The sequence below is a fragment of the Enterovibrio sp. QJM3NY_24 genome (genome assembly GCF_057786035.1).
Genome location: NZ_CM173519.1, coordinates 230,687 through 288,357, shown reverse-complemented (window position 1 = coordinate 288,357; position 57,671 = coordinate 230,687). Strand labels below are relative to the sequence as shown.

54 protein-coding genes, 4 tRNA genes and 1 pseudogene (2 of these 59 running past the window's edge) are annotated in these 57,671 nt (G+C 48.7%); 21 read left to right on the top strand and 38 right to left on the bottom strand.

Annotated elements, in window-relative coordinates:
* The 5 genes from AC3CIC_RS01345 to pedF form a co-directional block, all read right to left on the bottom strand.
* A protein-coding gene (locus AC3CIC_RS01345; protein WP_488515157.1) for a 4Fe-4S binding protein crosses the window boundary here: on the bottom strand, positions 1-209 show its 5' end (the start). The gene continues 1,915 nt to the left of window position 1, outside the view; the window shows 209 of its 2,124 coding nt (coding positions 1-209); its start codon is at positions 207-209; the stop codon falls past the left edge of the window.
* A 101-nt stretch (positions 210-310) separates the two neighbouring features.
* A complete protein-coding gene (gene exaC / locus AC3CIC_RS01340) occupies positions 311-1,819 on the bottom strand; it encodes an acetaldehyde dehydrogenase ExaC (RefSeq protein WP_016959079.1) in 1,509 nt (502 codons plus the stop codon).
* A 396-nt stretch (positions 1,820-2,215) separates the two neighbouring features.
* Positions 2,216-3,982: a PQQ-dependent methanol/ethanol family dehydrogenase gene (locus AC3CIC_RS01335; RefSeq protein ID WP_488515156.1), complete on the bottom strand. Its 1,767-nt coding sequence runs from the start codon at positions 3,980-3,982 to the stop codon at positions 2,216-2,218.
* Between the two features lie 126 nt (positions 3,983-4,108).
* Positions 4,109-5,128 (bottom strand): substrate-binding periplasmic protein, encoded by a 1,020-nt coding sequence (locus AC3CIC_RS01330; protein WP_488515859.1) that lies wholly within the window; start codon positions 5,126-5,128, stop codon positions 4,109-4,111.
* 14 nt (positions 5,129-5,142) lie between these two features.
* On the bottom strand, positions 5,143-5,595 hold the full coding sequence (pedF, locus tag AC3CIC_RS01325) for a cytochrome c-550 PedF (RefSeq protein ID WP_016959082.1): 453 nt from the start codon (positions 5,593-5,595) through the stop codon (positions 5,143-5,145).
* Between the two features lie 248 nt (positions 5,596-5,843).
* Here pedF and AC3CIC_RS01320 point away from each other — a divergent pair, with 248 nt between their 5' ends.
* The 4 genes from AC3CIC_RS01320 to AC3CIC_RS01305 are packed head-to-tail and all read left to right on the top strand — an operon-like array spanning position 5,844 to position 9,524.
* Entirely contained in the window at positions 5,844-7,013 is a 1,170-nt protein-coding gene (locus AC3CIC_RS01320) for an ABC transporter substrate-binding protein (protein WP_488515858.1), read from the top strand.
* A gap of 12 nt (positions 7,014-7,025) precedes the next feature.
* Entirely contained in the window at positions 7,026-8,003 is a 978-nt protein-coding gene (locus tag AC3CIC_RS01315) for a YVTN family beta-propeller repeat protein (RefSeq protein ID WP_016959085.1), read from the top strand.
* A 7-nt stretch (positions 8,004-8,010) separates the two neighbouring features.
* The gene (locus AC3CIC_RS01310; protein ID WP_488515155.1) at positions 8,011-8,739 is read left to right on the top strand and encodes an ATP-binding cassette domain-containing protein; all 729 of its coding nucleotides are present in this window, start codon (positions 8,011-8,013) and stop codon (positions 8,737-8,739) included.
* Positions 8,736-9,524 carry an ABC transporter permease gene (locus AC3CIC_RS01305; RefSeq protein WP_017005267.1) on the top strand — a complete coding sequence of 263 codons (789 nt, stop codon included), beginning with the start codon at positions 8,736-8,738 and terminating at the stop codon, positions 9,522-9,524. Before AC3CIC_RS01310 ends, AC3CIC_RS01305 begins: the two co-directional genes overlap by 4 nt.
* A 136-nt stretch (positions 9,525-9,660) precedes the next feature.
* Here the strand turns inward: AC3CIC_RS01305 and AC3CIC_RS01300 are convergent, their stop codons facing one another.
* The 3 genes from AC3CIC_RS01300 to dusA form a co-directional block, all read right to left on the bottom strand.
* A complete protein-coding gene (locus tag AC3CIC_RS01300; protein ID WP_488515154.1) occupies positions 9,661-10,311 on the bottom strand; it encodes a TIGR04219 family outer membrane beta-barrel protein in 651 nt (216 codons plus the stop codon).
* 154 nt (positions 10,312-10,465) lie between these two features.
* A complete protein-coding gene (pspG, locus tag AC3CIC_RS01295; RefSeq protein WP_488515153.1) occupies positions 10,466-10,732 on the bottom strand; it encodes an envelope stress response protein PspG in 267 nt (88 codons plus the stop codon).
* Between the two features lie 193 nt (positions 10,733-10,925).
* Entirely contained in the window at positions 10,926-11,966 is a 1,041-nt protein-coding gene (gene dusA / locus AC3CIC_RS01290) for a tRNA dihydrouridine(20/20a) synthase DusA (protein WP_488515152.1), read from the bottom strand.
* A gap of 292 nt (positions 11,967-12,258) precedes the next feature.
* Between dusA and zur the strand changes: the two genes are divergently transcribed.
* Both zur and AC3CIC_RS01280 read left to right on the top strand, forming a co-directional pair.
* Positions 12,259-12,717 carry a zinc uptake transcriptional repressor Zur gene (gene zur / locus AC3CIC_RS01285; RefSeq protein ID WP_488515151.1) on the top strand — a complete coding sequence of 153 codons (459 nt, stop codon included), beginning with the start codon at positions 12,259-12,261 and terminating at the stop codon, positions 12,715-12,717.
* Positions 12,718-12,734: 17 nt separating this feature from the next.
* Positions 12,735-13,196 carry a chemotaxis protein CheX gene (locus AC3CIC_RS01280; RefSeq protein ID WP_488515150.1) on the top strand — a complete coding sequence of 154 codons (462 nt, stop codon included), beginning with the start codon at positions 12,735-12,737 and terminating at the stop codon, positions 13,194-13,196.
* Positions 13,197-13,259: 63 nt separating this feature from the next.
* Here the strand turns inward: AC3CIC_RS01280 and pgi are convergent, their stop codons facing one another.
* The gene (gene pgi / locus AC3CIC_RS01275) at positions 13,260-14,912 is read right to left on the bottom strand and encodes a glucose-6-phosphate isomerase (protein ID WP_488515149.1); all 1,653 of its coding nucleotides are present in this window, start codon (positions 14,910-14,912) and stop codon (positions 13,260-13,262) included.
* 307 nt (positions 14,913-15,219) lie between these two features.
* Here pgi and AC3CIC_RS01270 point away from each other — a divergent pair, with 307 nt between their 5' ends.
* Positions 15,220-15,639: a secondary thiamine-phosphate synthase enzyme YjbQ gene (locus AC3CIC_RS01270; protein WP_488515148.1), complete on the top strand. Its 420-nt coding sequence runs from the start codon at positions 15,220-15,222 to the stop codon at positions 15,637-15,639.
* Between the two features lie 330 nt (positions 15,640-15,969).
* Positions 15,970-17,697 carry an NHL repeat-containing protein gene (locus AC3CIC_RS01265; RefSeq protein ID WP_488515147.1) on the top strand — a complete coding sequence of 576 codons (1,728 nt, stop codon included), beginning with the start codon at positions 15,970-15,972 and terminating at the stop codon, positions 17,695-17,697.
* Positions 17,698-17,750: 53 nt separating this feature from the next.
* Here AC3CIC_RS01265 and AC3CIC_RS01260 read toward each other — a convergent pair whose 3' ends face one another.
* The 3 genes from AC3CIC_RS01260 to AC3CIC_RS01250 are packed head-to-tail and all read right to left on the bottom strand — an operon-like array spanning position 17,751 to position 21,538.
* On the bottom strand, positions 17,751-19,022 hold the full coding sequence (locus AC3CIC_RS01260; protein WP_488515146.1) for a BamA/TamA family outer membrane protein: 1,272 nt from the start codon (positions 19,020-19,022) through the stop codon (positions 17,751-17,753).
* Between the two features lie 17 nt (positions 19,023-19,039).
* Positions 19,040-20,116, bottom strand: coding sequence for an alanine racemase (gene alr, locus AC3CIC_RS01255; RefSeq protein WP_488515857.1), 1,077 nt, complete (start codon positions 20,114-20,116; stop codon positions 19,040-19,042).
* A gap of 12 nt (positions 20,117-20,128) precedes the next feature.
* On the bottom strand, positions 20,129-21,538 hold the full coding sequence (locus AC3CIC_RS01250) for a replicative DNA helicase (protein ID WP_016959098.1): 1,410 nt from the start codon (positions 21,536-21,538) through the stop codon (positions 20,129-20,131).
* A 165-nt stretch (positions 21,539-21,703) separates the two neighbouring features.
* Here AC3CIC_RS01250 and AC3CIC_RS01245 point away from each other — a divergent pair, with 165 nt between their 5' ends.
* Positions 21,704-22,447, top strand: coding sequence for a DUF481 domain-containing protein (locus AC3CIC_RS01245; RefSeq protein ID WP_488515145.1), 744 nt, complete (start codon positions 21,704-21,706; stop codon positions 22,445-22,447).
* 144 nt (positions 22,448-22,591) lie between these two features.
* On the opposite strand, the gene rplI is transcribed toward AC3CIC_RS01245, so the two are convergent.
* From rplI to nsrR, 7 genes are all read right to left on the bottom strand, one after another.
* Positions 22,592-23,041, bottom strand: a complete 450-nt coding sequence (gene rplI / locus AC3CIC_RS01240) for a 50S ribosomal protein L9 (RefSeq protein ID WP_016959100.1) — start codon at positions 23,039-23,041, stop codon at positions 22,592-22,594.
* Positions 23,042-23,074: 33 nt separating this feature from the next.
* Positions 23,075-23,302, bottom strand: coding sequence for a 30S ribosomal protein S18 (gene rpsR, locus AC3CIC_RS01235; RefSeq protein ID WP_002539422.1), 228 nt, complete (start codon positions 23,300-23,302; stop codon positions 23,075-23,077).
* A 16-nt stretch (positions 23,303-23,318) separates the two neighbouring features.
* Entirely contained in the window at positions 23,319-23,621 is a 303-nt protein-coding gene (gene priB / locus AC3CIC_RS01230; protein WP_016959101.1) for a primosomal replication protein N, read from the bottom strand.
* Between the two features lie 9 nt (positions 23,622-23,630).
* Positions 23,631-24,038 (bottom strand): 30S ribosomal protein S6, encoded by a 408-nt coding sequence (rpsF, locus tag AC3CIC_RS01225; protein ID WP_016959102.1) that lies wholly within the window; start codon positions 24,036-24,038, stop codon positions 23,631-23,633.
* 362 nt (positions 24,039-24,400) lie between these two features.
* The gene (gene rlmB, locus AC3CIC_RS01220; RefSeq protein ID WP_016959103.1) at positions 24,401-25,138 is read right to left on the bottom strand and encodes a 23S rRNA (guanosine(2251)-2'-O)-methyltransferase RlmB; all 738 of its coding nucleotides are present in this window, start codon (positions 25,136-25,138) and stop codon (positions 24,401-24,403) included.
* 3 nt (positions 25,139-25,141) lie between these two features.
* Positions 25,142-27,694 (bottom strand): ribonuclease R, encoded by a 2,553-nt coding sequence (gene rnr / locus AC3CIC_RS01215; protein WP_488515144.1) that lies wholly within the window; start codon positions 27,692-27,694, stop codon positions 25,142-25,144.
* 114 nt (positions 27,695-27,808) lie between these two features.
* On the bottom strand, positions 27,809-28,243 hold the full coding sequence (gene nsrR, locus AC3CIC_RS01210; RefSeq protein ID WP_016959105.1) for a nitric oxide-sensing transcriptional repressor NsrR: 435 nt from the start codon (positions 28,241-28,243) through the stop codon (positions 27,809-27,811).
* Between the two features lie 201 nt (positions 28,244-28,444).
* Here nsrR and hmpA point away from each other — a divergent pair, with 201 nt between their 5' ends.
* Entirely contained in the window at positions 28,445-29,635 is a 1,191-nt protein-coding gene (gene hmpA / locus AC3CIC_RS01205; RefSeq protein ID WP_488515143.1) for an NO-inducible flavohemoprotein, read from the top strand.
* A gap of 67 nt (positions 29,636-29,702) precedes the next feature.
* On the opposite strand, the gene motX is transcribed toward hmpA, so the two are convergent.
* The 12 genes and pseudogenes from motX to AC3CIC_RS01145 all read right to left on the bottom strand — a co-directional run bounded on the left by motX (position 29,703) and on the right by AC3CIC_RS01145 (position 42,705).
* Positions 29,703-30,323, bottom strand: a complete 621-nt coding sequence (gene motX, locus AC3CIC_RS01200) for a flagellar protein MotX (protein WP_371732924.1) — start codon at positions 30,321-30,323, stop codon at positions 29,703-29,705.
* Between the two features lie 185 nt (positions 30,324-30,508).
* A complete protein-coding gene (locus tag AC3CIC_RS01195) occupies positions 30,509-31,825 on the bottom strand; it encodes an adenylosuccinate synthase (protein ID WP_016959108.1) in 1,317 nt (438 codons plus the stop codon).
* A 122-nt stretch (positions 31,826-31,947) separates the two neighbouring features.
* Positions 31,948-32,142 (bottom strand): DUF2065 domain-containing protein, encoded by a 195-nt coding sequence (locus AC3CIC_RS01190; RefSeq protein ID WP_016959109.1) that lies wholly within the window; start codon positions 32,140-32,142, stop codon positions 31,948-31,950.
* Positions 32,143-32,217: 75 nt separating this feature from the next.
* Positions 32,218-33,105 carry a protease modulator HflC gene (gene hflC / locus AC3CIC_RS01185; RefSeq protein WP_016959110.1) on the bottom strand — a complete coding sequence of 296 codons (888 nt, stop codon included), beginning with the start codon at positions 33,103-33,105 and terminating at the stop codon, positions 32,218-32,220.
* A gap of 2 nt (positions 33,106-33,107) precedes the next feature.
* Entirely contained in the window at positions 33,108-34,268 is a 1,161-nt protein-coding gene (hflK, locus tag AC3CIC_RS01180; RefSeq protein ID WP_016959111.1) for an FtsH protease activity modulator HflK, read from the bottom strand.
* A 53-nt stretch (positions 34,269-34,321) separates the two neighbouring features.
* A pseudogene (gene hflX, locus AC3CIC_RS01175) lies at positions 34,322-35,610 on the bottom strand (ribosome rescue GTPase HflX).
* A gap of 26 nt (positions 35,611-35,636) precedes the next feature.
* Positions 35,637-35,909 (bottom strand): RNA chaperone Hfq, encoded by a 273-nt coding sequence (gene hfq, locus AC3CIC_RS01170; RefSeq protein WP_016959113.1) that lies wholly within the window; start codon positions 35,907-35,909, stop codon positions 35,637-35,639.
* A gap of 95 nt (positions 35,910-36,004) precedes the next feature.
* The gene (miaA, locus tag AC3CIC_RS01165) at positions 36,005-36,931 is read right to left on the bottom strand and encodes a tRNA (adenosine(37)-N6)-dimethylallyltransferase MiaA (RefSeq protein ID WP_026024106.1); all 927 of its coding nucleotides are present in this window, start codon (positions 36,929-36,931) and stop codon (positions 36,005-36,007) included.
* Positions 36,924-38,969, bottom strand: a complete 2,046-nt coding sequence (gene mutL, locus AC3CIC_RS01160; protein WP_488515142.1) for a DNA mismatch repair endonuclease MutL — start codon at positions 38,967-38,969, stop codon at positions 36,924-36,926. Before mutL ends, miaA begins: the two co-directional genes overlap by 8 nt.
* Positions 38,970-38,971: 2 nt before the next feature.
* Complete coding sequence (locus AC3CIC_RS01155; RefSeq protein ID WP_488515141.1) at positions 38,972-40,684, bottom strand: N-acetylmuramoyl-L-alanine amidase; 1,713 nt, start codon at positions 40,682-40,684, stop codon at positions 38,972-38,974.
* 4 nt (positions 40,685-40,688) lie between these two features.
* Positions 40,689-41,156, bottom strand: a complete 468-nt coding sequence (tsaE, locus tag AC3CIC_RS01150; protein ID WP_488515140.1) for a tRNA (adenosine(37)-N6)-threonylcarbamoyltransferase complex ATPase subunit type 1 TsaE — start codon at positions 41,154-41,156, stop codon at positions 40,689-40,691.
* A gap of 37 nt (positions 41,157-41,193) precedes the next feature.
* A complete protein-coding gene (locus AC3CIC_RS01145) occupies positions 41,194-42,705 on the bottom strand; it encodes an NAD(P)H-hydrate dehydratase (protein ID WP_488515139.1) in 1,512 nt (503 codons plus the stop codon).
* 50 nt (positions 42,706-42,755) lie between these two features.
* Here AC3CIC_RS01145 and queG point away from each other — a divergent pair, with 50 nt between their 5' ends.
* Complete coding sequence (gene queG / locus AC3CIC_RS01140) at positions 42,756-43,883, top strand: tRNA epoxyqueuosine(34) reductase QueG (protein ID WP_139124399.1); 1,128 nt, start codon at positions 42,756-42,758, stop codon at positions 43,881-43,883.
* A gap of 631 nt (positions 43,884-44,514) precedes the next feature.
* Here the strand turns inward: queG and AC3CIC_RS01135 are convergent.
* The 5 genes from AC3CIC_RS01135 to orn all read right to left on the bottom strand — a co-directional run bounded on the left by AC3CIC_RS01135 (position 44,515) and on the right by orn (position 46,095).
* Positions 44,515-44,590 (bottom strand) — tRNA-Gly (locus AC3CIC_RS01135).
* Between the two features lie 406 nt (positions 44,591-44,996).
* Positions 44,997-45,072, bottom strand: a tRNA-Gly gene (locus AC3CIC_RS01130).
* A gap of 104 nt (positions 45,073-45,176) precedes the next feature.
* Positions 45,177-45,252 (bottom strand) — tRNA-Gly (locus AC3CIC_RS01125).
* Positions 45,253-45,360: 108 nt separating this feature from the next.
* Positions 45,361-45,436: transfer RNA gene (locus tag AC3CIC_RS01120), tRNA-Gly, on the bottom strand.
* 113 nt (positions 45,437-45,549) lie between these two features.
* On the bottom strand, positions 45,550-46,095 hold the full coding sequence (gene orn, locus AC3CIC_RS01115; RefSeq protein ID WP_016959120.1) for an oligoribonuclease: 546 nt from the start codon (positions 46,093-46,095) through the stop codon (positions 45,550-45,552).
* 78 nt (positions 46,096-46,173) lie between these two features.
* Here orn and rsgA point away from each other — a divergent pair, with 78 nt between their 5' ends.
* From rsgA to AC3CIC_RS01095, 4 genes are all read left to right on the top strand, one after another.
* Positions 46,174-47,226, top strand: coding sequence for a small ribosomal subunit biogenesis GTPase RsgA (gene rsgA, locus AC3CIC_RS01110; protein WP_016959121.1), 1,053 nt, complete (start codon positions 46,174-46,176; stop codon positions 47,224-47,226).
* Between the two features lie 121 nt (positions 47,227-47,347).
* Positions 47,348-48,256 carry an archaetidylserine decarboxylase gene (gene asd, locus AC3CIC_RS01105; RefSeq protein WP_488515138.1) on the top strand — a complete coding sequence of 303 codons (909 nt, stop codon included), beginning with the start codon at positions 47,348-47,350 and terminating at the stop codon, positions 48,254-48,256.
* Between the two features lie 213 nt (positions 48,257-48,469).
* Positions 48,470-49,885, top strand: a complete 1,416-nt coding sequence (locus AC3CIC_RS01100) for an SLC13 family permease (RefSeq protein ID WP_488515137.1) — start codon at positions 48,470-48,472, stop codon at positions 49,883-49,885.
* 142 nt (positions 49,886-50,027) lie between these two features.
* The gene (locus AC3CIC_RS01095) at positions 50,028-50,915 is read left to right on the top strand and encodes a DMT family transporter (protein ID WP_394212128.1); all 888 of its coding nucleotides are present in this window, start codon (positions 50,028-50,030) and stop codon (positions 50,913-50,915) included.
* A gap of 85 nt (positions 50,916-51,000) precedes the next feature.
* Here AC3CIC_RS01095 and epmA read toward each other — a convergent pair whose 3' ends face one another.
* Positions 51,001-51,972: an elongation factor P--(R)-beta-lysine ligase gene (gene epmA, locus AC3CIC_RS01090; protein ID WP_016959125.1), complete on the bottom strand. Its 972-nt coding sequence runs from the start codon at positions 51,970-51,972 to the stop codon at positions 51,001-51,003.
* Positions 51,973-52,465: 493 nt separating this feature from the next.
* Here epmA and frdA point away from each other — a divergent pair, with 493 nt between their 5' ends.
* From frdA to frdD, 4 genes are read left to right on the top strand one after another with little or no spacing between them, the layout of a single operon-like run.
* Positions 52,466-54,277, top strand: a complete 1,812-nt coding sequence (frdA, locus tag AC3CIC_RS01085) for a fumarate reductase (quinol) flavoprotein subunit (RefSeq protein ID WP_488515136.1) — start codon at positions 52,466-52,468, stop codon at positions 54,275-54,277.
* Positions 54,277-55,035 (top strand): succinate dehydrogenase/fumarate reductase iron-sulfur subunit, encoded by a 759-nt coding sequence (locus AC3CIC_RS01080; RefSeq protein ID WP_488515135.1) that lies wholly within the window; start codon positions 54,277-54,279, stop codon positions 55,033-55,035. Before frdA ends, AC3CIC_RS01080 begins: the two co-directional genes overlap by 1 nt.
* Position 55,036: 1 nt before the next feature.
* Complete coding sequence (gene frdC, locus AC3CIC_RS01075) at positions 55,037-55,420, top strand: fumarate reductase subunit FrdC (protein ID WP_488515134.1); 384 nt, start codon at positions 55,037-55,039, stop codon at positions 55,418-55,420.
* A 25-nt stretch (positions 55,421-55,445) separates the two neighbouring features.
* Positions 55,446-55,808: a fumarate reductase subunit FrdD gene (gene frdD / locus AC3CIC_RS01070; protein WP_394212119.1), complete on the top strand. Its 363-nt coding sequence runs from the start codon at positions 55,446-55,448 to the stop codon at positions 55,806-55,808.
* Between the two features lie 104 nt (positions 55,809-55,912).
* Here the strand turns inward: frdD and efp are convergent, their stop codons facing one another.
* The gene (gene efp, locus AC3CIC_RS01065) at positions 55,913-56,479 is read right to left on the bottom strand and encodes an elongation factor P (RefSeq protein ID WP_016959130.1); all 567 of its coding nucleotides are present in this window, start codon (positions 56,477-56,479) and stop codon (positions 55,913-55,915) included.
* 34 nt (positions 56,480-56,513) lie between these two features.
* On the opposite strand from efp, the gene epmB reads away from it, so the two are divergent.
* Positions 56,514-57,536, top strand: coding sequence for an EF-P beta-lysylation protein EpmB (epmB, locus tag AC3CIC_RS01060; protein ID WP_488515133.1), 1,023 nt, complete (start codon positions 56,514-56,516; stop codon positions 57,534-57,536).
* 84 nt (positions 57,537-57,620) lie between these two features.
* Positions 57,621-57,671, top strand: the 5' portion of a protein-coding gene (locus tag AC3CIC_RS01055) for a GNAT family N-acetyltransferase (RefSeq protein WP_017005287.1). The gene runs 450 nt beyond the window's last position; the window shows 51 of its 501 coding nt (coding positions 1-51); its start codon is at positions 57,621-57,623; its stop codon lies beyond the right edge, outside the window.

Genomic DNA, 57,671 nt, shown 5'->3' with positions numbered 1-57,671 from the left:
AGATCATCCGTTTCAAATAGAAAACCAAGGGGCTGATCGAGTTGATAGATTTCAGTGACCGGTAACGTGTCACTGGACGCTTTCATCCGTGTGGCGCTAGGAAATATTGCCTGTGCCTCCTCACTCACTTCCCGCCAAGATTCAGCAGAAACCAAGAAAGGCAGCAAGATTAAAAGCAGCCATAGAAACAGGGCACTACGCCATCGCATGACAAACCTGCTCATAAAAAAGCGGGGCATCATGCCCCGCAAAAGCGATTGTGTCAGGCAGCGCGGGGAGGTCGCAACTGCCTTCAACGAGCGGACAAGGACTAGAAAAAACCTAACGGATTGATGTCGTAGCTCACCAGTAAGTTTTTGGTTTGCTGGTAATGATTGAGCATCATTTTGTGATTCTCGCGGCCAATACCTGACTTTTTGTAACCGCCGAATGCGGCGTGTGCAGGATAAAGGTGGTAGCAGTTGGTCCACACACGTCCCGCTTGAATAGCACGGCCCATGCGATATGCGCGGTTAACATCACGCGTCCAAAGCCCTGCACCCAGACCGTATTCCGTGTCATTGGCGAGCGCTAACGCTTCAGCTTCATCTTTGAAGGTGGTAACGGCAATCACTGGACCAAAAATCTCTTCTTGGAACACACGCATGGTGTTGTCGCCTTTGAAGATCGTTGGTTGCACGTAGTAACCGCCGTTCAGATCTGTCGAGTGACCGCCCATAAGGACTTCAGCACCTTCGGCACGGCCGATGTCCATGTAACCCATGATCTTCTCGAACTGCTCATTGGATGCCTGCGCGCCCACTTGCGTTTCAGTGTCGAGTGGGTTGCCATGTTTAATGGCTTTGGTGCGCTCAATGACCTTGGCGATAAACGCATCGTAGATACTTTCTTGAACCAGTACGCGAGATGGACAAGTACACACTTCGCCTTGGTTAAAGAACGCCAGCACGCAGCCTTCAACCGCTTTGCTGATGAATTCATCTTCTTGCTGCATCACATCTTCAAAGAAGATATTCGGTGATTTCCCACCCAGCTCAACCGTTGAAGGGATCAGGTTGTCAGCCGCGCAGCGCAGCACGTGGTTACCAATGGCCGTCGAACCTGTGAACGCAATTTTCGCAATACGGGTTGACGTTGCCAGAGCCTGACCGGCTTCTGGGCCCATGCCGTTAATCACGTTTAAAACGCCTGGTGGGATCAGATCGCCAATGATTTCCATCAACAACAAGATAGTGGTTGGCGTTTGCTCCGCGGGTTTAAGAACGATGCAGTTACCAGCAGCCAGTGCTGGCGCCAGCTTCCATGCCGCCATCAACAGCGGGAAATTCCATGGGATGATTTGCCCTACAACACCGAGAGGTTCATGAATGTGGTAGGCCACGGTATTGGCATCGATTTCAGCCGCAGACCCCTCTTGCGACCTAATCGCGCCGGCGAAGTAGCGGAAATGATCGACACAAAGCGGGAGGTCAGCGGCAAGGGTCTCACGAACAGCCTTGCCGTTTTCCCACGATTCCGCCACGGCCAAGTATTCGATGTTGGCTTCGATGCGATCGGCAATTTTGAGCAAGATGTTTGAACGCTCTGTGGCAGATGTAGCCCCCCAAGTCGCTTTGGCTTGGTGAGCGGCGTCGAGCGCCAGCTCAACGTCTTCTGCGGTTGAGCGAGGGATTTCAGCGATGGAATCACCTGTGCAAGGCGAGGTGTCGGTGAAATACTGCCCTTTGATTGGCGGAACCCAGTCACCGCCGATGTAGTTAGCATAACGCGCCTTAAAATTAACGACGGCTCCGTCGGTATTCGGTTTTGCGTAAATCATTGTCCACCCCTGTGTTTGGCGATTTTCCCTGTGTCGTCCCTAACATGTCTTAGTAAAACCAAATATCTATTTAAGGAGTTGGTCAATTCAGAACAGTGTCAGGCGTTATGGTTAGAGTATGAAACTCTCACAGGATCTCTCCATCGCCCCATGGTCGGCAAAATCTCATACTTTGGAGGGAGATGAGACCGGGAGCGAGGGCTAGGCCACAGATTTACGCGCTTAACGATGAGTATTATTCGCTCCGCACATCTCTGTCTGTCCCGATTTCAATAACGGCAACACGTTGCACGACGAATACCTGTTATCACTGCGTTCATGGCGATCATCAGACAAGAAAATGCCGAGCATCCGCTCGGCATTGTGGTTTTCATCCAGTGAGTTCAACGTGAAGGTTTAGCGCTTCGGCAGCTTAAAAGTCCACACCATGCCACCTTGGTTGAAGTCCTTCACGCGCTTGGCAACGTCGCCCCCCCAAAGTGGCACTGCACCGCCCCAGCCAGACAAGACAGAGATGTATTGCTCACCGTCCATGTCCCATGTCACCGGGCTACCCACGATGCCAGAGCCAGTATTGAACTTGTAAAGCAGCTCGCCCGTCTTGTCATCAAAGGCCATCAGATAGCCTTCTGGGTTACCGGTGAATATCAGTCCACCCGCGGTCGTCAACACGCCACCCCACAAGGGCGCGTAGTTTTTGTATTCCCAGACACGCTCACCGGTTTTCGGATCGTAAGCACGCAACACACCGATGTAATCTTCATTTAGCGCTTTAATGGTAAAACCCGCACCGAGGTAAGCGGCCCCTTTTTTGTAGGCAACAGGTTCATTCCAAATGTCCATTTGCCATTCATTAGCAGGCACGTAGAACAAACCCGTTTTCGCGCTATATGCCATCGGCATCCAGTTTTTACCGCCAAGGAAGGACGGCGCGGAAGTCACGGTGTTGCCCTGCTTGCCGTCTTTAATTTCGGTTGGATCGCCTGGGCGGTTCTCTGACACAAACATTGGACGACCTTTGTCATCCAAGCCTTTTGCCCAGCTGATTTTGTCCACAAACGGGAAGCCACGAATGAATTCACCGTTGGTGCGATTCAACACATAAAAGAAACCGTTACGGTCGGCAGTCGCGGCAGCTTTCACCGGCTTGCCGTTTTCGGTGTAATCAAACGAAATCAGCTCGTTGACCCCATCAAAATCCCAGCCATCGTGCGGCGTGGTTTGAAAGTGCCAAACAATTTTGCCGTCATCGGGATCGATCGCGAGGCGAGAAGAGGAAAAGAGGTTATCGCCCGGACGCATGTGGGAGTTCCATGGCGCGGGGTTACCCGTACCAAAAAACAGTAAATCCGTGTCGGCATCATACGTGCCACCTAACCAAGGTGCAGCGCCGCCACTTTTCCACAGATCCGCAGGCCAGGTTTGACCCGGCTTACCGCCAGAAATACCGCTCTCCACTTTCTTACCGTCTTTCCACACGTAACCCATGTGGCCTTCAACAGTTGGGCGCTCCCACACCAAGGCACCGGTTTTGGCGTCGTAAGCACGCACTTTACCGACGATGCCAAATTCACCACCAGAAACGCCAGTAATAACATTGCCTTTGACAATAATGGGTGCCGCAGTGATCGAGTAGCCGTCTTGGTAGTTATCCACGGTTTTTTTCCAGCGCACTTTGCCCGTTTTGGCATCTAACGCGACTAGCTTGGCGTCCAAGGTGCCGAAAATCACCAAATCGTCATACAAGGCAACGCCACGGTTAATCACGTCACAACACGGCATGATGCCATCCGGTAATCGTGCATCGTATTGCCAAAGCTCATCACCCGTTTTCACGTCAATGGCGTAAACGCGTGAATAAGAGCCCGTCACATACATGACGCCGTCTTTGACCATCGGCTGGCTTTCTTGACCGCGCTGCTTTTCACCGCCCAGCGAAAATGCCCATACCGGACGAATTTCTTGCACGGTTTCACGGTTGATGGATTCAAGCGGGCTGTAACGCTGCCCTCGAAGCCCAAGACCATAAGTCACTATATCCTCTGTGGTTTCCTGATCGGCGAGGATGTCTTCGTCCGTGACACCCGCATAAACCGGCGCGGCGGTCAAAGCGAGTGATAGCGCAGCATAAATGCCGCAGCGTTTAAATGACGTTGCTGTCATGGGAGTACCTCATTGTTGGCTGACTGCTTGGGTAAGCACGTCATGTCGTGATGTCATGCTAGCGCCACCCCGCCCAATCCCGCCGCATAGCGGCCTTGATTTGACAGGGAAAGCCGGCGCTAAACGTTAAAGGGGCACAGGCAAATAGCGATTCGGCAGTTGATAGCGAACGCCATACTTTTCGCCCCAGCGTAAGAAGTCGCCGTTTTCGATGTGTGCGACCACAATGTCTTCCAGTGCATAAGCCAACTGACGGTAGTTTGTGTGCACTGCGATACCGAGCTCCCACTCGGCGCGGCCAAGTAAAGGGAACGCAAGTTCAGTGAGTTTCTGGGTGGGAGCGGCGTCTGGCGACGCGTTTTTCTTTGATGTGTCTGACGAGAATTCGTCGTTCTGTGATGTGTTTTTCACTTTCTGTGATGCGGGGTAATAAGCTTGCTGATGAAGCCATTGGAGCTGTGAGCTCATCCCCATCACCATGGCGACATCGCCGCGTGTCAGCGCCGAAAAAGCCTCGGTTACCGAAGGGAAGGTACGGCTGTTATCGCGAAAACGCCCGCCGTATGCTGTGGTCAAATAAAACTGAGGCACGGTGTCGACTTCGACCCCGACAGGGTGATACATAAAACGTGCCGCGGTTTGCGGTGTATCGAGCTTGTCCCCGTCATATGCCAGTAACCAGCGCTCACTGTGGTAGGGCGCAAACATGTGGACCAACTCATGAGCGGGCAAGCCGAGATCGTCGCGCTGCATGGCGAATGCTCTGTCGTAAGGCACTCGCAACATGACGTCAGCTTTCACACGCTGGCCATCGTCGCTGGACAGGTTCATCCCCTTCCAAAGGTAATTGCGCATGTCATCTTCAACGGTTTCATCAGGTGTCATCCAGTGAAGATTTAGCTCGACGCCTAGCCCTTTTGCCAACGCATTTGCCAGCTCAACATCCATCCCCGCAGGGTTGCCATTTTCGTCCATAAACGAATACGGCGGGAAGTTGCTATACACGGCAATGCCTATCACTCCTCGCGATTGAATATCGTCGTAAGACAGCGCATTTGAAGGCCCTACTTGCAGCATCCATGTCGCAAGCAGTATCGAGAAAATAGGGCGAAACCTTGTTGAGATAAGCGGCAAAATTCGAGTCATCACAGCGCCTCCCGTTAACCGTTTTCCGGCGCCACGGATTCAAGCCAAGTACGAATTGCCCACAGCGCTTCTTGGTTGAGGTGCTCCGTCATCTTCGGCATGTACACCGCGCCATTACGCACCGCGCCGTTTTTCACGCGATAGATGTACCACTCATCCCCATCATAGTCGGGAGACAAGATGCGAAGATCCGGCGCAATACCGCCTGAAATGCCTTCAAGACCGTGGCAGCGTGCGCAGTTTTGGTTATACGCCGACGCGCCAATACGCTCGACTTCCACCCTGACATTGCCAGACAAATCGCGATAAGGGTTGGTGTCGGTCCAATCAGCCCCCAGCACCGGAATGGATGTGGTGTCGATAGATTGCGGGGTGACATTGCCATGAGCAAAAACAAGCGGTGAACTGAGTGTCGCGACAAGTGCGACAGCGGTGACTAAGCAGATATTGCGTTCAACCTTTTCCATGTTGCGCGAGCTCCTTTTTCAATCAATGCGGGGAACGTTTAAGCAGTACAGGGAGAAGTGTAGGAGCGTCAATGTATTGAGAACATGCTACAAAAGCGGGGTTATTCCTCATTCTTTGGGAGGATTTTTTTAAAACAGAGACCCGCTATTTGGCAAAAGCAGGCCACACTGCATACAGTAAAGACGGAATTTCATACGGAGTGTTTTAACCAATGGATAGACTTGATGTACTCGCCAACGGACGGATAATGACACTTTGCGTGCCCCTCTTTGCCGCGTTTTTTTCTTGTATGACACTTGCCAGCGTCAACATCGAAATAGGTCTTCTACGACAGCCCGTCGATACCTCCACCGCCGCGCCGATCTACCTTAGAGAATCAGAGAATAACGGCGAGGCAGGAGCCACCTTGTCGATTGATGATGCCAATGGCACCGGCAAATTTTTGGGTCAAAAATACAGCCTGCGCACCGAAACCAACGCAGATAGTGACCAGTTAAATACCACTGCGAACCAGTGGTACCAAGACGGTGTGCGCTTTTTCCTGACCGACCTTGATACTCCCTCTCTTGTGACTTTGCGAAAGGCACTGCCGGACGATGCCGTGCTTCTCAACATCGGCAATCAAGACGATGCCTTGCGCACATCAACCTGCCTGCCGAACACCCTGCATACCGCCCTCAGTTACAGCATGCGCGCCGACGCCATTGCGCAATGGCTCAGAGTACGTCGACTCAATCGCGTGTTTTTGGTCTCGGGAATGTCGCCAGAAGACAACGCCTTTTTGGCGACAGTCAAACGCACACTGAATAAGTTCAACCACAAGGTGGTCGCAGAGAAAGTATGGAATTTTGATACCGACCTTCGCCGCACCGCGTCGGCTGAATTGCCTTTATTTACCCAAGCGAGCGATTACGACGTGGTGTGGGCTGTCGATGAAAACAACGTGTTTGGTCAGCATTTGCCTTATAACACTTGGTTACCTCGCCCTGTGGTTGGCACACACGGACTACGCGCCGACGGCTGGCATTACGTGATTGAGCAATGGGGCGCGGTTCAGCTGCAAAATCGCTTCAATGATTTGTTCGCCCGCACCATGAGCGCTAAAGATTATGCCGCGTGGGTCGCTGTGCGTTCAGTTAACGAGGCTGTCACCGCCTCCAACACGGCTAACGTAGCGACCTTACTGCCCTTTATGTTGGGCGAGCGCTTTCAGCTTGCCGCTTACAAAGGTCGCAAGCTCACCTATCGCTCATGGAATGGGCAGCTTCGCCAAACCGTGCCACTGTTTGACGATCAGGCTCTGATTGCTTCCGCGCCATTTGACGGTTTTCTGCACCCTCGCAACGAATTGGATTCTTTGGGCATTGATCGCGCGCAAAGCCAATGCCGCTTATACCCTTCACCCGATAACGCATAAGGACGTCACGTTATGACTCTGACTCGAACTCTGCTTGCTATGACGCTTGCCACCATGCTCGCAGCTCCAGCCTTCGCCAAGGAATTTGCCTACGTCGCCAATGAGAAAGACGACACCCTGAGTGTGATTGATATGGACACGATGGAAGTGGTCAACACCATCGCCGTCGGCGATCGCCCTCGAGGCATTGAACTCAGCAAGGACGGCACGCAGCTTTACATCTGCGCCAGTGAATCTGACACCGTACAAGTGCTCGATCTAGCGACCAACACCTTAGTGGGCGAATTACCATCAGGGGAAGATCCTGAATTGTTCGCCCTTCATCCAGATGGCAAACGCCTTTACATCGCCAATGAAGACGACGCTTTGATGACAGTGGTGGATATTCCAAGCGCCAGCGTGATCGCGCAAGTGGAAGTGGGTGTGGAGCCAGAAGGTGTCGCGGTCAGCCCGGACGGAAACACGGCGATCATCACTTCTGAAACCTCCAACATGGTTCACTGGATTGACACCAAAACCAACGCTATGGTGCACAACACTTTGGTCGATGCGCGTCCACGCTATGCGGAATTCAGCCCAGACGGCAAACAGCTTTGGGTCAGTGCAGAAATCGGCGGCACGGTATCGGTTATCGATACGGCGAGCAAAGAGATCATTAAGAAAATCAACTTTGCGCCTAAAGGCGTGCACAAAGACAAAGTGCAGCCCGTAGGCGTGCGCCTGACCGCTGATGGAAAAACAGCGTTTGTCGCATTAGGTCCGGCAAACCACGTGGCGGTAGTCAATACTGATACGTTGGAAGTCGAAGACTACTTGTTGGTAGGTCGCCGCGTGTGGCAAATGGCGTTTAACGGTGCTCAGGACCGACTGCTTGCCACCAATGGCGTCAGTGGTGATGTGTCGATCATCGACGTGCCAAACCGCAAGGTATTAAAAACCGTCAAAGTCGGCCGCTACCCTTGGGGTGTTGCAGTCAAAGAGGCGAACTAACCCATTCATGATAGATGTTAGCGAACTCACTTACCGTTATGGCGCGCGCCTTGCGCTAGACGATCTCACCCTGTCGCTCGGACAGGGTTTGCATATGTTGCTCGGGCCAAATGGCGCGGGTAAAAGCACCCTATTCTCGCTGCTTACCCAGCTCGCACCCTGCCAACATGGCGAGATTAAGCTACTGAATGAAACGCCTAGCCGACGCACCATGGCCAAGCTTGGCGTGGTGTTTCAGCAAAGCACGCTGGATATGGATTTAACCGTGGCGCAGAACCTCAGTTATTACGGGGCGCTGCATGGTTTCAGCCAATCACAAAGCATGAATAAAGCGGCGCCCTTGCTGGCGCACTTCTCGCTCACGGATCGGCTTCACGACAAAGTTCGTGCGTTAAACGGCGGGCATCGTCGGCGCACTGAATTAGTCCGCGCCTTAATGCACTCCCCTTCAGTATTGCTGCTGGATGAACCCACCAGCGGGCTTGATCCCAAAGCGCGTAGATCGTTATCGGATGCCGTGCGCGCCCTTTGCGAGCAGCAACCACTTTGTGTGCTGTGGGCAACCCATTTGATTGAAGAAGTGGATGACGATGACGATGTGCTGATCTTACACCGCGGCAAATTACAGGCACACAATAAAGCCAGCACCTTACGCAGCCTGCATCAACACCCCACACTGGCAAAAGTGTTTGCCGCACTCACCTCGGATGATGAAAACACGGAGGCCGCCCGATGACCTATTGGTACGCGTTTGTTGGGATTTGTTATCGAGAATGGCTGCGTTTTTTCTCTCAGCGGGCGCGTTTTGCCGCCAGCTTAGTGAGGCCGCTGCTGTGGCTTATTGTGTTTGCGGCAGGTTTTAGGGCAACGCTCGGCATCGCCATCATGGAGCCCTATTCCACTTACATCAATTACGAGGAATACATACTGCCGGGACTGTGCGCCATGATCTTGCTGTTCAACGGTATGCAAAGCTCACTGTCGATTGTGTATGACCGCGAAATGGGCAGCATCAAGGTGTTGCTGACCAGCCCCTTGCCTAGGCCGTTCTTGTTACTTTCAAAACAGATTGCGAGCGCATTGGTCAGCGTTTTACAGGTCGGCGTATTCTTGGTCATCGCAGCCCTTTATGACAGACCCCTTGAGCCGATGGGTTATATTCTGGCGATCCCTGCGCTTTTTCTCACTGCCCTCATGCTCAGTGCACTTGGGATTGTGATTGCCTCTCGCATCAAGCAATTGGAAAATTTTGCGGGGGTGATGAATTTTGTCATCTTCCCGATGTTTTTTCTCTCTTCCGCGCTCTACCCGCTTTGGAAGATGCAAGAAGCCAGCGTGTGGCTGTATGAGATTTGCCGCTTTAATCCCTTCACATTTGGCGTCGAGCTAATCCGTTTTGCACTGTATGAACAATTAAATGTCACCGCACTGCTGGTGGTTTTTGCCTGTACCTTGGTGTTTGTTATTCTTGCGGTTGCGGGCTTTCAGCCCACGCGAAATCAAGGAAAAGGCGGACGCTAGCTTCGTTTTTTTACTTGTTTCAGTTAACCGCTTTTCAGTAACCTTTCGCTCCTGCAGCAACCCTTTCAGCCACAACAACAGACATAAAAAAACCGCGCCAATGCGCGGTTTCGAAACTTGCATTGCTTGGAAGCAATTAGAAGTTCAGTTCAACGCCACCAAAGAAGCCGTCGTTCATGAACTTACCTGGGTTAGCGCCAAAGTAGTTGAAGTCGTAGTCTTGAACACGGTAACCCGCTTTAAAGTTCAGATCTGCCGCAACAAGACCCAGCGTGAACAATACGCCCGCTTCCGCATCAACCGTGCTGGTTTCATCGTAGCTACCAAAGCTGAATGTACCGAACAGAGACACTGGCGTTGCTGGAATACCCAGACGCACATCACTGTAAACAGCGGGTTGCCACTCATCGAACTGATGAACACCAAAGTTACCTTCAAATTTCTGTAGGTTCAGACCGATATCGAAAGAAATCAGGTCATTGTCCAGAATTTCATAGTAAGCGATCAAATCGTACTGAGTAAAAGCAACACTCTGTGTGTTAACGCCTTGAGAGCTCACATCGGTGTAACGAATTTTTGCGTTAGGTACCAATGGGATGAAGTGTTCAAAGGCGACGTAGTAAGAGCCCTGTACGTTAGTATCATCAGCACGAACATCGTTGATTTTCGCATCGGCGTACCAAGCATCTACACCCGCTTTAGCGCCCAAAAGCACCGCTGATTGCGCAGGCAGAGAAACGGTTGCTGCTACGGCTAACGCAGCAAGAGAAAGGTTTAATTTTTTCATTGAAAGGACTCCGCCTTACATTTTTCAGTTTATGGTTTGCGAGGACTATAGCAAAACTGACACAAAAATTCCGCACAAACTGTCGGAATTTTATGCGGAATCATCAATATAAATCTGGACACCAAGAGCGACTATCCCTCTTGTCGTCGTACTTTTAGTAACGACGTGCTCGTTCGCGACGACGTGAACGCTTGTGGTAATAATCACGGGCATTTTTAGCGGTTTTATCACGTCCTTTTAGCAACCAAATAATCACCGCTATCACGATAATCCATGGCAACATTTTAAACACTAAGCCAATCATGCCCGCCAGTGCCATCACGATAAAGCCCACGACCATGGCTGCTATTACGCCAATAAAACTAATGCCAGTGGCTAACAATGCAATTGTGAACCCCACCAGAAATAGAAACTCAATCATCAGACTCTCCTCGAGTACACAGTGTCACTTCCAATTATCTTCTGGTATTGCACGAAGCAGGCCAACTTTACTAACTGTTTAAAATCATATAGATAATAAAAAAGCGTAACGATTAACTCGCTACGCTTTCCTATTTATTGGTAAATCACACCAACTCTTGCGGTATTTTTAACCAATGCCTTGCTCGTTGAATTTAAACATTCAACTCAGCTGGGATTTTCGCCAATGCCGCTTCAAGCACTTCAATGCCAGAACCCGGCTTATGCGCATTTTCGCTGATATAACGACGCCATTGACGAGCGCCAGGCATGTTTTGGAATATACCCAGCATGTGGCGACTAATGTGATTCAGATGAGCGCCTTTGCTCAACTGCTCTTCAATGTAAGGGAACATGGCTTTCACCGCGTCACTTCGCTTGATGATCGGCGCATTGCTACCGAACAGGCGTTGATCGACTTCTGCCATCATGTAAGGGCTTTGGTAAGCCTCGCGGCCAATCATCACGCCGTCCATGAATTGCAAATGCTCTTCTGCTTCTTCGAGAGATTTGATACCGCCATTAATGGCCATCGTCAGATGCGGAAAGTCTTTCTTAAGCTGATAAACACGCGGGTAATCCAGCGGTGGGATTTCACGGTTTTCTTTCGGGCTTAAACCAGAAAGCCACGCCTTACGGGCATGAATCGTGAAGTTGTCACAGCCTGACTTCTCGTGAACTGTGCGCACGAAATCGACCAAAAATTCGTAGCTGTCTTGGTCATCAATACCGATACGCGTTTTCACCGTAACCGGAATACCCACCACCTCTTTCATGGCTGAAACGCACTGCGCCACCAGCTCGGCTTCACCCATCAAACACGCACCGAAACGACCGTTTTGCACACGATCAGACGGGCAACCCACGTTCAAGTTAATTTCGTCATAGCCACGTTCAACCGCCAGCTTGGCACAGGTCGCGAGATCGACAGGGTTAGAACCGCCCAATTGCAAAGACACCGGATGCTCTTCGTCATTAAACAGCAAAAAATCGCCTTTACCGTGAATGATTGCACCTGTGGTGATCATCTCGGTATACAGCAGCGCGTTCTTAGAAAGAATGCGGTGGAAGTAGCGACAATGGCGGTCTGTCCAATCCAGCATCGGAGCGACGGAGAAACGGGCTGACGGGTAAGACACACCCTCAGACGTAACGCCTGATTGTGGATTTTGGATGTCAGTAGCTTCATTAAGCATGGATCGACCTCGTTGCACTCTGTAACGCGAAAGTGCTGCCAAAAGCAGCACCTAGATAAAGTGAGCGGATTCTACCTCAAAGTGTGAACTGGACCAAATAGCTGGCGATCAGAATATGTACATTTTCCGTAATAAATAGGCAGAGAGAGGCTGGCTGCACTCTTTGCCTTATCCAGTTTCACTCTATGTATCAACTACAATGTCTCAAAGGCGAACCACGGTCACGGCCTTACGAGTACGTGTTTTGTTTGCTGTGATAGAATATCCATCTCAACCTGATTTTTGAGATCTTATGGCCAATCATTCACAACTCATAGCCCGAGCTCAGTCGTTGTGTGAACAACGGGGCGTGCGTATGACCACGCAACGGGAACGAGTGTATGACATCATTATTCAGAGCAAGCGCGCTATAACCGCGTATGACCTGCTTGATGTGTTAAGAGAAATTGAACCACAGGCCAAGCCACCCACTGTCTATAGAGCGCTCGATTTTTTGCTTTCTCAGGGGTTTGTGCACAAAGTTGAATCAACTAACTGCTTTATTGCTTGCTGTCTGCCCGGTCATGAGCAACATTGCTCTCAACTGTTGATTTGCGATTCGTGTGGCACGGTAGAAGAGTGTCATGCGGATGCCTTGTCTAACGCCCTTCAAAAAAAGGCGAATCAGGTTGGTTTTACAGTGAGTCATCACGTTGTTGAAACACATGGAATATGCCACGCATGCCAGCTGGCAACACATAAAATGCAGTAGGACGGTGAACAACTATTATGCGCGCTGAATTTGTAAACCCATTTTTGTCTTCATTGGTGAATGTGCTGACCACAATGGCGCAGCTAGAAATCACACCAAGGAAGCCGCAGCTTAAGAAAACAGAGATCGCAAAAGGTGATGTGTCTGGTTTGATCGGCATGGTTGGCGATAAGACCAAAGGATCGCTTTCTGTCACGTTTGAAGAAGAGCTCGCGCTGGAAATCATGAACCGCATGTTGGGTGAACGCCCAACGTCTATAGATGCCGATGTAACGGATATGGTCGGCGAAATCACCAATATGGTGACGGGCGGTGCGAAGCGCATTCTGGCTGAAAAAGGCTTCGATTTTGAAATGGCGACGCCAATTGTGGTATCAGGGAAAGATCATACCATCACCCACAAAAGCGATGGTCAGATTATTCTTATGCCGTTTGATTCTGAATTTGGTCGTGCATACATCGAGATCTGCTTCGATTAATCATGTATTCCAAATAAAAACGCCGCAATTGCGGCGTTTTTTAATTTCAATCAATGCGTTACATTACACGCGCCACTGTTTAAACGTGTTAATCAAGCCATTGGTTGAACTGTCGTGGCTGGCCACGTTTTGCTGGTCTGCCAACTCTGGCAAGATTTGATTCGCCAGTTGTTTACCGAGTTCTACACCCCACTGATCGAAGCTGAAGATGTTCCAGATAACACCTTGTGCGAAGATCTTGTGCTCATACATGGCAATCAACGCACCCAGTGTGCGAGGGGTAATTTGCTTAACCAGAATCGAGTTGGTTGGGCGATTACCTTCAAACACCTTGAACGGTACAAGCTCAGCCACTTCTTCAGCTGACTTACCGGCAGCTAAAAACTCGGCTTCCACTTGCTGACGCGTTTTGCCAAACGCTAGCGCTTCCGTTTGTGCAAAGAAGTTTGCCATCAGTTTAGGGTGATGGTCGCTCAACGGGTTGTGGCTAATCGCAGGGGCGATAAAATCACATGGAATGATTTTAGTGCCTTGGTGGATCAACTGATAAAACGCGTGTTGACCATTTGTACCTGGCTCACCCCAAATGATAGGGCCCGTTTGATAGTCAACAGGAAGGCCACTGCGGTCGGTGTATTTGCCGTTAGATTCCATGTTGCCTTGCTGGAAGTAAGCGGCAAAACGGTGCAGGTATTGATCGTATGGCAGAATGGCTTCTGACTCTGCGCCGTAAAAATTGTTGTACCACACACCAATCAACGCTAGTAGCACCGGAAGGTTCTGCGACAACGGGGCTTGCTGGAAATGGTTATCCATGTCGTGCGCACCCGCCAACAACTCAATAAAGTTGTCATAGCCAACAGACAGACAAATCGACAGTCCGATCGCTGACCACAAAGAGTAACGACCGCCAACCCAATCCCAGAACTCAAACATGTTGTCGGTGTCGATACCAAACTCAGCAACCGATTTTGCATTGGTAGACAGTGCGGCGAAATGCTTCGCGACGTGTGCTTGATCTTCCGCTGTTGCAAGGAACCAGTCTCGCGCCGACAGGGCGTTGGTCATGGTTTCTTGGGTGGTAAACGTTTTCGATGCGACCAAGAACAGCGTGGTTTCTGGATCAAGGTTTTTCAACGTTTCGGCAATGTGAGTACCATCTACGTTGGAAACAAAGTGCAGGTTCAGGCGCGTTTTGTATGATGCTAGCGCTTCACTGACCATGTATGGACCAAGATCAGAACCACCGATACCGATGTTCACGACGTCGGTAATTTCTTTGCCTGTGTAACCTTTCCACTCACCACTGATCAGACGCTCAGAGAAAGCTTTCATCTTCTCAAGCACAGCATTCACGTGTGGCATGACGTCTTCGCCATCTACCATCACTGGCGTGTTGCTGCGGTTTCTCAGAGCTGTATGCAATACGGCGCGATCTTCCGTTTGGTTGATTTTATCGCCGCGGAACATGGCACTAATGGCATCTTTCAGCTCGGTTTCATCAGCCAGCGCGAACAATTTATCCAACGTCTGCTCACTGATCAGGTTTTTTGAATAATCGAGCAGAATATCGTTACCGAAACGCACGGAGAACTTATCAAAACGATGCGGATCGTTGGCAAAGAGCTTAGTGAGGGTCAAATCCTGCGCATCTTCAAAATGGGCGGTCAGCGCTTTCCACGCGGCCGTTTGCGTCGGATTAATGGACTTCAACATAGTTATTGTTCCTTATAGACAGAGTCGGTTCTGGTGGGCACTGTCATCCCACATTATTCTAGGCAGACCACACTTCATCATGTCATCGCCAAAGTGGTGTAATGTTACGATCTACTTTGTACCCATGCTAGGTCATTACACAGTTTTACGCGGATATCTTTTTATTGCGATTCGTTAAACGATACCATGTTGACATGATTACATTGCAGCCGTTTTGCGTTAAGTCAGTGATTGATGTATCCCTAAAGAATGGTTCATTACCCGTGAAGGCCAACTTTACCTATTAATCTGAAGAAAGGTGTGTGAAATGTGGACTCAAAAAACAATTCATCTGAAAGCAAAGCATCGCGGGTTTCATTTAATTACTGATGAAATCAAACAACAAATTCCAGAATTACGCGATCTACGTGTTGGGCTAGTTCACCTGTTTATTCAACACACTTCTGCCAGTTTAACGCTCAACGAGAATGCTGATCCAACCGTGCGCAACGACATGGAAGCGCATTTCAACCACTTCGTTCCAGAGCGCGCATCTTACTATCAGCATACTTATGAAGGTGATGATGACATGCCTGCACACATCAAGAGTTCATTGTTAGGCTCAAGCGTGTCGATTCCCCTTTCAAATGGCCGAATGGCGCTGGGGACATGGCAGGGCATTTATCTGGGAGAACATCGAGACCACGGCGGTTCTCGACAAGTCGTGGTGACAATTCAAGGGGAGTAAGAATAGAAGTGTATAACGAGATGCGATCTTCCTTTCCTGAAGTGACACACGGGTAAGCCATTCTTTACTCATGCTTTAAGTTGATCACTTACCATTAAATCATTATTTTCCCACCATATTTCCCAAAAAGTCTTATGAAGACTTACCTAAAACCATCAAAAAACCACATGTCTCATTATTGAGCCATTAATTGTTTACACAATTAAATAGACTTCATTCTTCGATAACGTGCCGCAAACGTAAGCGACATGAACAAAGCCCGCCCACATGACCTGGTCAAACATGGATGATGGGTTAGCCCATTTATAACGGATTCTAGGTACATTAATAATGACAAAGACACTTCTTACTACTGCAATTCTTGCGGGGTCCCTCATCTCAGCTCAAGCAATGGCGAATTGTGCTGGCAACGTCTATTCAATGAATGCTGGACGCGGACATGTGGGGCTACTGCTTGACGTTCAAGAAGCAAAACAGATGTCGTCTGACTATTTCTCCGATGCGGGCGACCGAGTGGAGTATCACTCCCGTGCGCTGTTCAGCACACCGAGCATGGCATATGACCAGGTATCAGATCGTCTTTATTACGTCAGCACGCCACAGCCAACCTCATATCACGTTGAAGTACCAGCAACTGATGTCACGACTGAAGAACTCCAGAACCTAGATTTACACGCCAAAACCATTGACGCTTATCAACTGGCTTACATGGACCCAGCAACGGGCGAACATGTCGCGGGTCCAACGGTGACAAAACAGATTCTGCGTATGGCTTTTGCCCCAAGTACTGGAGAATTGTTTGCTTCCGATTCGCAAACCATCTTTAAAGTAGATCCAACCACCGGTGACATCACCCACATTGCTAACTTCAGTAATGAATTAAAATTTGGCGGCTTTAGTAGCTGGGGGGATTTTGTCTTCCAAAATGGTGAGCTATTGTTCGTCACAAATGGTCGTACATATTCAATCAATACCGCCTCAGGCGCTCAGACGTTTAAAGCCTTCCACTTTATTGACTTCGTTGCTGCAGCAACGTTGGATCAAAATGGCCAAATGCTTGTTGCTGCCAAAAACCAGAACATCTCGGGTAACGTGAACAGCAACCACCTGTACCGCATCAAACCATCTACAGGTGAGAGAAAGCTGGTTGGTTTGTTCCCTAACCGCATTAGTGCCATGGCGACGGTGACGTCTGAAGATCACACCTGTTATGAAAAAACAGAATTCGCGAGTGATTTAACCCCCGAAGTCACGGGTATCACATTAGCGTCAGAGTCAGTGAATGAAGGTTCAACGGCCTACTTCACCGTCAATTTTGACAAAGCTACTAACGATGCAAACACCACTCTGCGCGCTGCACTTAAAGATGGCACTGCAAACTTGAACAGCGATTACGAAAATACCGTTGAACTGCTGTTCTCTGATAACTCAACGGGCTCTGCAACCATTTCATCGACGTTGACTGAAATCAGTTTGCCGCAAGGCGTAACATCAGTGCGTATTGGCGTGCCAACAGTTAATGACGCTACGCACGAAAGCAATGAGAACTTCTCGTTGGATGCTTGGGTTTCCACCGACAAGAGCGATCTGACATCAGCCAGTGTCACTGTCGTTGACAATGACCCTGCTGAAGTTGGCATTCGAGGGTGTAGCAATGGTGGCTGGACGTCAGCAACGAATTCACTGACTTGGTGTTCTGAGAACGACACAGTCACTTGGATTGGTGATTACCATAACTCGACGCACAGTTCGCGTTTTGAAGGAACCATTGATGGCTTGTCTATTGGTTCAGCGAGCACACTGAACTATAAAATTCTGTCCACACAAGATATCGGTGGCCTATCACGATTTACCGTGGAGATGGATTACGGTAACGGGTGGGTGACTGTAGGTAACTACCGTTCAAGGGTTTACTCACGTCCAACGACGGTTTCCTATACCTATGACTTTACTCCGGGATCAACACAGGCCAAGTACCGACTTACATGGAACATCACCTCTGATCGTCCAGATGGCGGTGACGATATTTCAATCGGTCTAGAAAACGTTACTTGGTAATAGAAACTGGACATATAAATAGCCAAAGCCATGCTTTGGCTATTTTTTTGCCTTTAAAACGGCTGGTTAATCATCACACGAAACAGCCCTTCTTCGCTGCCCCACGCCATTTCAGTGCGCACCACAATGCCTTCTACTTGAAAACGCATCGCTGCACCCGCACTCCATTTCATGTCGCGATGAAGCTCAGCTAGATCGTACTCATCAGCCACTCGCCCTGCTTCCGCAAACAGCACCCATTGCCACCAAGGCACGTCGTACCAATCAAACACAGGAACTTCATCTAACGGCTGCCATTCAGGGGTCACACGGTATTCAACGCTATAGCTAAGGGCTGAGCGACCTGCAAACCGACCGGTTTGAAAACTACGTAAGCGATATAAACCACCGAGCCTTGCGCTAGCAAATTCAGGTGGGCGATGGAATTCGGTCTGCCCATCAATCTCTGTCGTGCTGTTCCAACTAGGCGTATCGGAGGTATAGACGTTCAATGCAAACACTTGCTGTTTCGCCATGTCTTCCCAGTTGCCAAGGCTCCAATACCAACTTTGGCTTGCTGCCCACTTCCACCAACTGGCTCGGTTATCACTCCCCGGATCGGCCGTCACAATCAACTCACTCAGGCTCCCTTCAGTTGGGCTGTTGGTATTGTCACGGTTATCCCAGCGATAACGGGTTTCAAGTCCCCAAACTTCATCGGCATCGGAGAAATCACTCGGCGCGTCAACACCCTCACCGGTTAAAGTCTGCGCTTGGTAAAACGGGCGAAACTCAATGGACGAGACTCCGCTGTTCCACGGTGCATTGCCGTCAACAGCTCGCCTTGGTGACAACGTAGCACGAATTGGCTGCTGATCGCCCGCCCCCCAGGGCAAAATGTAGCGAAATGCAACATGGTGCTGCGCATCACGACTGTCTGCAGTTAAACGGTCATCAAACGAAGAATTGTTGGATGCAGCTTCCCCAAGGAAATAGTCAAATTGTTTAAAATCACCTTCATAAAACTGGCCGCTAATGAGCCAGCGACTGTCTGGCGAAAACGTATAGTTATTGGCTGCAATAAAGCCCATCCATGTACTTTTACTGGTACCTAGACCCGCCGCAAACAAGGATGCTTGCGGCTGACCCGCTTGCTTCCAAAGCCCTGCCATGCCCGCAGAAAATCCCATCGCTTCGGTGGAAAAAGCAAAGGGCACCATTTCAATATCTAACGGTTCTGACGCTAAAGCACTGTCGTGCTCAGACGCTTCTGAGGCAAAGGCACTCAGTGGTAAGCATAAAAAAGCCGCAACCCAAGTTGCGGCTTTAGAAAAGGGTAATTTCAAGAGAACCTACAGTGTATTTATGTGTAAATAATATCGACGCGTGAGGTCAGGTTTGTCACCAGCTCATATCCAATAGTGCCAACGTGATGAGCCACTTCTTCAACAGGCAGGCCTTCGCCCCATAAGATGACTTCATCGCCAACGCGATCGGTGGCATCGGGGCCCAGGTCAATCGTCAGCATGTCCATTGATACGCGACCAACGAGTGGTACGCGACGACCGTTAACCAACAAAGGTGTGCCATCAGGGGCAACGCGCGGATAACCGTCACCATATCCTATAGCAACAACACCTAGCTTGGTATCACGTGGGGTAACCCAGCGACCGCCATAACCGATTGCATCGCCTTTTTTAGCGCTACGCACGGCGATAAGGCTTGATGTCATGGTCATTGCTGGCTGTAAGCCAAAATCGGCACCAGTGCGCTCTGACACGGGGGAAACCCCGTAAAGGCTTATCCCTGGGCGAACAAAGTCAAAATGGCTAGTTGGCCACATTAGGGTACCCGATGATGCCGCCAATGACTTGAACCCAGACTGACTGGCAGTCAAAGAGGTGAACACATCAATTTGTTGCTGCGTAAGAGGATGCTCAGGCTCGTCAGCACGACCAAAGTGGCTGATAAAATGCAGCGGTTTGGCCACATTCGGACACGCATTCAAACGTTCGATAAAATCGCTGACATCGTCAGGATGAACGCCGAGGCGATGCATACCGGTATCGATTTTCAGCCACACCGTGACCGGATGCGCTAAGGTCGCGTGTTCAAAAGCAAGTAACTGCTCTTCGCCGTGCACCACTGTTTGTAAGTTATGGGCGACAACAGCAGGTAAATCATCCGCAGAGTAGAAGCCTTCAAGCAATAAAATAGGCTTAAGCACGCCTCCGGCGCGAAGCTTCAACGCTTCATCTAAACGCGCAACACCAAAACCATCCGCCTGCAACGCCAGCGCGTTGGCGACAGGTAACAAGCCATGGCCGTAGCCATTGGCTTTAATGGCTGCCCACGTACAACTGTTGGGCGCCATGGCACGTATAACATCAATATTATGGGTAAGTGCTGCTGTGCGGATTATCGCGGTTGCCGCTTTCATCATGCCTCGCGGTTACTCTTCATCAAACGCAGGACCTGCGTAGTTATCAAAGCGAGAATATTGCCCTTGGAAGGTCAATCGAACAGAACCGATTGGGCCATTACGTTGTTTACCGAGAATGATTTCGGCAACACCTTTCAGTGGGCTTTCTGGGTTATAAACCTCATCACGATAGATGAACATAATAAGGTCAGCATCCTGCTCGATGGCGCCTGATTCACGCAAGTCGGAGTTAATAGGACGCTTGTCGGCACGTTGCTCCAACGAGCGGTTAAGCTGTGACAGGGCAACAACGGGCACGTTCAATTCTTTTGCCAACGCTTTTAACGAGCGGCTGATTTCAGAGATCTCCAGGGTACGGTTATCTTGCATACCTGGCACACGCATCAACTGAAGGTAATCGACCATGATCATCGATAGACCGCCGTGCTCACGCGCGACACGACGAGCACGTGAGCGCACATCCGTCGGCGTTAGGCCTGAACTGTCATCGATGTACATGTTTTTCTTCTGCATCAGAATCCCCATGGTGGAGGAAATCCTCGCCCAGTCTTCATCATCCAACTGTCCGGTACGGATTTTGGTCTGATCGACACGGGAAAGCGATGCAAGCATACGCATCATCAGCTGTTCGGCGGGCATCTCTAGAGAGAAAATCAGTACAGGCTTATCCTGATCCATCGCAGCGTTTTCACACAAGTTCATCGCAAAAGTGGTTTTACCCATCGACGGACGCGCTGCAACGATAATCAGATCAGAACCTTGGAGACCTGCAGTTTTCTTGTTGAGGTCAGAAAAACCGGTCGATACGCCTGTCACACCATCTTGCGGGCTCTTGAACAGAACCTCGATACGTTCGAGTGTTCTAGATAGCACACTGTCGATATTTTGCGGGCCTTCATTTGCTGAGGTACGATCTTCAGCAATCGCAAACACCTTGCTTTCTGCCATGTCGAGCAAATCAGCTGACGAACGACCTTCTGGCTCATAGCCGGCATCGGCAATTTCATTTGCCACGCTAATAAGGTTACGCACCATAGCGCGCTCACGTACGATGTCAGCGTAAGCGACAATGTTTGCAGCACTCGGGGTGTTTTTCGCCAGCTCCGCAAGGTAAGCAAATCCACCCACATCTTCAAGCTGGTTGTGTTTTTCCAGATGCTCAGAAAGTGTGATGAGGTCAAGCGGCTGCCCTGCATCCAGCAATTGCTTGGTGCCATCAAAAATCAGGCGATGAGGACGGCTGTAAAAATCAGAGGCAACCACTTTTTCTGCCACGCCGTCCCAACGCTCGTTATCGAGCATCAAGCCACCGATCACAGACTGCTCCGCTTCCAACGAATGCGGTGGCATTTTCAGGGCGTCTACCTGATAGTCCCTGGGTTTCTTTGAATTAAATTGCTTGCTGCGTTGCTCTGCCATATCACTTAGTACCTTGTCATTACGCTGGTCATTATATCCGAATCCCTTTCCGACGCACGACCAAGTGCAAAGACAAATTATTTTGCTGTCTATTTAACGTCTTGCTGACGCAATGAAGGGATATTCATATAAAATACCATCCCAAGTTTTGTAATGGTAACCCATATGGCGTCAGCGCTGTTGAAACCGTCTCTGTTTTGTTTGGTTGCATTGCCTCTATGCGCAGAAGCAAGTATCCCCGAACGCTGGCAATCAGAGGTTGAGTTAGGTTTTCAGTCTCTTTCTGGCAACTCAGACTCCATGACGCTTAACAGCCGCTTGGGTGTGAGTTTCACTGATGGTCCTTATCGACATATGTCGGAAGCTAAATTCTTGCTGGTTGAAAAAGACGGCGAGGAAGACAAACATAAAAGTGAATTTGAAAGCCAAGCCAACTACAAATTTGACCCCAAACGCTACGTGCTGGGCAACGTCAGTTTCATTGACGATAAATACGGCCCGTATTATCAAGATTTGACGCTCGCAACAGGTATGGGTTATCAGGCCATTTGGCGGGAAGACCTATCTTTATTGCTCGAAATTGGCCCCGGCTACCGCTATCAAAGCCCGAACCTTGATGAGATTGATGATGATGACCTCGTCATGCCCTATGACGTGCAAGAATTTATTGTCAGGGGACAGGCAGAGCTTACGTGGCAATTGAATGAAACAGCGCTGTTTGAAGGGCGGATCACCACTATCGCAGGTCCAAGCAACTCGAGTATAGAAGCTCGTGCATCCCTCTCTACCAGCCTAATAGACGATTTAGCCGTTAAGATATCGACGACGCAAAAATATATCGACCGTGTACCACCTGGGCTAAAAAATCGCGATTCAATTTTTACAGTGAATATGGTTTATCGGTTTTAGGCACTGGAGACACGAATAACTGAAACGGTGCCTTCATCGCTTTGCTCTTACTCAACACTTGTATCTTTTCTTTCTTGTTACTTATCTTCAGGCACAAAAAAACCGGCCAATGGCCGGTTTTTTCAAAGCTACTTGTTTCTGATATTACTCAGCAACAACTGTAACTTTAACAGTAGCGAATACTTCTGAGTGCAGTTGCATGCTCACTTCATATTCACCAGTGTTACGTAGCGCACCTTCTGGCAGGCGAACTTCGCTCTTCGTTACAGCAACACCAGCTGCAGAAACTGCATCTGCGATGTCACGAGTACCGATAGAACCGAATAGTTTACCTTCGTCACCAGACTTAGATGCGATAACAACCGCTTCTAGTGCTTCAACTTGTTCAGCACGTGCTTGCGCAGCAGCTAGAACTTCAGCAACTTTTGCTTCCAAATCTGCACGACGAGCTTCGAAATGCTCAACGTTAGATTTAGTTGCCATTACTGCCTTTCCTTTAGGGATAAGGAAGTTGCGAGCGTAACCAGACTTAACTGTTACCTGATCACCTAGGCCACCCAGGTTAGCGATTTTATCAAGCAGAATAACTTGCATTATCTATTCCTCTATTAACTTGGACAGTGCCGATTACTGATGTTTGTCAGTGTACGGCAGCAGAGCCAGGTAACGTGAACGCTTGATAGCGCGTGCCAGCTGACGCTGGTACTTAGCACGGGTACCAGTGATACGGCTAGGTACAATTTTACCAGCTTCGGTGATGTAGTTTTTCAGAGTCGCTACGTCTTTGTAATCGATCTCTTGTACGCCTTCTGCAGTAAAACGGCAGAATTTACGACGACGGAAGAAACGTGCCATGGGCTAATCTCCTGATCTAAATGTCTATAATGTCATCGGCATGTAACACTAATTTACCCGCGCCATTACGGCTGGTCTGGTAAGCGAGAAACCCACTCACCTTAATGTTACTGCCTAAAGCTAAGTGCTGTGTTTTGCTTTGAGACCCTTGCCCGCTTATTACTACCGGTAACCGGCAGTAGACTTGCCTTGGCAACGCAGCTTCCTGTTGTTCCGAACGATGCTCAAGCACAAAGTGACAATGAGGTATTCCGGCAGGACTCTGCTTTCGAATTGGGCCATTGGTGATAACACCGGAAAGCACCATTCGATTGGTCATCAATTCAAATTACTCAGCTGCTGCTTCGCCTTCAGCTGGTGCAAAATCTGCACGTTCGCCACGATCTTCACGATCGTCACGACGAGGCGCGCGCTCTTCTTTAGCCTTCATCATTACAGATGGCTCAGTGATAGCGCCTTTGGTACGCATGACCATGTTACGGATCACAGCGTCGTTGAAGCGGAACGCAGTTTCCAGCTCATCAACAACAGCTTGGTCAGCTTCAACGTTCATAAGAACGTAGTGAGCTTTGTGCAGTTTGTTGATTGGGTAAGCCAGTTGACGACGACCCCAGTCTTCTAGACGGTGGATCTGACCACCTGACTCTTTGATAGAACCAGTGTAACGCTCGATCATGCCAGCAACTTGCTCGCTTTGATCAGGGTGCACCATGAATACGATTTCGTAATGACGCATAGGTTGCTCCTTACGGATTATTCAGCTTCCAGTGTTGGCCCAGTCGTCCAAAGGAAGCAAGGAACGAAAGTAAAAGACCGGGAATTTGGAGGCAGAATAGTATAGAGAATCGGCAAATGAAGCAAGGGAAATATGTTGGCGCACGCACAGTGCGGTTGGTAATAAATGGGTGCAGTTGGCAATAAAGATGTACACCGCGTGTTCTGGCGTAGGGGGAAACCATGAGGCATAAAAAAGGGTGAAGTTATCACTTCACCCTTTTCTGTTATTGCTTGTGTTATTGCGACGTTACCATCACCAAAGCTGCGTGCGTTAAGCGCGTAGAAGCCAAGCCCATAGGCTAAACTTCTTCTGCTATCTTGTTAACCGCGACGCTGGCGCACGGCTTCAAACAGGCAAATACCGGTCGCAACCGAGACGTTCAAACTCGACACGCTGCCGCCCATTGGGATGCTGATCAACTCATCGCAGGTTTCACGCGTTAGACGACGCATGCCATCACCTTCTGCGCCCATGACGATCGCCAATGGACCAGTCATTTTGCTTTGATAGATATCATGCGTGGCTTCGCCAGCCGTCCCTACAAACCAAACGCCTTTTTCTTGCAACGCACGCATCGTGCGCGCCAAGTTGGTGACACGAACCAATGGCACAACTTCCGCTGCGCCAACGGCCACTTTACGTGCAATTGCACTTAGCGGCGCTGAACGGTCTTTCGGTACGATGATCGCACACGCACCCGCTGCATCTGCATTACGCAGACATGCACCCAAGTTATGTGGGTCAGTCACGCCGTCCAACACTAACAGCAATGGGTTTTCTTTACCGTCGAGAATAAGATCGAGATCGTTCTCGTTGTACTGACGCCCTTGCTTAACACGAGCAATCAACCCCTGATGCGACGCGCCGTCAGCTTTGTCATCCAGCGCCTTGCGTCCCATTTCCTGTGTAGTAATGCCAAGCTCAGCCAGTTCCTTCAGCACGGGCAGTAAACGATCGTCTTCACGACCTTTTAGAACATAAACTTCGATAAAGCGTGCTGGGTCGGATGCCAACACGGCTTTGACGGCATGAATGCCATAAATCATTTCATTGCTCATGGGTTACTTCTTTTGATTGCCTGCTTTTTCGGGTTTGCTTCGTTGCGCTTTTTTCTTGCGCACCTTCTGAGTCTTGCTCTTTTTCTTCGCTGGAGTACCGTCAGTCGTTTTACCTGCGGAAGGCTCCTTGCTTGCAGAGGATCCTTTGCGACGAGGCTTTCCTTTTCTCTTTCCTTTCCCTTCAGACGCTTTTTCGTCGCCTGCAGCCTTAGGAATAGCGCCACGTTTTAGTTGCTGGCGGACAGAGCTGCGCTCTTTGCTTTCTTCCGGGTTTTTCCCTGATTCAGCACTGCCTTTCTTGGCTTTGTCTCGCGATGTTTTACCTGCGCCACGCGGTTTGCGTGTCACGCCATCCAGTCCAAAGTCGATCATTCTTTCGTCAAGGTTAACGGATAATACTTTGACCGTCACTTGATCGCCGAGTTGGAATACGCGGCCTGAACTTTCACCCACCAGTTTTTGATGGACCATGTCGTAGTTGTAGTAATCATTATCAAGGTTTGAGATATGCACCAAACCATCGATATGCAGTTCGTTCAGACGCACGAAGAAACCAAAACCGGTGACATTTGCCACTGTGCCTTGCATCACTTCGCCCACATGGTCTTGCATGTATTCGCATTTCAGCCAATCAGACACATCTCGGGTTGCATCATCAGCACGGCGCTCTGTCATCGAGCACTGCTCACCCATGCTGTCCATTTCATCCACAGAGTAGTGATAGCCACCGGTTGGCGTCCAGCGATCGTGCTCATTCCCTTCTTGCTTCGCAATGAGGTATTTGATCGCTCGGTGCAACAGCAAATCTGGATAACGACGAATTGGCGATGTGAAGTGCGCATACTGCTTAAGTGCCAAACCGAAGTGGCCAGCATTATCCGCCTGATACACAGCTTGCTTCATCGAACGCAGTAACATGGTCTGGATAAGCTCCTTATCCGGACGACTGCTAATGATGTGCGCCAATTGGGCGTAATCGGTCGGCGACGGTTCAAGGCCTCCTTCCAGCGACAAGCCCATCTCTCTCAGGAAGTCTTTAAAGCCTGTCAGGCGCTCTTCTGCCGGCGCTTCATGCACGCGATACAGCGCAGGCTCTTTGTGCTTCTCAACAAATCGTGCTGAGGCGATGTTAGCCAAGATCATGCACTCTTCAATGATCTTGTGCGCGTCATTACGCTCTACCGGTACGATGCGCTCAATCTTACGCATCGCATTGAAAATAAATTTAGTTTCAATCGTTTCAAACTCAATCGCGCCACGCTGTTCACGCGCACCTTTCAACACTTTGTACATGTTGTTGAGTTCTTCAAGGTGAGGAACCAGCTTAGTGTATCGCTCGCGCAGCTCTTCATCACCATCCAGCATCTGCGCCACTTTGGTGTAAGTCAGGCGAGCGTGGGAATTCATCACCGCTTCATAGTGTTTGAAGCCGGACAATTTGCCCGTTTCAGAGATGGTCATCTCACACACCATGCACAAGCGATCGACTTGTGGGTTGAGCGAGCAAAGACCATTCGACAACACTTCCGGCAGCATTGGGATCACTTGCGATGGGAAGTACACCGAGTTGCCGCGCTTAATTGCTTCTTTGTCGAGCGCTGAATCTGAGCGCACGTAATAACTGACATCGGCAATGGCAACCCAAAGACGCCAGCCACCGGAGCGTTTTTTCTCACAGTAAACCGCATCATCGAAGTCTCGTGCATCTTCGCCATCAATGGTAACAAGCGGTAAGTCACGAAGGTCGACACGGCCTTTTTTGGCCTCTTCCGGCACGACTTCCGTGAAATCTTTTACTTGTTTCTCGACGTCTTGCGGCCATTCATTAGGAATGTCGTGAGTACGCAGGGCAATTTCTATTTCCATGCCCGGCGCCATATTTTCACCAAGGACTTCAACAATGCGACCCATGGCGTTTTGTTGACGAGTCGCACGTTGGAAAATATCCACCACAACAACGTTACCCATGCGAGCGCCTTTGCGATCTTCTTTAGGGATAATGATGTCTTGGCTTAAGCGTGAGTCATCAGGCACAACGAACGCATTGCCATCTTCCAAGAAGAAACGACCGACAATTTGTCCCTTTCTTTCTTCAAGTACACGTACAACCCGCGCTTCTTTGCGACCACGTTTGTCTGTGCCCGCCGGTTGCACAAGAATGAAATCACCGTGCATGACGCTTTTCATTTGATGATGCGGTAATAGCCAATCATCACGATTGCCTTTGCCTTCAGGGCGCAGGAAACCAAAGCCATCGCGATGGCCTATTACGGTGCCTTTCACTAAATCGAGTCGCTCTGGCAGCGCGTAGCACTGACGGCGGGTAAAAATCAGCTGACCATCACGCTCCATGGCGCGAAGGCGGCGGCGAAGGCCTTCATATTCTTCTTCACTTTTCAGGCCCAGCACTTCAAACAGCTGATCTCTATTGACGGGTGTGGTGAAACCTTTGATGACTTCAAGCAGGTGTTCGCGGCTTGGTACTGGGTTATCGTAGTTTTTTGCTTCACGACCCAAAAAAGGATCGTTGCTGTGTAGGTGTTTGTCCTGAGACATATAGGATTCCCGTTAGCGACACTTGTCTTCAAGTATATCGCTTAAAATAAAAGAAAATGGGTAGCCCGGCTGGATTGCCAGAAAAATCTGACAGATCGTCTCAAATACTGTTTTTTATGCCGGACGAACTGGGATAAGGAGGCGGTGAAGGTCGTCGTTGCCTGACACCATGTCATGAAGTGTGTGTTTGTCCATTTCGGCAAGAAAAGCGTCTAACGCATTCGCGATGGCACTTTTCAGGCGACAGGCAGGGGTAATATGGCAATTATCTGTGCCACAGTTGACAACTTGCAATGGCTCTAAGGCTCTGATCACATCGCCGACTACAATAGACGTTGCAGGCTTACCAAGTCGGATCCCACCGTTCTTTCCGCGCACGGCTTCCACATAGCCAACCTGACTCATACGGTGGATTATCTTCACCATATGATGACGGGACACCCCATACTTCTCAGTGACCACGGTAATGCTGGTCAGCTCTCCAGGAGGCAGCATAGCCAGATACATTAGCGCCCTGAGGCCATAATCTGTAAAACTGGTTAATTGCACGTTTTCAAATCTCCTTGCGCGCATTGTACATCGAACTGATTCAAAAGGCGCGCGTGTGCTCAGTTTCTTTTATCGCCACTCTTCGCTTCAATCTCTTGCTCTAAGTCGGTCACACTTTTTTGTTGATCTAAACATATATTTCAGATACAACTTTAAACATGCATTTCAAATGAAACTTTAAAATACAGATAAGGGTATATCATGCTCAGCACCAAAACTATTGAGATTGTAAAGTCGACCGCTCCTTTGCTTGCCGAAACCGGACCAAAACTCACGGCTCATTTCTATGACCGTATGTTTGCTCGCCACCCCGAGCTCAACGATATTTTCAACATGAGCAACCAATTTTCGGGTGCGCAACGTGAGGCACTGTTCAATGCCGTACACGGGTATGCTGCCAATATTGATAACTTGCCAGCATTGCTGCCTGTGATTGAGAAAATCGCGCAAAAACATGTAAGTTTTAATATCACCCCTGAAATGTATGCAATTGTGGGTGAAAACCTACTGGCAACCATTGACGAGCTTTACTCGCCAGGTCAAGAAGTACTAGATGCATGGGGTGAGGCTTACGGCGTGCTGGCGCATGTATTCGTGACACGCGAAGAAGAAATCTATCAGCAAAGTGAAACCTCGCAAGGCGGTTGGCGCGGTACTCGCCCATTCGCACTTGTAAGCAAAACACCAGAAAGTGAGGTGATCACCAGTTTTGTGTTTGCGCCGCAAGACGGGCTACCTGTCGCTCATTACACCCCAGGTCAATACATTGGTATTTACCTCACACCGGAACAATTTGCGAACCGCGAAATCCGTCAGTACAGCTTGTCTTGTGCGCCAAACGGCAAACAGTATCGCATCTCGGTCAAACGTGAAGCACAAGGAACCGTTTCAAACTATCTGCACGATCACCTTAATGTTGGCGATGTGGTTGACCTCGCGCCGCCAAGCGGCGACTTTTTCTTCCAATCTGACATCACAACGCCTGTTGCACTGATCTCTGGCGGTGTTGGCCTAACACCTATGTTGGCAATGCTAGAAAGCTTGAGCGGTCAACACAATGCAGATATCCAATGGTTGCATGCCGCCGAGCATGGAGAGCAACATGCCTTTGGTCAGCACATCGATACCCTGGTTGAGCAACATGGTAATGCACAGCGCAACGTCTGGTATCGCGAACCAAAAGACAGCGATCAACGCGGTCAGCATTATGATCATCAAGGCGTGATGGATATTAGCAAGGTGTCAGCGCTTACCGAAGACAGCCAGCGTCACTTTTACTTATGTGGACCAGTCGGTTTTATGCAGTCAATCGCCAAGCAGTTAACAGACTCAGGTATCACCAAAGATCGTATTTTTTACGAATGCTTTGGCCCACACAAAGTCCTCGACTAACTCTAGCTAGTGCAAAAGACAACGCCCTGCACTAGCAGGGCGTTTTTGAATTTGTGGCAAGTTAAGATCACCAATAGGTATCTCGTCGTTTCGCTCTCGCTATCACGTTACGTGGCATTTTGTTTTCCAACGCCCGTCGAAGCATCGCGACTTTTTGATGCGTCGATTGATCGGCAGTGATGGTGTGATAGAGCCAACGATAAGCATCTTCATAATCCAGTGGGCTGCCGTAATCAGCCACCAGCAATTCTGCCAATTGAAGCCTTGCTCGCATATTGCCCAAAGACGCCGCTTCACGAAGATAAGGAATCGCACGCTCTTTGTCTTGCTGCACCAAAGTGCCTAAAGAGTAATATCGCCCCAGTTGTTCCAACGCTGCTGGTAGGCCTTGTTGCGCTGCCAACTGCATGTAGTAAACACCTTGCTCGACATCACGATCGACACACACTCCCCACGCTAACATGTCACCGTAAAGGAATTGATAAGAGGGTAATTCAACACGAATAGCACGCGCTTCAATATCTTGCAGAAGCTGGCATTCGTCTTCTTTGACTTTCTTAAGATGGCTGTTGCTTTCAAACAGACGGATCAACTGCGTTTCATCATATACAGGCAATGCAGGGCCAAGTTCTGCTTTTGCAGCTGAACTAGCCAACATGATTGATATAAATAAGATGCGCAGTTTCATGCATACCCACTTTAACGATGATTGTTAAGAGACTGTGTGTCTTGCATAACTTGTATCGGCAACACCTTGCCTAACTTTACTCTTTTTACGGCGAAATTTTTCCGCACTGGAATATGAACAGTATAGAGTCGTTTGAGCAAAAAAAAACCAGCCACGAAGGCTGGTTTTTTTCAATCTAGAACCGATTAAGACGAGAAAGGCTGAACCTTAATGATCGTCTCGTTGCGGTCTGGGCCAGTTGAGATGATATCAATTGGCACACCAGTCAACTCTTCAATACGTGCAATGTAATCGAGCGCTGCTTGTGGCAGTTCGTCGATAGATTTCGCACCAAAGGTCTTTTCGCTCCAACCAGGAACGGTTTCATAGATTGGCGTAATATTTTCATACGCATCAGCAGCCATTGGCGATACTTCAAGAACCGTTCCGTCTGGCAATTGGTAACCCGTACAGATTTTGATTTCTTCCAAGCCGTCCATCACGTCCATCTTGGTCAAGCAAAAGCCTGAGATAGAGTTGATTTGAACTGCGCGGCGCATTGCCACTGCATCAAACCAACCAGTGCGGCGTAGGCGACCAGTTGTCGCGCCAAACTCGTGACCAACTGTACCCAGGTGCTTACCGATTGGATCTTGTTTTTCTAGGCCATCGTACAACTCAGTCGGGAAAGGACCTGAACCAACACGGGTGCAGTATGCTTTCGCAATACCTAGGATATAACCTAGGTGACGTGGACCAAAACCAGAACCTGCAGCAACACCACCAGCGGTTGTGTTAGAAGAGGTTACATATGGGTAAGTACCGTGGTCGATATCCAGAAGTGTGCCTTGTGCACCTTCGAACATGATCTTGTCGCCACGCTTACGCGCATCGTCAAGTTCTTGAGTCACATCGATAACCATGCTGGTTAGTACGTCAGCTTGTTCCAAAATCTTCGCAAGCGTTTCTTCGTAGCTAACAGGCTCAACTTTGTAGAAGTGCTCCAACTGGAAGTTATGGTACGCCATCACTTCCTTAAGCTTCTCGGCAAACGCTTCTTTGTCGAACAAATCGCCAACACGCAGACCGCGACGAGCAACTTTGTCTTCGTAAGCAGGACCAATACCACGACCAGTAGTACCGATAGCTTTCTTACCACGAGCAGCTTCACGAGCAACGTCGAGTGCAATGTGATAAGGAAGAATTAGCGGACAAGCTTCTGACAGGAACAGACGTTCACGAACTGGAAAACCGCGCTCTTCGAGGCCGCCCATTTCTTTCATCAATGCGTCAGGAGACAGAACAACACCGTTACCGATGATGCACTTAACGTTGTTACGAAGAATGCCAGAAGGAATCAAATGCAGGACGGTTTTTTCACCGTCGATAACGAGAGTGTGACCCGCATTGTGACCGCCTTGGTAGCGCACCACGTAATTTGCGTCTTCAGTTAAAAGATCGACGATCTTACCCTTACCTTCGTCACCCCATTGAGTGCCGAGAACGACTACGTTATTACTCATCTTTTCCAGTCAGTTGCTGATTAAAACGGGATTCTAGCACCTTCATTTAAACGTTGCAGTCATTTTTTAACCGTCGTCCCGAACATGTTAATCAGGCTGTCACAGTTTTTTGCTCTGTTCATTTACTTGGACGGCCACATCATATATGCGATGACAATACCTGCTACCACCAAGCATCCGCCTATGCGACGAAGCGTTGTATCCTGTAGTTGACTCATTTCCTTGACCATATTTCGCCATTTGTTCGGAACAAGCATGGGGCCTAAACCTTCAACAACCAGTACCAGGCCTATCGCTAATAACAACTCTTTTCCCATAAAACACCTCAAATTAGGGGCAAAAAAAAGACAAGGCGCGATGCCTTGTCTTTCATTTTTACGATTAACGCCACACTATTTCAGGTTAACGTTTGGCTCTTTCATGTACTGGAAGAACTCGCTGCTTGGGTCAACCACTAGGATGTCACCCTTATTGCTAAAGCTCTTCTCGTAAGCTTGCAGAGAACGTATGAAGTTGTAGAACTCAGGTTCTTTATTAAAAGTACCTGCGTAGATATTCGCAACTTCTGCGTCTGCTTCACCACGTGTTACACGGGCCGTTTTTTCTGCTTCAGCAAGAATGGTTGCCACTTCAAGTTCAGATTGAGCACGGATGACTTCCGCTTTCTCACGACCTTGTGAACGGTGGCGACGCGCTACCGTTTCACGCTCTGCACGCATACGCGCGTAGATAGATTCACTGATCTTGTCTGGCAGGTTGATTTTCTTGATACGAAGGTCAATCACTTCAATGCCAATATCATTGGCACTTTGTTGCACTTCGTCCAGAACATCCGCCATGACTTGCTCACGCTTCTCAGAGACGATTTCTTTAATGGTCTTCGAACCAATTTCAGCTCGTAGGCCATCAGACACTTTACGTTGCAACAACGCTTCAGCAGTCAAACGGTTACCACCACCTGTAGACAGGTAATATTGACCGAAATCTTGAATACGCCATTTAACGTAGGAGTCGATGATCACATCCTTTTTCTCAGATGTAACGAAGCGGTCAGATTGATCGTCCATGGTTTGAATACGTGCATCAAGGATCTGAACGCTATCAAACACTGGCACTTTGAATTGCAAACCTGGTCCGTAGATTTTCGCCTGATCGTCTTCCGCTTTCAGAATTCGACCAAAACGAAGCACAATTCCACGCTCGCCTTCATCAACCACAAACACTGACATCAAACCAACAACGATCGAAACAATAATCAGAGGGATTAATAACTTACGCATAATTAGTATCTCCCCTGACGCGTTGTCGTTGGACTAGAACTTGGGCTAGGCACTCCAGATGGGCCTGACGCTTCCAATTCAATACCGTATTCAATCGCATTGGTATCAGAATTGGTACGAGGTTGAGGCGCTTGATTCATCAACTTATCCAAAGGCAGATACAGCAAGTTACCACCGCCCGCTTGTGAGTCAATCAGTACCTTGCTGGTGTTGCCATAGACTTGCTCCATGGTTTCCAGATAGAGACGATTACGCGTCACTTCAGGTGCAGCCTGATATTCAGGAAGCAGCTTTTCAAACTGCGCCACGTCACCTTCAGCTTCATTGACGGTTTTCTCACGATAACCCAACGCTTCCTTCTTCAGACGCTCAGCTCGACCCGTTGCCTTAGGCAAAATGTCGTTACTGTAAGCTTCTGCTTCTTTGATGTAGCGTTCTTCATCTTCTCGCGCTTTGATTGCATCATCGAATGCATCCTGAACTTGTTCCGGAGCTCGCGCGCCTTGTAAGTTCACATCAACAACCAAGATACCCATATCGTAACGGTCGATAATACGATTGATTTCCGTCTGAGTTTTTGTACGGATCTCTTGACGACCTGTAGTCAGGATATCATCCATCACCGCATCACCAATGACCGCACGCAGCGCTGAGTCAGTTGCCTGACGTAGACTGTCATCCGCATTAGTTACCGAGTACAGATACTTTTCTGGATCTGCAATGCGATACTGAACGTCCATATCAACGCTCACAACGTTTTCATCTTTGGTCAGCATTTCGCCTGAACTACGCAAAGAACGAATCGCTTGGACATTGACGGTTGTGACTTCATCAATGAAATTTGGTTTCCAGTTCAGACCAGGCTGAACAATGCGGTTGTACTCACCAAAGCGCAATACAACACCACGCTCAGCTTCACCGATAGTGTAAAAGCCTGTCGCGCCCCAAATAACCACACCCACAACGGCAACTACGCCCAAACCAGCAGCACTGCTGCCAAAAGATGGTCCTTTACCTTTACCGCCACCAAACAAACCACTCAGTTTGCGGCTAATTTTACCAAACACCTCATCGAGGTCCGGCGGTCCTTGGTCACGACCTCCGCGATTACCCCACGGATCTTTGTCCTGACCGCCATTATTTCCTGGCTCATTCCACGCCATTAGAGCACTCCATCAATATGATATGACGATAGTTTTTATACTGTAACAGTCTGTTAGTTGACGATAAAGTCGCCTAACTCGCTGCCTTCCCGTTTTCTTAACCTTAGCCAATCGGCTTGAGGTAAGCGCACATCGATCAGCAAATGTCCGTCCTGATCGTATTCTTCTTGCAAAATACAACGCAACCGACAGAATTTACTGTGCATTCTGCCAATGGCCGAAGGTGGAATACGTAAGCGATAGCTTACCATAGTCCCCGCCAGCCTTTCGGTCAGTGCCTCAAAAAGAAGATCTATACCCCGATCTGCAAGCGCTGATACCCAAACAATTCTTGGGACGCCTTCATCATCACGTTCGATACGCGGCAATGCATCTTCCATATTATCGATCTTGTTCATCACCAACAGAGTTGGTACTTCGTGTGCATCAATCTCTTCAAGAACCACATTAACTGCGTCAATGTTCTCCCGGAAACGATCATCACTAGCATCGATGACATGGAGCAATAGCGTCGCTTCTTGCGTCTCTTTGAGCGTAGCTTTAAATGCCGCAACGAGATCATGGGGCAAATGTCGAATAAATCCAACGGTATCTGCCAAAATAACGTCGCCAACATCTTCCACTTCGATCTTACGCAATGTCGGGTCAAGCGTTGCAAACAGCTGATCAGCTGCATAAACACCGGCATCCGTAATGCGATTGAACAAAGTAGATTTGCCTGCATTGGTGTATCCCACCAACGAGACAGTCGGCACTTCAGCGCGATTTCTTGCGCGTCGCCCCTGCTCTCGTTGTTTGGCGACTTTATCAAGTCTACGCAAAATCGCCTTGACGCGATCACGTAACAAACGACGGTCAGTCTCTAGCTGAGTTTCACCCGGTCACGCAAGCCTATACCGCCTTTTTGACGTTCTAAGTGCGTCCAGCCTCGAATAAGTCGAGTCGATAGATGACGAAGTTGCGCCAGTTCTACCTGCAACTTACCTTCGTGAGTGCGGGCTCGCTGAGCAAAAATGTCCAAGATTAGGCCGGTGCGATCAAGCACACGACATTGAATTAACCGCTCGAGATTTCGCTCCTGCGCAGGTGATAGCGCATGGTTGAAAATGACGATTTCTGCCCCGGTCATCCGGACGGCATCTGCGATTTCGAGGGCTTTACCTTCACCAACGAAGTATTTGGAATGCGGGGATTGTCGGCTGCCTGTAATCGTTTGCAACCGCGTAACCCCCGCTGACGATACCAGCAATTCGAGTTCGCTGAGATCTTCCCATTCGCCTTGTTGGGTGAAGTTGATATGAACTAAAACAGCCTGTTCACCGGCTTCGTAACGGTCAAACAAGCGATCAACTCCTTACCAAAGGATTGTTACTCCTCAGTCTTATCTTGCTGACGCTCGCCTGCTGGGCGGTCAGTAGGATTGTTATGATGATGATTCACTGGGCGAGCAGGGACCACGGTAGAAATCGCATGCTTGTACACCATTTGGTTGACGGTATTTTTCAGCAGGATCACGAACTGGTCAAAAGATTCAATCTGGCCTTGAAGCTTGATACCGTTTACCAAATAAATAGAAACAGGTACACGTTCACGGCGCAGTGCATTGAGAAACGGGTCTTGTAGAGATTGCCCCTTAGCCATTTTTAATTTTCCTTATTGGTTTGTAGTTGTATTAGCAACAAAAAGATCAACAACGCCGCTTACAACAATCCAAGTATACCCTGCTCAAACTGCGATCAGGTTAAACACTTTGTGACTGTTTGTAACGATAACGGCACGTCGTCGCTATCAAGCCATGTCAAATTGTCCCAGCTACGAAGCCAGGTAATTTGACGCTTGGCTAACTGACGGGTGGCACACACACCACGATAGACTGCATCATCAATAGAGCAGCTACCCGCCAAATAATCCCACATCTGTCGGTAACCCACGCACCGGATCGAAGGCATATCTGAATTCAAATCGCCGCGATCGTAAAGCGTACGAACCTCCTCCTCGAAGCCAGCTTCCATCATCTTTTGGAAACGTAACTCAATTCGGCGATGTAGCTCCCCCCTTTCCTTAGGGGCTATTGCAAATTGGTGAACCTCATATGGCAATGGTTCACCTTTGGTTTCGGTCAACTCAGTCAGAGTTTTACCCGAAATACGAAAAACTTCCAGCGCTCTCGACAGTCGCTGAGGATCATTCGGATGAATCCTCGCTCCTGCGACAGGATCGATACTGCACAACTCGTCATGCAGTGACTGCCAACCTCGCATCTGCGCTTCCTGCTCAATAGTAGCTCGGATCGCCTGATCCGCAGGAGGCAAAGGTGACAAACCTTCCAATAATGCTTTGAAGTAAAGCATCGTACCACCAACTAAAAGCGGAATTCTCCCTTTTGCGACAATGTCCGCCATTTCTCGTAGCGCATCGGCGCGAAAATCAGCCGCGGAATATGCCTCAGAAGGATCGAGAATATCGATCAATCGATGCGGCGCTAATGCCAATTCATGCGCATTAGGTTTAGCGGTGCCAATATTCATATCACGGTAGATCAATGCGCTATCGACACTGATGATATCGACGGGGAACTGTTGTCTTAGCGCGATAGCCAGATCGGTTTTACCCGATGCGGTCGGCCCCATTAAGAAAATTGCCTTAGGCAAAGCGTTAGTCATGTTTGAATGCTTCTATTGCCGTTGCCACATCGACCGGACGCAGTAACGTTGAAAAATGCGCTGCTAGCTGATCCTGCCAACAGTGTTCTAACTCAGTGATCAGTGTAATGGCTTGCGACAGGCCGTAGTCGTCTGTTTTTTGCGTCGCTTGTACTGCCAACCAATCCATCAGTTGTTCCTCAGAAAGCACATCTTGCTCCCCTTTCTGCGCTAAAACATCCAAAAGTGCAGGAACAAAGTGCTGCAGATTGTGTTTGCGCAGCGGCTGACACACCGCCATCACCATAATTTGCGAAGACGATTTCTTTCGGATAACAATACCAAACTGCTGAAGCAGTGCATCATATTGTGCTAATAATTTGATTTCTTGCGCTGACGCTGGCAAAGCCTGCGGGATTAATAGAGGTTGGGCTTTTAACCCTTCCGAAGAGGCAAAGCGCATCTGACCAAGTATCGAAAGATACGCTGCCGCATCTAAATCCAATAGTGCGAAACCATCTATGCGCTGCAACAGCAAATATTTTGATGAGACAATCGCCAGTGCTTTGCCCAATCCTTTATCAACATGGCCGACTGAAATCGGCGTTTTTGAAAATGCTTTGGAAGGCTCAGCGACTTCATGTTGAGTAGGAACAACAGGGGTTGTCATTAGCGCCTTATAAGCGCGTTGCTCACTGTACGATGGCGCTGCTTCACCAAACCGCGCTTTGTTTTCACCGCGATGAGTATTGGTTTTGCCCGTTGTATCAGACTGTGCTCGCCACTCTGTCCCTTCGGACTGTCCCGGATATCTCGAATCCACATTGGCTTCGGCTTTTGAGTAGGCACTTGAGTCAGACGAAGGAGACGTACCTTCAACTGAACGAGAAGATGCGAAGCCTCGCGGTTCGGCTGTCGACGAAATTGTCTTCGTCGGCATTGAGATTGAAGAGGTAGACGCCGAACGATGTGCTGGCGAATCAAGCTGGGCACTGTCAGTTGCCGTTTCATATTCACCCGCTTCTGGGTGTGAATATTGAGCGTCATGCGCCTGCTCTGCTGCCACTTGCATCAGTGCATCAGCGACAGCCTGATAGATAAAATCATGCACCAATCTCGCTTGATGAAAACGCACTTCATGCTTGGCTGGATGGACATTCACATCCACTTGATGAGGGTCAATATCGATATAAAGCACATATGCGGCGAATTGATCAGAGCGCAGTGACGCCTCATAGCCTTGTCGAATAGCATGATTAATGAGTTTGTCTTTCATCATGCGCTGATTAACAAAACAATGCTGAATATCGTTTTGGGCGCGCGCACCTTGTGGTGTGCATATCCAGCCACGAAGGGTTAATCCTTGATGCTCAAGGCTCACCTCGACGGCCGTTTTAACAAACTGGCTGCCACACGCGGCAGCAAGTCGACGTTCGCGCTGCGCATCATTAGTGGCGGCACGATATTGACGCACCATCGTCCCGTTGTGACGCAATGTAATAGCCACATCAAAACGGCTTAACGCAATACGTTTAAGCAATTCATCAATGTGGCTAAATTCAGTTTTATCCGTGCGCAGAAACTTACGACGTGCGGGTGTATTAAAGAATAAATCCACCACTTCCACGGTTGTCCCTACAGGATGAGCAGCAGGTTTAACCTGAACCGCCATATCTCGCCCTTCTGCATAGGCAGACCACGCTTCTGTTTGTTGCTGCGTGCGAGAGGTCAGTGTCAGACGGGAAACAGAACTAATACTGGCGAGCGCTTCACCACGAAAGCCAAGGCTAATGATGGCTTCAAGATCGTCAAGGCAGGTGATTTTTGAGGTTGCGTGACGACTAAGCGCTAACTCCAACTCATCTTTATTAATACCCGAGCCGTTGTCACGAATACGAATGAGTTTGCTGCCGCCTTTTTCGATATCAACATCGATACGTGTCGCACCCGCATCAATGCTATTTTCGACAAGCTCCTTAACCACAGAAGCTGGCCGTTCAACGACTTCGCCTGCTGCAATCTGGTTCGCCAGACGAGCAGGTAATATCTGAATCGTCATGCTTAGCTCCCGGGAATAATCAAGGTTTGACCGACCGCCAACTCGTCTGAGCGTAGCTTATTGACGTTACGGATACTGTCGACCGTCACGCCATAATTACTGGCGATTTTACCCAGATACTCCCCGCGTTTCACTTTGTGCTGTTTGTTCTTTGGTTTAATACCGACCACTTTTAGCTTCTGGCCCACAGCCAACTCATCAGAACGCAACTTGTTCGCACTACGTATACTGGCGACCGTCACGCCGTATTTCGACGCAATTTTGCCAAGGTATTCACCGCGGCCAACAATATGGAGTTTGGTGACCGTTCTAGCCGATGAGGTTTTGGCTCCGCGTTGAGGTGCTGTAGGCTTAGATGACGTCGACGCTAACGTACCTAAGTTTACGTTAGGCACACTCAACACTTGCCCCACTCTCAACGAGTTAGACTTGAGGCCATTTGCGGCCTTAATTGCAGACACTGTACTGCCGTATTTCTTAGCAATAACGGATAGAGACTGACCGGGTGTCACTTTGTGCTTCACGCCGTTTTTACGAGCAGCCATTAAGGTGCCATCTGGCGGAAAGTCTTCAAAATAGGTCAATACCCCTTTGAATACCGCGTTGGCAATTTTTTGCTGATGACCAGAACTCAGCAGAAGCCTTTCTTCTTTCGGGTTGGTAATAAAACCCGCTTCGACCAACAAAGATGGAATGTCGGGAGATTTCAGTACTGCAAGACTGGCATGTTCAGGGCTGGATTTATGCAGCTTTGTCACTTTCCCCATTTCCTTCAATATGCGAATCGCGACGTCATACCCTTCTTTTTGCGAGTTACTAAATTGCAGGTCGAGCACCGCACGACTGAGATATTCGTCTTCGTTGTCATCAAGTAATGCGCCACCGCCAAGCAAGTTAGATTGCTCTTCATGCTTTTCTATCCAACGACCGATTTCATTGTTTGCGCGACTACGCGACAACACCCAGACGGATGCACCGCTAGGTTGAGGCTTGTGAAAACCATCCGCATGAATAGAAACGAGAAGATGCGCGCCATGTTTACGTGCAATTTCAGAGCGCTTATTCAGATCAACAAAGTAATCACCATTTCGCGTCAGTACGGCTTTTAATCCTGGCGTCGCATTTATCTTTTGAGCAACGCGGCGTGCAATGGAGAGAGTGACGTGTTTTTCGTATTTACGCTTTGGCCCCACGGCGCCGGGGTCATTACCACCATGGCCGGGATCAATCGCAATAATGATGTCATCCGTCCCAAACGGCAGGGCGGCTTGAGCTTCTGAAGGTTTCGGTTTTTTCGCCGGCGTCACGGCAATAACTTTTGCACTGTGTGGTAGATCAATAACCAGACGGTGGCCGTATTCACCACCAGGTGCAAGCGCGAATATCCGAGGAGTACTTTTGTTTTTCAGCTCAAAAACAAGGCGATAATCCCCTTTTTTAGCCGGATTGCTTTTACGGATTTTGGTTAAGATTTTGCTGTCGCTGATGGTTTTCGGCAATGTCATGCCCAGCGATGTATCTTTGATATCCACCACCAGACGATCAGGCTTAGTTAGCGTAAAAAACGAATAGGCGGGTTCACTCGCCATATCCATCACAACTCGGGTTTCATCAGGTGCTGGCCAAATACGCACATTTTCGAGTGAATTCGCCCATGCTGAGGTCATCAACCCCAGCCAACCTATGATCCCTGCTAACACGCCAAGCCAACGCATAAATCTATTTCCACTCCAACGTATCAATCAGAGCTTCACCGACATCGGTATTGGCTTTCACCTGTACCGTTCGCTGCTCACCGTTATATTTCAATGTGATATCGAGATCAGGTTCTGGCAATAAACCTTCACCTTTTTCCGGCCACTCCACCAAACAAAGCGCGTCAGGCGTGAAGTAATCACGTATCCCCATAAATTCAAGTTCTTCAGGATCGGCCAAACGGTAGAGGTCGAAATGGTAAACCTGCCAAGAGGCAAGCTGGTAGGGTTCGACGAGTGTATAAGTTGGACTCTTTACGTTACCTGCATGGCCAAGAGATTGAATAAAGCCGCGCGAAAACGTCGTTTTCCCCGCACCTAAATCTCCATGTAGATAAATCGTAGTTTGCTGTGAACACGCTGCTGCGAGTGCCGCACCAAACGCCACTGTTGCCCGCTCATCGGCAAGCTCAGTATTGATCATTATTGTCATGTTTCTCACTGCTTTATTGTTCAACGGTCAATCGCCGTCAAATCTGCATTTGTTCTATGTTATTTCCCAGCAAAGGTAGCAAGTCGCTGGCCAATAGACCACGCGATCCATGCTGCGCTGCGATATCTGCAGCATAACTGTGCAGAAACGCGCCAAACCTTGCTGCATCTTCAAGAGATTGAGATTGCGCCAAACAAGACGCTATCACGCCCGTTAACACATCCCCCATTCCACCTGATGCCATGCCGGGGTTTCCTGCATGGATGACAAAGGAATGAACGCCATCATAAACGATTGTGCCTGCACCTTTAAGCACCACCACGCCACCGTAGCGATTATGTATTTCTTTGACGGCAGAAAACCGATCCCGTTCAATTTCTTCAATACTGAGATTCAATAATGTTGCGGCTTCTCCCGGATGAGGAGTGAGTATCCAATTATTTTGCTGGTTTTGGCGTTGATTTCGACAAGGATCCCTCGAAAGCAATGTTAAACCATCAGCATCGATCACCATCGGCTTACAACTCTCAAGCGCCGCATCAAACACTCGCTTTGACCAAGCAGATTGACCCAGCCCTGGGCCAAGTGCAATCACATCAGCCCAAGCGAGTATTTCATTCAGTGCTTTACTGCCTCGCTTTTCTTCCCATTGCCGAGTCATTAACTCAGGTTGGCGAGCAAATATCGCGGTCACATTCGTTTCATGGGTTAACAATGCCACCAGTCCCGCACCCGTTCGCAATGCAGCCTGACCACACAAAATAATCGCGCCACCTGTCCCTTTTTCACCGCCGATACAAAGAAGGCGCCCGAAATGACCTTTGTGGGCACTTTGGCAGCGAGTGGGTTCCAATTGCCGCGCTTGCTCTGAACAGAGCAGTGTAACTGAAGTGGGGATATGCGCTTCAAACGCTTGACCTATATCCAGACCATCAAAAATTAACTCGCCGCAATGATCCACCGCTTTTCCAGTAAAAAGCCCCTGCTTCAATGCGACAAACGTCACCGTGATGTCGGCGCTCACCGCACCGCCAAGCACACCGCCCGTATCAGCATGCAATCCGCTCGGGATATCAACGGCAAGGACAGGCGACGACGAGGCATTAATCGACGCAATAGCATCACGATAGCACCCCGACACATCCCGTGATAAACCGGTACCAAGCAGCGCATCAATAATCAGATCACGGGGTTCATCGGGCAAATCCCCCGTTAAGATCGTCCCACCTTGTTTTACGAAGGCTTGCTGCGCTAACAAGGCATCGCCTGTGATCTTAAGAGGGTCGCAGGCAGACCAAAGGGTCACATTTAAACCCGCTTCAAGCGCTAATCGCCCTACCACATAGCCATCGCCACCATTATTACCACTGCCACAACAAATCAGGATCTTATCCGCTTCAGGCCAACGCTGACAAAGTACGTTAAACACGGCGAATCCCGCATGCGTCATTAAATCGTACATTTTCACGCCAAGATCCGATGCGATCTTGCGTTCTCCGTCTCTAACCTGATCCGATCGATACAGGGAGTGTGGTAAACTTGCCGTCATCTTCAGCTATCCATCCTGATCTTATGTCTGACTCTCGATCTCTATCGTCGATCAATTTTAACCAACTTGCTGAAAATATCAGGCAATGGGGGCGTGAACTAGGTTTTCAGCATATTGGTATTACCGATATTGATCTCCGTCAGCATGAAGCCCAACTTCAAAGATGGCTTGACGCTGGTTATCATGGCGAAATGGATTGGATGGCGCGCCACGGCATGATGCGTGCCCGCCCACAAGAGTTGGTTGAAGGGACTATTCGCGTCATCAGCGCGCGTATGGACTATCTGCCACCCAATGCGGGGTTTGCCAAAACGCTCGACGACCCTTCGCTTGCCTACATTAGCCGCTACGCGCTTGGCCGTGATTACCACAAGCTGATCAGAAACCGACTGAAAAAATTAGGCGATCGCATCTCACAAGAAGTCGGACCGTTCGGCTACCGCCCATTTGTTGATTCCGCCCCTGTGCTGGAGCGCCCTCTGGCGGAAAAGGCAGGACTTGGCTGGACTGGCAAACACTCGCTCTTACTCAGTAAAGAGGCCGGTTCATGGTTTTTCCTCGGCGAGCTATTAGTAGATTTGCCGCTTCCTGTGGACGCGCCGCAAGATAACCTCTGTGGGAAATGCGTTGCCTGCATGACCTCATGCCCAACCAATGCCATCGTTGATAATACCGTGGTAGATGCGCGACGCTGTATTTCTTATCTCACTATAGAGCTTGATGGCCCTATTCCTGAGGAGTTTCGCGTTGCTATGGGTAACCGAATTTATGGCTGTGACGACTGCCAGTTAGTCTGCCCTTATAATCGTGAGGCTGAACTCACACAAGAAGCGGACTTCCACGGTCGACCAAGTTTGGTTCAACAATCATTAAAAACGCTTTTCAGTTGGGATGAATATACATTTTTAAAAGAAACTGAAGGCTCTGCAATTCGCCGTATAGGCCACGAAAAATGGCGCAGGAACCTGTCAGTTGCGATGGGGAACGCACCTTACGACCCAGAAATTATTGAGCTTTTACAAGCAGCTAAAAGTTTCTCTGCTATGCTTGATGAGCATCTCGATTGGGCTATCGCTCAGCAAGTCGAGCGCAAAAAGGAAGCAGCGATTAGTGTACAGCCCGCTTCAACTAAACGGCTAGTCCGAATAGTCCAAAAAGGTTTGCCTAGAGACGCATAAATCATGCAAATCTTGACGAATTTACCAGTTTTCAATCGATAAAAGTTCAAAAATAAGACACAGATTCACTTCTGCTGCGCAATGTGGAAAACATTTTCAGTACGCCATAAATCAGTGCATATCAATAAAGTTAAACACAATCTGTGAATAATCTCGGCGTGATGTCACGTAAGGTGACAAGGTTGGGGATAAACGCTTGAAAAGTTATTTCTCGAAAAACACAAGCCCAATAAAAACATACAGTTATACAAAAACTCATGCGCAAGCATGAGTTATCCACTGATCATCTTCCGAGCAGGTAACTCTGCGAAAGGTCACACCTTCAAATATTCATCAACGGCTTTACCCACAACTTGGTCGCTGTGGATAACTCTGTGAGAAACATATAAATGCGAACAACTATGCCTCAGTGGCATAGTAGGAATTACTTTAGTATTCAGATTTTAGCTGGGCTAGACCTTGCCCTGAGATAATGCTTCACAGCATTAAAGACAACGACTCGCTGTACCCTACATATAACTGGTACATATTCCGCGAAGTGTTGATGCTTACAGACGATTTACTGTAAGAAATTGAAACGAAACACAAGGCTTCTTGTATCTCGTGCCTCTGAAGTATCAGAAGCCTAAATTGGAGCGACACACGAGGCTCGAACTCGTGACCTCAACCTTGGCAAGGTTGCGCTCTACCAGCTGAGCTAGTGTCGCATTAAAGAGCGTCCGAATGACTTCGGCAATTTTTGAAGCGATTGCAAGGTAACTTGCGTTTCGCACTTCCGACATATCGAAAGGTATCAATTTGGAGCGACACACGAGGCTCCCGATCTTCAAGGCTTAGGCGTGACCTCAACCTTGGCAAGGTTCCTTGCGTGTTGCGCTTCCGACGTATCGAAAGGTATCAATTTGGAGCGACACACGAGGCTCCCGATCTTCAAGGCTTAGGCGTGACCTCAACCTTGGCAAGGTTTTCCTTGCGTGTTGCGCTTCCGACGTATCGAAAGGTATCAATTTGGAGCGACACACGAGGCTCCCGATCTTCAAGGCTTAGGCGTGACCTCAACCTTGGCAAGGTTTCTTGCGTGTTGCGCTTCCGACGTATCGAAAGGTATCAATTTGGAGCGACACACGAGGCTCGAACTCGTGACCTCAACCTTGGCAAGGTTGCGCTCTACCAGCTGAGCTAGTGTCGCATCACAGTGCCGATTTTCATCGGGCTTTTTTATTTTAGCAACTTCGACATATCGAAAGTTTGCTGTGTCTCCTAAAGAGAGTTTGTTATCTCTCTAAGAGAATTTGGAGCGACACACGAGGTTCGAACTCGTGACCTCAACCTTGGCAAGGTTGCGCTCTACCAGCTGAGCTAGTGTCGCAAGGATCATCTGACGATCATCACATGATCTTTAAATCTTATTGTTCCCGCAAACTTTGTTCGGTGTGCTTTCGCTATACCGTATGTTTGCTCTCTCACTAAGAGAGATTGGAGCGACACACGAGGCTCGAACTCGTGACCTCAACCTTGGCAAGGTTGCGCTCTACCAGCTGAGCTAGTGTCGCTTCGTCAAAGACATTTGTCTCTATCAGGGCTGCGAATTATACGAAGAAAAATCAGGGATGCAAGCCTCTAAACTCATAAATTTTGAAATTTCTTCGTATCGCTTATTTTGACATCAGATCGTGAAGATCTTACTTCTGTAGTAACGCAGTTCTTCAATTGACTCTCGGATATCATCCATAGCCAAGTGCGTTCCCTGTTTTTGAACACCAGATAAAAGATCTGGCTGCCAGCGACGCACCAACTCTTTGATGGTGCTAACGTCTACGGTGCGGTAATGGAAGAAGCGCTCAAGTTCTGCCATATGCAGGTACAAGAAACGACGATCTTGCCCCACACTATTGCCACAAATTGGTGATACACCCGCTGGCACCCACTCCTTGAGGAAAGCGATCGTTTCTTGAATCGCTTGCTCTTCATTTTTCGTGCTTGCTTTGACACGATCCACCAGCCCACTTCGAGTATGAGTATTGGTGCACCACTCGTCCATAATCGCTAATTCATCGTCAGATTGATGAATGGCAATGACTGGCCCTTCAGCTAACACGTTAAGTTGAGCATCTGTTACAACGGTAGCGATCTCAATGACTTTATGAACTTGCGGATCAAGTCCAGTCATCTCAAGATCGATCCAGATTAAATTCTTATCGCTGAAAGACATCCAAATTGCCTATTTTACAAATAAACCATGTATCATACTTAGCCTGACTTGAAAGCCAACTAAACTAGCGACATTCTCGTGGCAAAAAAGAAAAATCTCACAAAAGGCCAATTGCGCCGAGTACGGACAAACCAAAAGAAACGAATTGATCGTCAGCAAAAGGATGTCCAGTGGGATGAATCTTTGCTGCAATCAGCCCGTGAAGGGGTCGTTATTACCCGTTTTGGACAACATGCCGATATTGAAGATCTTCAAACCGGTGCCATTCAACGTTGTAACCTTCGCCGTTCAATCGAAAGCTTGGTGACGGGTGATACGGTCGTCTGGCGTCCAGGCGTAGAAGCACTGCAAGGTATTGCTGGCGTTGTGGAAGGTGTCCATGAACGCCGTTCAGTACTGACTCGCCCAGACTACTATGACGGTGTAAAACCTGTCGCAGCTAACATCGATCAAGTTGTGATCGTTTCTGCGATATTACCCGAATTGTCTACCGACATTATAGACCGTTACTTAATCGCTACCGAACAGGTTGATTTCAAACCGCTTATCGTCATAAACAAAATTGACCTTTTGGACGATGAAGGCCTTGAAATGGTTAGGAATATTCTATCGCTCTATCATGATATTGGTTATGAAGTGATGATGGTGAGCCAGAAGTCTGGTGAAGGTATGGTTGCGTTAAAAGCGAAACTTGCTGACGTTACCAGTATTTTCGTCGGGCAGTCAGGCGTGGGCAAATCAAGCCTGGTTAACGTCTTGCTTCCTGAAGTGAATGCTCATACTTGTGAAGTCTCTGAAAACTCAGGACTTGGTCAACACACCACCACCACTGCACGCCTGTATCACTTCCCGAATGGGGGTGATCTGATCGATAGCCCTGGCGTACGTGAATTTGGACTTTGGCATTTGGAGCCAGAGCAAGTCACACAAGGGTTTAAAGAGTTTGGCGACTATCTTGGCGGCTGTAAATTTCGAGACTGCAAACATAAAGATGACCCTGGTTGTCTGATCCGTGAAGCAGTCGAAGAAGGCAAAATCAGCATTGAACGCTTCGAAAGCTATCACAAGATCATTGATAGCATGACGGAAATGAAGGCAAACCGTCAGTTTTCACGCGATAAAGAAAACTGATCACCCACTGATTCTTTCCTACATCTGGTTAGCGGCCTGTTAATTTTGTAAACTAGGCCGCTTTTTAATTTCCGGCCTTTTGAATTTCTCTTGGGCAAACGACAAGTTAGGAAAAATAACCGTGTCTAACGATTTGAAAATTGGCCTGCAGTATTGCATGCCAAAACATCTGCTAACCCGCTTAGTCGGTAAGCTAGCAGCTGCAAAAGCAGGTTTTTTAACCACCGCCGTGATCAAGTGGTTTGTACGTCAGTACAAGGTGGAAATGAGCGAAGCGAAAAATCCAGATCCGGCTAGCTACCCTACGTTCAACGATTTCTTTGTCCGTGAATTGAAAGAGGATGCTCGCCCGCTAAACGATGACGCTGATGTGATCAGCCATCCTGCTGATGCTAGTGTGAGCCAAGCAGGCCCCATCGAAAAAGGCCGACTTATTCAAGCCAAAGGACATACTTTTGATGCTTGTGAGCTATTAGGTGGCGACGCGCAGTTAGCACAGGAATTTGCAGACGGCGATTTCGCGACCCTGTATTTATCACCACGTGATTACCACCGTGTACACATGCCATGTGATGGTACGCTGCGCCAAATGATTTATGTGCCTGGCGATCTGTTCTCAGTTAATCCTCTGACGGCAGAAAACGTTCCAAACTTGTTTGCACGTAACGAGCGTGTGGTGTGTATTTTCGACACTGCATTTGGCCCGTTGGCACAGGTGTTGGTTGGCGCAACCATCGTGGGCAGCATTGAAACGGTTTGGGCTGGCACAATTACTCCGCCAACCGGACAAAGCATCCGTCGCTGGGATTACCCTGCACAAGGCGACCAATCAATCACCCTGAAAAAAGGTGAAGAAATGGGTCGCTTCAAGTTGGGATCAACGGTAATCAACCTGTTCCCAAAAGACGTAATGACGTTTGATGAAAGCATAGTCGCGGGTAAACCAACCCTAATGGGTGAAGCGTATGCTCGCCTTAGTGCTCAATCACCTACCGTCGGCGACGATATTAACGACTCACAACCTGCTTAACGGCAAAGTTGGGATCTGTGACGAAAAGGGCATTGTTGCCCTTTTTTTGTACGTGAATTTTATCCGAGAACAGAGTTTTTCCTCCTCCTCCCCGTATGCTGTTGTTCATACAGTGATATCCAAGGCGATGAATTAAAAACAAATGTGATGCCATCGCCTTATATCAATCGGATTAAGTCAGCGGTCATCAATTTTCGCAGGAAAAATCGTCATATGCCAAAACTCTCTCGTGCTGTTTTCTTTAAGTTTTCCGTCGCATTTTGTGTCCCATTCGGCGTATTGCTTATGCCTACTGACTGGATCCCGCTCGACGATCTGACGATCATTCAACACCGCCTGCTCGCGATTTTCTTGCTTGCCGCATTGCTTTGGGTACTAGAGCCTGTGCCCGTCTTCGCCACGTCGATCCTGATCATCGCATTAGAACTCATCATGATATCGGACAAAGGTCTCACGTGGTTTCGTGAAGCCCAGCCGGGACATGACCTTGGCGAGCTAATGAAATACACCGACATTTTTAGCGCTTTCTCCTCGCCTATCATCATTTTGTTCATGGGCGGCTTCGCCCTTGCTATCGCCGCCTCAAAATACGATTTAGATAACAATCTCGCACGCGTGCTACTCAAGCCTTTTGGCACTAAGCCTCGCTTTATCATGTTAGGGCTAATGCTAATCACCGCTGTGTTTTCAATGTTTATGTCGAATACCGCCACCACGGTCATGATGCTTGCGTTGCTTGGCCCTATCGTCGCGTCTGTACCCAAAGGAGATACTGGCATTAAGGCTTTGGTGTTGTGTATTCCGGTTGCAGCCAATACTGGCGGCATTGCCACCCCTATAGGAACACCGCCCAACGCGATCGCGCTCCAATATTTAACAGGGGAAAACGCTATTAGCTTTTTGGAATGGATGACCATGGGCTTACCGTTTGTGGTTGTGCAACTCGCTTTTGCATGGTGGCTATTGCAAAGACTCTTCCCTGCTAGTCAGGATAAAATGACGCTAAAGCTCGACGGTCAATTTAAGAAAAGCTGGCGCGCATATACGGTTTACGCCACGTTTGCAGCAACCATACTGCTTTGGATGACTACCGGCTTGCATGGCATGAACACCTATGTGGTTTCCATTATCCCACTTGCCGTGTTTACGCTTACCGGCATTATGGGAAAAGAAGAACTAAAACTCATCAATTGGGATGTGCTTTGGCTTGTGGCTGGAGGGATCGCGATTGGTTTGGCACTGGATAAAACAGGGCTTGCAGCAGCATTGGCACACGCCATTGATTATGACAGTCTCTCACCAGTGGCCGTGGTACTGACCTTGTCTCTCATCTGCTGGCTGATGGCGAATTTCATGTCAAATACCGCAACGGCAAACCTTCTGATGCCAATTGCTGCTGCCGTTGCGACCTCTATGCAAAGCTTGTCTGCCGTGGGTGGTGTTCAGGGACTGCTGGTTGTTGTCGCCTTTTCAGCATCACTTGGCATGATCTTACCGGTATCAACGCCCCCCAACAGCCTTGCGTATTCAACCGGATTAATTGAAAGCCGAGATATGGCAAAAGTCGGGTTACTTATCGGTCTCGTCGGCCTCGCGGTTGTCTATGCCGCGATGCTCATTCTCACCTAAACATGAAAAATAGCACCAAATAGTGGCAAACAAGCGGGAGGATGCGATTCGCGCTTTTCCCTCGTCGAAAGTCCATATACACTCGCGCTCTTTTCAAATTTATTGATGCGAACCTGTAGTCGCATGTTGTGAGGGCTTTCTTTTGGGATACGAATGGCTAGCGCTTGCTGCCGCCTTTCTTTGGGGTATTTCCAGCCTGATCTCGGTGACACCTGCCCGTCACTTGGGTAGCTTTGCCTATAGTCGCTGGCGTATGGCTTGCGTCTCAATCATGTTGTCACTGCTGGCTTTGGCAACCGGAGGCTGGACCACCATCACCTCTGATATATGGTGGCCAATGGCGCTTTCAGGTCTTATCGGTATTTTTATCGGCGATACCGCGCTGTTTGGCTGCATGAACCGAATTGGTCCACGCCGCTCTGGTCTTTTGTACTCCTGTCATGCGGTATTTTCTGCGCTGCTTGGCATGTGGCTATTTGGCGAAACGCTGGAAGGCATACGATTAGTCGGTGCGACCCTAGTATTTTCTGGCGTAATGGTTGCTGTGTTCTTTCGTCAAAGTAGCAATGCCCATCACTGGGAGGAAACCAAAGGCAGCTTAAAGGTGGCAATTGCACTTGGTTTACTCGCGGCACTTTGCCAGTCATTGGGTGGCGTCATCGCCAAACCTGTATTAACAGGGAATGTCGACCCCATTGCAGCGTCTGCCATTCGTATGATTGCCGCCTTTTTGGCGCACGGCACATTGGTGTTACTTCAAGTTCGTGTGGCGCAGCCTGTAAACCCTATCAATTGGCGCATTTTCGGCATGGTAGTGGTGAATGGTTTCCTGGCCATGGCGGTTGGCATGACGCTCATCATGTACGCGCTAAAATGGGGCGAAGTGGGCATGGTGGCGTTATTGTCATCAACGACGCCTGTCATGGTCTTGCCATTAATTTGGCTGTTTACCAAAGTGCGTCCATCACCCAGTGCTTGGATTGGTGCCGCTCTTGCAGTATGCGGTGCAGGGCTGATTGTCACCAGTTAAACACAAGGTTATGTCGAGACGTTACTTACCTTAATAAAGAAAATATCCGAGTAGAGAAAACGCCGCATTTTTGCAGCGTTTTCAGTTAAGCGCGTTCTACCGGGAAGGCTATCACGTCATCGATATGTGATTTCCCCAAAGCCAGCATGATCAAACGATCTACACCCAACGCAACGCCCGCACAATCCGGCAAGCCATGTCTTATCGCCTCAATCAGATGATTATCGATAGGCTGGATCTTAAGCCCCATCATTTCACGCTTTCGGTTATCTTGTTCAAAACGCGCCAACTGTTCATCGGCGTCGTCTAACTCATAAAAGCCATTAGCCAGCTCAATGCCTTTAAAATAAACCTCGAAACGCGCAGCAACCCGTTTGTCATCAGTACAAACTCGAGCCAGTGCCGCCTGTGACGCTGGGAAATTGTAGACAAATGCTGGCACAGTTCGGCCAATTTTCGCTTCGACACCCACGCTGAACAGCAATTGCAGTAAGGTATCTCGGTCTTGTTCAGGATCAGCAATGTCAGACAATCCAAGCAACGCAGCAGCCGCTTTCAGTTGCTCCATGCTGCCTTCGAGAGGGCAAACTCTCAGAACATCGATGAACGCCTCTTGGTAAGTCATGCGTTGCGCCTGACCAACGCCCATCACCGCTTGCAGCAACACATCCATCTCATCCATCAGAGCATGATGATCAAAGCTCGGGCGATACCATTCGAGCATGGTAAATTCGGGGTTGTGATGACGGCCAGCTTCTTCATTGCGGTAAGCTTTGTTGATTTGATAAATAGCGCCGCTCCCTGCGGCAAGTAAGCGCTTCATGTGAAACTCTGGGCTAGTCATCAAATACAGTGGAATACCACCAGCAAAGCCAGGACCGACAAACTCCGTATTGAAAGTGTGCAGATGAATATCCGTCACGGTCGCTCGACTCATGGCTGGCGTATCGACTTCCATCACGTCACGATCTTCAAAGAACTGGCGAATCATGCGCATCAAAGTTGCTCGCGCTTTTAACGTCTCGATGTCAGACGTAGGGCGCCACTGCTGGGTCATAGACAAAATTCTCTCTCATGGTGATAGGCGGCATTGTATCTCTTGCTGCGACATCATAAAAATCTATCTCGCTTTCACAAAAAAGCATCGGTTCATTTCTTTCCATGATGAAAAGAAACTCGGTTTTCAATCACTTCAATCAATGAATCGATAAGTGGTAGTAAAAGAGAAAATCTTTGTTTACAAATCACTCTCATCATTAAAAGAAAACCTTTTTAAAATAGATGGTTAAAAGAAATATAAGAACAACATATTTTGCGTGTCAGAAACATGTAAAAACCGTCTTCAACCCATTTTAAACAAGACCTCCCACTACTCAATGACGACTCAGATCACAGTTTTATCGTTCGATACTGAGGTAAGTAGGAAAGTCGGAACAAATACCCTTTCAGGTCAAATTCTGATGAATTTAAGTTTACTAAAATGGAGTCAGCTTTTGAGTTAGATGCACTGATTGCATCTCTAATTTCTAACAATCCTCCGGAGGATAGCTGTGAAAACAATTACCACAGATATCGCTGTTATTGGCGCCGGCGGCGCAGGCCTTCGTGCCGCTATTGCTGCTGCTGAAGCAAACCCAGAACTAGAAATTTCACTGATTTCTAAAGTTTACCCGATGCGTTCCCACACGGTGGCTGCAGAGGGTGGCTCTGCCGCCGTCATCAAGGATGAGGATAGTCTCGACAACCACTTCAACGATACCGTTGGTGGTGGTGACTGGCTATGTGAACAGGATGTTGTTGAGTATTTCGTTGAGAATGCCACTCGCGAAATGATCCAATTGGAACAATGGGGATGCCCATGGAGCCGCAAGGACAACGGTGACGTTAATGTACGTCGCTTTGGCGGCATGAAAGTAGAGCGTACATGGTTTGCCGCGGATAAAACCGGCTTTCATATGCTCCACACCTTGTTCCAGACATCAATCAAATACAAACAAATTAAACGTCTAGACGAATACTTCGTGGTGGACTTGCTGGTCGTTGACGGTGAAGCGCAAGGTCTGATTGCTATCCATATGTCTGAAGGCGAACTGGTTTGCATCAAAGCAAAATCGGTCATTATGGCGACTGGTGGCGCAGGCCGTGTTTACAACTGCAACACCAACGGCGGCATTGTTACCGGCGATGGTATGGCGATGGCCTATCGTCATGGTGCAGCACTGCGTGATATGGAGTTCGTTCAATATCACCCAACTGGCCTTCCAGGCACAGGTATTCTGATGACAGAAGGTTGCCGTGGTGAAGGCGGCATTATCGTCAACAAAAATGGCTACCGTTACCTGCAAGACTACGGTATGGGCCCTGAAACACCGATCGGCCAGCCCAAGAATAAGTACATGGAACTCGGCCCGCGCGACAAAGTATCGCAAGCGTTCTGGCACGAGCAGCAAAAAGGCAACACCATTAAGCACCCACTCGGTGATGTGGTCTTGCTTGATCTTCGCCACCTTGGTGAGGAATACCTCAATGAACGTCTGCCATTCATTTGTGAACTGGCAAAAGCGTACGTGAACGTTGACCCTGCAAAAGAGCCAATCCCTATTCGTCCAACCGCGCACTACACCATGGGCGGTATCGAAACCAATGGTAAGAATGAAACAGCGATCAAAGGTCTGTTCGCAGTCGGTGAATGTTCATCTGTTGGTCTTCATGGTGCAAACCGTCTAGGTTCTAACTCTTTGGCGGAGCTGGTTGTTTTCGGCCGAGTGGCTGGCGAAGGTGCGGTAGAGCGTGCGAGCGAGTTTAACGGCTGGAACGACAACGAAATTGCACGTCAGGTGAAAGCGGTTGAAGACCGTATCAGTGCGCTGATGAATCAAGAAGGCGACGAAAACTGGGCTGACATTCGAACTGAAATGGGTCACTCCATGGAAGCAGGTTGCGGTATCTATCGTCGTGAAGATTTGATGCAGGAAACGATCGACAAGCTGACCGAACTGAAAGAACGTTACAAGCGCATCAGCATCAAAGACAAAGGCAAAGTGTTCAACACGGACCTTCTGTACGCGATTGAAGTCGGTTACGGCTTAGAAGTTGCTGAAGCCATGGCACACTCTGCCATGATGCGTCGTGAATCTCGTGGTGCTCACCAGCGTCTTGATGATGGCTGTACTGAGCGTGATGATGTGAACTTCCTGAAGCACTCGCTGGCACTATACAACCCAGACGGCGCACCAACCATTAAATACGGTGATGTCAAAATCACTAAATCTCAGCCGAAAGCACGTCTATACGGTGCAGCGGCAGAAGAAGCTGAAGCCGCTGCAAAGAAGGCTGAGAAAGAACAGAAGGAGCAGGCATAATGTCAGACAATCGCATTCAGAAAGTCAGCATTCTTCGCTACGATCCGGCGAAAGATGATGAACCTCGCCTGCAAACCTTTAACGTGCCTTTCGATGACACCATGTCGATACTGGATGCCCTAGGCTATGTCAAAGATCACCTAGACAAAGGGCTGGCTTACCGTTGGTCTTGTCGTATGGCGATCTGTGGCTCATGCGGCATCATGGTAAACAACGTACCTAAGCTGGCTTGCAAGGCTTTCTTACGTGACTACCCTGATGGCGTTACCATCGAGCCACTCGCTAACTTCCCGATTGAGAAAGACTTGATTGTGGATATGACGCCGTTCATTGAACGTCTAGAAGCCATCAAGCCTTACATCATTGGCAACGACCGCACCCCGGAAGATGGTCCAAACAACCAAACACCTGAACAGATGGCACGTTATAAGCAATTTGCAGGTTGTATCAACTGCGGCCTTTGCTATGCAGCATGTCCTCAGTTTGGTTTGAACCCTGAATTCATTGGTCCAGCCGCTCTGACACTGGCTCATCGCTACAACCTCGATAGCCGTGACAGCGGCGCTCACGAGCGTATGGCACTGATCAACGGTGAGAACGGCGCTTGGGGCTGCACATTCGTGGGCTATTGCTCCGAAGTGTGTCCAAAGAGTGTCGATCCAGCAGCCGCAGTTAACCAAGGCAAAATCGTGTCGTCTCAGGACTTTGTGATTGCCATGCTAAAACCTGATGGTTCGCCAAAAAAAGTGGAGGCTTAGGATGACTAACCGTAAACCTTACGTTCGTGAAATGAAGCGTACTTGGTGGAAAGACAACCCTTTCTATCGCATGTATATGCTGCGTGAAGCAACAATATTACCGCTAATTTTCTTTACCTTGTTTCTGACCTTTGGTTTAGCCAGCTTGGTGATCGGTGAAAGTGCTTGGCAGAGTTGGTTGAGTTTTATGGCTAGTCCTGTTGTCATCGCCATTAACATTGTGGCGCTGCTAGGTAGCTTATTCCATGCGCAGACCTTCTTCAGCATGATGCCGCAAGTGATGCCAATTCGCATCGGTGGCAAAAAGGTAGATAAGAAAATCATTGTGCTGACCCAATGGGCGGCGGTTGCAGTGATTTCAGCTGTGATTCTGTTCGTGGTTTAACACCATACAAGTGAGGAGATTAAACGTGGTCGATTTGAATCCAAAACGTTCTGACGAACCAGTATGGTGGGGCCTATTTGGTGCTGGCGGTTCATGGTTTGCAATGATCACACCTGTGACCATTCTCGTGCTCGGCATTATGGCTCCGCTAGGCATACTAGATGCAGACGCACTGAGCTATGAGCGTGTGACCGACTTTGTTACCAGCATCATTGGTGCACTGTTTGTGATTGGTACTTTGTCTCTACCTATGTGGCATGCTATGCACCGTTTGCACCATGGAATGCACGATCTGAAGTTTCATACAGGCACCGCAGGAAAAGTAGCATGCTATGCTACGGCCTTTCTGATCAGTGCACTGTCGGTAATTTTTATCTTTATGATTTAGTCACGCTAGTGAAACGAAAAAGCACCTTCGGGTGCTTTTTTTATACCTTTACGGCTGAAAACAAAAAAGCGCCCCAAAGGACGCTTTTATCAGTAAACCGGAAATTACTTAACGCGGCTTACGTATTCGCCGGAGCGAGTATCCACTTTAATGACTTCGCCAATCTGGATGAACAGAGGTACGCGTACCACTGCACCAGTGACCAAAGTCGCTGGTTTACCGCCAGTACCGGCAGTATCACCTTTCAGACCAGGATCTGTTTCGGTCACTTCCAGCTCAACAAAGTTTGGTGGCGTCACCGCAATAGGGTTGCCATTCCAAAGCGTCAGAGTACAACGATCGTTCTCTTTCAGCCATTTGATGTTGTCGCCAACGGCTTTCTCATCTGCAGCGATCTGCTCGAATGATTCAGCGTTCATGAAGTGCCAGAACTCACCATCTGAGTAGAGGTAATCAAGTTCATGATCCATAACGTCAGCAGCTTCCACTGAGTCGCCAGACTTGAACGTTTTCTCAAGCACTTTGCCCGAAAGCAGCTTGCGGATCTTCACGCGGTTAAACGCTTGGCCTTTACCTGGTTTAACGAACTCGTTTTCGATAATGACACAAGGCTCGTTATCGAGCATAATTTTCATTCCGCCACGGAATTCATTGGTGCTAAAAGACGCCATGTCTATCCTCTAAACATCTTCGAAGTTGTCATAAATGCCAGACATAATAACCCGAAATGCGTCGCCTGTTGAGCAAAACTGGCTCAAAGAAATGGCAAATGCTGTCTCAGATCCTCAAATTCTTCTGCAACAGCTTGATATCGAGCCTACTGCTTGGAAGTCTGGCTTTGCTGCGCGTGAACTGTTTGCTCAGCGTGTGCCGCAAAGCTTCATTGATCGCATGGAGAAAGGTAACCCAAACGACCCGCTTCTACGCCAAGTTCTTCCACTTATGGATGAGTTTACGGATGTTGCAGGCTTCTCCACCGATCCTCTTGATGAACAGGACAATCAGGTCCCTGGTTTACTACATAAATATAAAAACCGCGTACTCATGATTGTAAAAGGAGGCTGCGCAATCAATTGTCGGTATTGTTTCCGACGTCATTTCCCTTATGACGAGAACAAGGGGGGCAAGTTAGTATGGCGTGAAGCAATCACTTACTTACAGCAGCACCCTGAAATCGATGAAGTCATCTTGTCTGGCGGCGACCCATTAATGGCAAAAGACCATGAACTGACCTGGTTAGTTAATGCCATTGCGTCCGTCCCCCATGTAAAGCGCCTGCGAATCCATACACGTTTGCCTGTCGTCATTCCTTCGAGAGTAACGTTAGCACTGACTCATCTATTGGCAAATACACGTCTTAACGTCATCCTAGTCACGCATATTAATCATGCAAATGAAATTAATAGCGACTTGATAGCTGCAATGACGACGCTAAACAAAGCCGGAGTGACACTACTCAATCAAAGTGTATTACTTCGTGGAGTGAACGACTCAACTGAGACACTTAAGCGCCTTAGCAATGCGTTGTTTGATGCAGGGATCTTACCTTATTACTTACATGTACTGGATAAAGTAAAAGGCGCAGCGCACTTTCTTGTCGACGATGAACAAGCAAGAGTACTAATGGCTGGTTTGGTTAAAGAAGTCTCTGGCTATTTAGTCCCCCGATTGACCCGCGAGATTGGTGGACGTGACAGCAAGACACCGATGGACCTTCATTTAGAGTAACTGCTTATTGATAGAAAGTGGTTGATTGACAATCAGCTACAAGTAATTATGGTTCATCTCTTTCGCATGCCTAAAGGAGCCATCATGCCTGTCACTGTCCGTCCGATGACGCCTTGTGATATTCCTGCTATTCAA

Bases quoted from the DNA above. Each gene is read 5' to 3' on its own strand.
- exaC (WP_016959079.1), bottom strand. From the start codon at position 1,819: ATGATTTACGCAAAACCGAATACCGACGGAGCCGTCGTTAATTTTAAG.
- AC3CIC_RS01335 (WP_488515156.1), bottom strand. From the start codon at position 3,982: ATGACAGCAACGTCATTTAAACGCTGCGGCATTTATGCTGCGCTATCA.
- AC3CIC_RS01330 (WP_488515859.1), bottom strand. From the start codon at position 5,128: ATGACTCGAATTTTGCCGCTTATCTCAACAAGGTTTCGCCCTATTTTC.
- pedF (WP_016959082.1), bottom strand. From the start codon at position 5,595: ATGGAAAAGGTTGAACGCAATATCTGCTTAGTCACCGCTGTCGCACTT.
- AC3CIC_RS01320 (WP_488515858.1), top strand. From the start codon at position 5,844: ATGACACTTTGCGTGCCCCTCTTTGCCGCGTTTTTTTCTTGTATGACA.
- AC3CIC_RS01315 (WP_016959085.1), top strand. From the start codon at position 7,026: ATGACTCTGACTCGAACTCTGCTTGCTATGACGCTTGCCACCATGCTC.
- AC3CIC_RS01310 (WP_488515155.1), top strand. From the start codon at position 8,011: ATGATAGATGTTAGCGAACTCACTTACCGTTATGGCGCGCGCCTTGCG.
- AC3CIC_RS01305 (WP_017005267.1), top strand. From the start codon at position 8,736: ATGACCTATTGGTACGCGTTTGTTGGGATTTGTTATCGAGAATGGCTG.
- AC3CIC_RS01300 (WP_488515154.1), bottom strand. From the start codon at position 10,311: ATGAAAAAATTAAACCTTTCTCTTGCTGCGTTAGCCGTAGCAGCAACC.
- pspG (WP_488515153.1), bottom strand. From the start codon at position 10,732: ATGATTGAGTTTCTATTTCTGGTGGGGTTCACAATTGCATTGTTAGCC.
- dusA (WP_488515152.1), bottom strand. From the start codon at position 11,966: ATGCTTAATGAAGCTACTGACATCCAAAATCCACAATCAGGCGTTACG.
- zur (WP_488515151.1), top strand. From the start codon at position 12,259: ATGGCCAATCATTCACAACTCATAGCCCGAGCTCAGTCGTTGTGTGAA.
- AC3CIC_RS01280 (WP_488515150.1), top strand. From the start codon at position 12,735: ATGCGCGCTGAATTTGTAAACCCATTTTTGTCTTCATTGGTGAATGTG.
- pgi (WP_488515149.1), bottom strand. From the start codon at position 14,912: ATGTTGAAGTCCATTAATCCGACGCAAACGGCCGCGTGGAAAGCGCTG.
- AC3CIC_RS01270 (WP_488515148.1), top strand. From the start codon at position 15,220: ATGTGGACTCAAAAAACAATTCATCTGAAAGCAAAGCATCGCGGGTTT.
- AC3CIC_RS01265 (WP_488515147.1), top strand. From the start codon at position 15,970: ATGACAAAGACACTTCTTACTACTGCAATTCTTGCGGGGTCCCTCATC.
- alr (WP_488515857.1), bottom strand. From the start codon at position 20,116: ATGAAAGCGGCAACCGCGATAATCCGCACAGCAGCACTTACCCATAAT.
- AC3CIC_RS01250 (WP_016959098.1), bottom strand. From the start codon at position 21,538: ATGGCAGAGCAACGCAGCAAGCAATTTAATTCAAAGAAACCCAGGGAC.
- AC3CIC_RS01245 (WP_488515145.1), top strand. From the start codon at position 21,704: ATGGCGTCAGCGCTGTTGAAACCGTCTCTGTTTTGTTTGGTTGCATTG.
- rplI (WP_016959100.1), bottom strand. From the start codon at position 23,041: ATGCAAGTTATTCTGCTTGATAAAATCGCTAACCTGGGTGGCCTAGGT.
- rpsR (WP_002539422.1), bottom strand. From the start codon at position 23,302: ATGGCACGTTTCTTCCGTCGTCGTAAATTCTGCCGTTTTACTGCAGAA.
- priB (WP_016959101.1), bottom strand. From the start codon at position 23,621: ATGACCAATCGAATGGTGCTTTCCGGTGTTATCACCAATGGCCCAATT.
- rpsF (WP_016959102.1), bottom strand. From the start codon at position 24,038: ATGCGTCATTACGAAATCGTATTCATGGTGCACCCTGATCAAAGCGAG.
- rlmB (WP_016959103.1), bottom strand. From the start codon at position 25,138: ATGAGCAATGAAATGATTTATGGCATTCATGCCGTCAAAGCCGTGTTG.
- rnr (WP_488515144.1), bottom strand. From the start codon at position 27,694: ATGTCTCAGGACAAACACCTACACAGCAACGATCCTTTTTTGGGTCGT.
- hmpA (WP_488515143.1), top strand. From the start codon at position 28,445: ATGCTCAGCACCAAAACTATTGAGATTGTAAAGTCGACCGCTCCTTTG.
- motX (WP_371732924.1), bottom strand. From the start codon at position 30,323: ATGAAACTGCGCATCTTATTTATATCAATCATGTTGGCTAGTTCAGCT.
- AC3CIC_RS01195 (WP_016959108.1), bottom strand. From the start codon at position 31,825: ATGAGTAATAACGTAGTCGTTCTCGGCACTCAATGGGGTGACGAAGGT.
- AC3CIC_RS01190 (WP_016959109.1), bottom strand. From the start codon at position 32,142: ATGGGAAAAGAGTTGTTATTAGCGATAGGCCTGGTACTGGTTGTTGAA.
- hflC (WP_016959110.1), bottom strand. From the start codon at position 33,105: ATGCGTAAGTTATTAATCCCTCTGATTATTGTTTCGATCGTTGTTGGT.
- hflK (WP_016959111.1), bottom strand. From the start codon at position 34,268: ATGGCGTGGAATGAGCCAGGAAATAATGGCGGTCAGGACAAAGATCCG.
- hfq (WP_016959113.1), bottom strand. From the start codon at position 35,909: ATGGCTAAGGGGCAATCTCTACAAGACCCGTTTCTCAATGCACTGCGC.
- miaA (WP_026024106.1), bottom strand. From the start codon at position 36,931: ATGACTAACGCTTTGCCTAAGGCAATTTTCTTAATGGGGCCGACCGCA.
- mutL (WP_488515142.1), bottom strand. From the start codon at position 38,969: ATGACGATTCAGATATTACCTGCTCGTCTGGCGAACCAGATTGCAGCA.
- AC3CIC_RS01155 (WP_488515141.1), bottom strand. From the start codon at position 40,684: ATGCGTTGGCTTGGCGTGTTAGCAGGGATCATAGGTTGGCTGGGGTTG.
- tsaE (WP_488515140.1), bottom strand. From the start codon at position 41,156: ATGACAATAATGATCAATACTGAGCTTGCCGATGAGCGGGCAACAGTG.
- AC3CIC_RS01145 (WP_488515139.1), bottom strand. From the start codon at position 42,705: ATGACGGCAAGTTTACCACACTCCCTGTATCGATCGGATCAGGTTAGA.
- orn (WP_016959120.1), bottom strand. From the start codon at position 46,095: ATGTCTTTCAGCGATAAGAATTTAATCTGGATCGATCTTGAGATGACT.
- AC3CIC_RS01100 (WP_488515137.1), top strand. From the start codon at position 48,470: ATGCCAAAACTCTCTCGTGCTGTTTTCTTTAAGTTTTCCGTCGCATTT.
- epmA (WP_016959125.1), bottom strand. From the start codon at position 51,972: ATGACCCAGCAGTGGCGCCCTACGTCTGACATCGAGACGTTAAAAGCG.
- AC3CIC_RS01080 (WP_488515135.1), top strand. From the start codon at position 54,277: ATGTCAGACAATCGCATTCAGAAAGTCAGCATTCTTCGCTACGATCCG.
- frdC (WP_488515134.1), top strand. From the start codon at position 55,037: ATGACTAACCGTAAACCTTACGTTCGTGAAATGAAGCGTACTTGGTGG.
- efp (WP_016959130.1), bottom strand. From the start codon at position 56,479: ATGGCGTCTTTTAGCACCAATGAATTCCGTGGCGGAATGAAAATTATG.
- epmB (WP_488515133.1), top strand. From the start codon at position 56,514: ATGCCAGACATAATAACCCGAAATGCGTCGCCTGTTGAGCAAAACTGG.